We start from the raw sequence: 56839 nt of genomic DNA, 5'->3' as shown, positions 1-56839 counted from the left end.
CGGGATCGCCGCGGACCTGCGGGCGCTCGGCCAGTTCTCCAAGGCGCTCGACCAGGAGAAGCGGGTGTATGAGCAGTGGCGGGAGAACTACGGCGAGGATCACCCACGCACGCTCCGATCGGCCAACAACCTGGCTGTCTCCTACCGGCTCGTCGGTGACTGGCGCAACGCGGGCAGGCTCGACGGGGACATCTACAACCGCATGCTGGGAGTGCTCGGGCCGCTCCACCTCAACACGCTGGCCATGGCCCAGAACCTCGCCAGGGACATGCGGGAGGCGGGGGAGTTCGAGCCCTCCATCGAGCTGCTGCGGCAGACGCTCAAGCGCTACGCGGACCTGGCGTTCGAGGACTATCCCGAGGCATTGTGGGCCACGAAGAGCCTGGCCGTGTCACTGCGCCGAGCGGGGCAGCGCAAGGAGGCCGCGCAACTGGCCCGGGACGTGTACGGGCGGTACAGCCGGCTCTATCCGTCCAATCCGGAGGCCAAGGCAGCCGCGCTCGAACTGGCCTGCTGCATGTCGTCCACGGGCGACAAGGCCGCCGCCCGAGACCTGGCCCGTACCGTGATGAAGGACTACAGCGACCTGCTCGGCCCGGAGCACCCGTACACCTCCGCCGCCGCCAACAACCTGTGCACCTATCTCCGCGGCCTCGGAGCCCTCGACGAGGCCCACGAGCTGGGCGGGCGGACGCTCACCGCGCTGCGCGACCATCTCGGCGACGACCATCCGTTCACCCTGTCCTGCGCGATCAACGTGGCGAACTGCGCCGCCGACCTGGGGGACGTGGAGACGGCCGAGCGGATGGAGCGGCGTACCCTGGGCAGCCTGGACGCGACGCTGGGCACCGATCACCCCGACACGCTGGCCTGTCAGGCGAACCTCGTGATCACGCTGCGGTCGGCCGGCAAGAACGCGGAGGCGGAGGACCTGCGCGCGAGGACGCTCGTCATGGTGGCCGCCAAGCTGGGCGACTCGCACCCGTGCACCGTGGCCCTCCAGGAATGGCGGCGGGTCAACCGGGACCTCGAACCTCAGCCGACCTGAGGCTCAGCCCATCTGGTGACCCAGCTCGCGGGTGAGCCAGGGCAGCACCCTGGGCAGCACGCTCAGGGCGTCGAGGTGAGCGACGCCGTGCTGGATGCGGACCGTCGCATTGGGGATGCGCTTGCCCAGCCAGCGGGAATGCCCGACGGGGGCGAACACGTCGTTCTCGCCGTGCCACACGAGGGTGGGCACCCTGATGACGGCCGGATCGAACCCCCACTCCGAGCTGAACGCCAGCACGTCGTCCACCCACCCGTCCGCCGAGTGGCGCAGGGCCTCGGTGAAGTTGCGGACCATCATCCGGCGCAGGCCGTGGTCGGAGATGATCCGGCGATCCGAGTCGGACCCCTCCTGACCGAGCGAGAGCACCTTGCTCTCGGGATCCGCGCGGATCTGCTCGGCTTGCGCGGCCAGGCGAGTGGCCGCCAGATGCGGGCCGGCCCGCGCCACGAGATATTCGAAGACGTTCGACTCCGTCATGCCCGCGAACCAGTCGAGCCCTTCGGCGCCGTGCGGCGCGATGCTGACCAGCGCGGCCACCCTGGTCGTGCGCTCGGGAAGCAGCGCGGCGCACGCGAGCGCGTGCGGCGCCCCGCCGGAACGCCCCACGACCGCGAACCTGCCGACCTCGAGCTCGTCCGCGATCGTCGCCACATCCGCGGCGATGCTGGCCACCGTCCTGTTCGGCATCCTGTCCGACAGCCCGTATCCGGGCCGGTCAAAGGTGATCAGCCGGACGCCCAGCCGGTAGAGCACCTGCGCGCGGGGAGACGGCCCGAGCCTGCTGCCGGGAGTGCCGTGCAGGAGGAAGACCGGGGTGCCGTCAGGCTTTCCTCGCTCCTCGACCGCCAGCCTTCTGCCATCCGGTGCGACCACGATACGGGGCAAGAGATCCTCCCTGATCTTGGGGGAAACCCGTCGCAGATTCTTTTGGCGATCGTCTTTCTTGGAGGACCCCGAGCAGCCGGACGTGAGCATGCCCGGTCAGTACGATCACAGTACTACGGCGCAGCGGACCGGTGAATACCCGAGCAGGGCGGCCGCCAGGGACCGGTAGATCAATGGGAGCGAGAACCTCTCGGGCTCCTGTAGACTCTTCGAAGCTACAGGGCACGCCGCCTTAGCTCAGTCGGCCAGAGCACTTCACTCGTAATGAAGGGGTCTGGGGTTCGAATCCCCAAGGCGGCTCCAGGTCAGAAGCCCCCCGCGTGATCGCGGGGGGCTTCTGGGTGTCTAAGCTTCCCGATCTCATGTCATGCAGATCCGATCCATAGCCACCGCGCCTTCCTGAAGTACGGACGGATCTGCTTGCGGTAGACCAGTTCGGTTACCGCCGTGCTGCTGTGGCCGACCAGCCGGGAGATCTCCTCCAAGGGGATGCCTTGGTCTGACAGCAGGGACACGAAGCTGTGCTGTAGCTCTCGGGGCGTCCATTTGTCGGGGTCGAGGTCGGCCTTGGCGATGACCGCGCGGAAGGCGCGCCGCACGTTATGCATGCGGGTTCCTCGGCGGCCTTGAGCACGGCTTCTGCCTGAGCCAGCGTGAGCGCCTTGGACGGACGGCCCTCCTTGCCGCGCGGGACTGAGCAGAGGTCCACCACCCATGACCGGGTACACGACCATCCGTACACGATCGCCTTCGCCAACGAACTAGTGACAGCGCCGATCGCCTTCGAGCCCTACGCAGGCCGACTGCGCCTGGCCTACCAGGCGTCTCACCCTGGCGACTGGATCAAGCCTCCCGCCGCCAAATCCTGGGAGCCGGGCGTCCTGCGCGCCAGGGTGCGCGACCTGCTGGACAAGCCCCGCCTGCGCGGTTCCGAGCGCATGAGGAAGCTCAACACGCGGCGGCAGTGGCGGTGCATGAACAAGCTGCTCTGCCAGGTATGCGGCGGTCCGGCGGCGGACCCGGAGTCGCGCCTGATCCCCTGGCTACTGACCTCGGAAGGGACGGCCCGCCAGGCGAGCGATCACGAGTCTGAACCGGATGTTACGCGGGTGGGCGACCTACTTCCGCTACAGGGTCGCCAAGGCGGTCGTCCAGCACCGCTCCGTCCGGGGGCCTCGACACTACGGCCGCCGCCGGTGAAGATCAGAAGAGTTCGGTTTGCCTTTCTACGGGAGGAAGAAGTGAGCGAGCACCCCCAGGATCGCCTGTACGCCGGTGAGCTGCACATGTGGGGCAACGGGGAGTGGTTCGAGCGCAACAGGAAGCTGGACACGCCTGGCGACCGGGTGAGGGTCGGCTTCACCACCTTCTTCACAGGTCAGATCCCCGACAGAGGGCTGCGGGTGCAGTTGCCTGAGGTAGGTAGCTACGTCGAGTTGGGTGACTACTTCGGTCGGGTCAGTTGGAGTCAGGAGGGGGATGCTGATTCTGACGAGGAGTGGGAGGACGGGGATGCTGCTCCTGACGAGGATTGGAGCGATTTCTGCGCACCAGTCGAGGCGAAAGTCATCGCCGTCAACACCGAGCTCGCCAACACTCCGGAGCTACTCATCAGGGACCCCTACGGCGAGGGCTGGCTGTTTGAGATGGAGATCCATGACCACAAGCCCAAGTCCGATTTCAATTGGGACGCGGACGGTTACGCCGAGTTCATCGCCCAGGACAACGACTAGACCGGCAATCGCCGGGGTGCCCACCTACGTGAGCTTCTAGGGGTCCCGGTAGTAATGGCGCAGGATCCAACGGATACGCCCCTCACCTGTGCTTATCCAGCGTTCTCAGGCTGGTGGGCCAGACCCGAGCCCTGCCTATCAATGCCACCCTCAGGGCTGTGCAGCTTGGCGTTGGTGGCCGGGCCGCCGTCGCTGATCGTATGTGTAACTGGTTGGCCTGAAGGGCGGTCAGCTCGGCGAGTGCTGCAGTGAACGGGCTGGCGGCCTGGCCGGCGGGAAGAGCATGCCCCAGTCCTCGGGAAAAGACCAGAGGCCTGCGCATGAGCGGCTTCTCGGGGATCCACAGCCACATGGCCTGAGCATCGAGGACGGCCCGTACATCGTAAGAGAGGCGGGGTTCCGGCTTTACGCCATCCATCCTGACGGCAACCGGGACACTCGCGCAGGCGCACGGCTTGGCAGGCATTCGCGGCGCGCTAGTGGCGCATGGACCGAATGCTTGTCAAGACGCTGAAGGTATTGCTGAATCGCCCTGCTATGGCCGCCTCACGTTCTATTGTCGCGCTCCAATGCGCACGTTTGGATCTAAAGGGCGATCTTCTGGGGCGTATCTCCAAGCGGGGGGTTTCGAATGTGTCCCAGCGTCGCCGCCTGTCCTGCCCCCGGTGCTCTCGGGGCGGGCGGCTCATCGGCCTGTGCCGTCCTCCAAAAAGGAGTCGTGATCATGACCGCATTGACCTACACCGTCTTCACCGACCCGGCGTCCGTGGAGGCGTCAGCGGCCGGACGGAGGTCCAAATCCACAGGGACGGTGTACCTGGTCATCACCAACACCGCAAGGAGGACGGATTGGTCCAGGATCGAGGTGAGGGTGCCCGTCGGCGACGGCGTTGGCGACCTCACCCCGAACCTCCCGGAGATGAAGGGCAAGTACACCGACAACCGGTGGGGGACCCAGGCGAGAACCCAGGAGGTGAAGGTCGACCCGCAGCGGGACACCAACGTCTTTGAAGTCACCCCCAAGAGCGGGGGCGTAGCTTCTTTCAAACCCGGCGACTACCTGGTGCTGACGATGGAGAACGTCACCATTGCCGCCACCGCCGGGCCGGCCGTGCTGACGGTGAGAGAGAAGACCGAAGACGATGACGGGGAGCACACCCGCTACACGTCGGTGGCGCTGGTCAAGACCGCTCCGAAGGAGATTCCGGCGCCGCGTGACTTCCACCCGGACAAGGGCATGGTGGGCGTCGGCGAAAACCTCACGCTGAGCTGGGAGGGGTCCCCCGAATTCGACTACAAGATCCTGTTCCCCGGCGGGCAGAAGGACATTTCCTCGGACGGGCGTACCTGGACCCCGCCCGACGCGCCGAAGCGGGCCACCACCTACACGCTCGTCGCCACCGACCCCGTCACCCAGAAGCAGCACTTCCTCACCACCACCGTCCAAGTGCGCTTCCCCGTCCTGGAAACGCTCACCGCCACCACCGGGATTGACACGCCCTGGGTCCAGGGGGCGGTGGACGGAAAGAAGGGGCGCGTCACCTTCACCGGTACAGGGGTGGAGATCTCGGACAACTCTGGCGGGCGGGGGACCGTGACTGCCGACAGGGCCGATCTCAACGGTGTGAACACCGGGTGGGTGCAGGGGAGGAGCGCCGACGACGGGAAGATCACCTTCCCCAAGGACGGGCTCGACGTCCGCAACGGAAGCGGGGCATGGGGAACTGTGCACGCCGACAAGGCCGACCTCAACGGCATCAACACCGAATGGGTGCAGGGAAGAAGCGCCGATGACGGATGGATCAGCTTCCCCAAGGAGGGGCTGAACGTGCGTAAGGGGGCCGGGCAGTCCTGGGGATCCGTGTTCGCCGACAGGGCAGACCTCAACGGTGTGAACACCGGGTGGGTGCAGGGGAGGAGCGCCGACGACGGGAAGATCACCTTCCCCAAGGACGGGCTCGACGTCCGCAACGGAAGCGGGGCATGGGGAACTGTGCACGCCGACAAGGCCGACCTCAACGGCATCAACACCGAATGGGTGCAAGGACGAAGCGCCGACGACGGATGGATCACCTTCCCCGTGGAGGGGCTCAAAGTCCACCGGAAGGACAACAGCCACCTGACTCATCTGGACGTTGGTTATGCGACCCACGACATCGTGAAAACCAGAATCGTGCGGGGACTGACTGACGGTGAAGGATGGATCAGCTTCCGCAAGGAGGGGCTGAACATTCGCCGGGGGCAGGGCACGGAACGGGGAACTCTGTTCGCCGCCAAGACCGAACTGAAGGAATGAGTCCAAACGGCGTCCAGTGCCCTGCCGAATGGATCTCATAGGATCAAGGGGCGGTGGCGCAGGGCGCCGTCACCCAGCCGTGAGCCTGTCGCCCACCAGGCATGCGGCCTGGGAGCGATCGGGTCGGCAAAGCCGCGCTGAGCCGCGTCTTTGCCCCTGGCGCTCGAAGGTCCTGCCGACCCGACCGGGTGACGAAGTGGGTGACAACGAGGACGTTCGATCATGGACGTCCACGGACTCTGACGGACGGCAAAAGGCAGGTCACCTCCTCGGCGGGGGAGGATGAGCAAGTCCTTGATTTTGCTCGTAATGAAGGGGTCTGGGGTTCGAATCCCCAAGGCGGCTCCAGGTCAGAGGCCCTTCCGGATGATCCGGGAGGGCCTTTTGCATGGTCGTACAGCAGCTTTGTACAGCAACGGGTGGTCATGCTCCACTCGGAGAGATCCCCGCCATCCTGGCCCGAAGGATCCATGGAGAGCAGACCCTCGTGCAGGGCCCGCAACCACCTGCCGGTGAGTTCACCCGTTGGCGTGTTTCCATCAGGCGCCATCCAGGAGCATCGGGTGCTGCGTCGTCGTAGCCATGGGTTGTGATGCTGTACGACGCCGACGGCCTTGAGCACTTCGTCAACCGGAGCTGGCACGGACGAGTACAGCTCCGCAGGCGCCGCGGGCGGATGTCCTTCTACCGTGCCGGAACCAGCCCTATTTCGCGGGCGATGCGGGCGCCGAGGTCTGAGTCGACCTTGGCCCAGTACTCGTGCACCGCGCGTTCCTGGATGAAGCGCTCCACGCCCTGGCTCAAGTGCCCGACGATGTTGCCGACCAGATGGTCCCTATCGGTCGGCGTCATCACCTGGCGGTAGAGCGTGCCGGGCTGGATGAAGTCGTTGTCTTCCCTGTGCGCCTCGTAGGCCGTGCGCATGATCTCGGCGGCCTCCACAAACCAGCTCGGATCGCGGTAGCGCTGCGGATCGGCCTTGGGCCCGCCGTAGCTGTTCGGCGCGTAGACCGGCTGGCTGCCACTGTGAAAGTAGCGCATCGGGGCATCCTTGTTGTAGTTGTGCACCTCGCTGATCGGCTGGTTGACCGGCAGTTGCGCATAGTTCGGGCCGTTGCGATAGCGCGCCGAGTCGGCGTAGGCGAACATCCGCCCCAGCACCATCCGGTCCGGGCTGGGTCCGATACCCGGGACGAAGTTCGCCACGTCGAACGTGGCTTGCACGATCTGCGCGAAGAAGTTGTCGGGATTGCGGTCGAGCACCATACGGCCGATCGGGATCGTCGGGTAGTCCTTGTGCGGCCAGACCTTGGTGATGTCGAAGGGGTTGAAGCGGTAGTCGGCCGCGTCCTCGTAAGGCATGATCTGCATCTCCAGGCGCCAGGACGGGTAGTCCCGGCGGGCGATCGCATCCCGCAGGTCACGCCGGTGATAGTCGAGGTCCTCGACGAACATGGCCTTGGCCTCGGCATCGGTCATGTTCTGGATGCCCTGCTCGGTCTTGAAGTGGTACTTCACCCAGAACTTCTCGCCCGCGGCGTTCTCCCACATGTACGTGTCGCTGCTGAAGCCGTGCATGTGCCGCCACGTGCGCGGCGTGCCCCGGTCGCTCATCAGGATCGTCACCTGGTGCGCGGACTCGGGCGAGAGCGTCCAGAAGTCCCACTGCATGTTGTTGCTGCGCAGGCCGCTGTCGGGCAGGCGCTTCTGCGAGTGAATGAAGTCAGGGAACTTCATGGGGTCGCGTACGAAAAAGACGGGCGTGTTGTTGCCGACGAGGTCGTAGTTGCCCTCTTCGGTGTAGAATTTGAGGGCGAAGCCGCGCACGTCGCGGTCGGTGTCCGGGTAGCCCTCCTCGCCGGCCACCGACGAGAAGCGCACCAGCATCGGCGTACGCTTGCCGACCTCGTTGAGGAAGGCGGCCTTGGTCCACTGGCTGACATCGGCGGTCACCTCGAAATAGCCGAAGGCACCGCCGCCCTTGACGTGGTACACCCGATCAGGCACGGGCTCGCGGACGAAGTGGGCCAGCTTCTCGATCAGGTATGCGTCCTGCAGCAGATTGGGGCCGCCTGGGCCGAGCGTGAGCGAATGCTCATCGCTGGACACAGGAATTCCGGCGTCCGTGGTCGTGTTCCGCTCATGGTCCCTCATTCTTCTCACCTGTTCTTCCTCGAAGATCGGGCGTATCCGCTTCGGTTCGAAACGAACCAGTCATGCAATTCTTATCGAGCAGAATTCCAGGATGGATGGGAACAACCAGCCGGCCCACTCCATGCGGATTTCACCCTGAAGTGCGGCCCCAGAGCCACCGTTGCGGTGGACCTGATCAACGTGCTCGAATAACAAGGACATCTGCAGGGCGCCGCTGCCGCGCCGGCGGTTTTCGTCCGGTGTGCCGGCCCGCCGACAACCTGGGTACGCCGGCGGTTGGCGTGCTCCCAGAGGCCATGGCCCTGGCCGGCCAGGGCCGTCGACCCACTTGGGCCGAGGCGACACGGGCACGACTCATATCGCGTCGGTTCCTGCCATCCCCGATCGCGTATTACCCCTGCGCTAGATCATCACACCAGCGGACGACGAGGACTTACCCAGCCAGTAAGGCATGGTCAGGATACGAGGGGCCAGTTCAGGCCAGGGCGGTATCCCGGCTCTCCAAGGCGCGTGAAAATGATCACAGCTGGATGCGCCACGCCTGGGCAAAGAGACCTTATGCTCGCCGCCATTCTGTTCCTTCACACTCCCCAGCCATGGTGAGGCAACTTCCGCATTGTCGCCACCACTGGGGTGCTACAAAGAGGTGTTTCAGAATTGGGTGCCTGGTGTTCTGGCGGGTCGACCAGGATAGTCGCGGGCGGCCAGCCAGATGGTGAGGTCTTTCGCGATAGCGCTGCGGTCGGACCGGGCCGTGAGCTGATGTTCTCGCCGGAGTATGTCACGGCATTCGACGTCATATGCGTCGTCATCGCGCAGTGCCACTGCGGCATACAATGCCGGATTATCGTCGTCCAGGGGGCCTCTTCGCGTTCGGGAGCACGATGGTGGATGATCAGCGGTTCGCCGCGATCGCGCGTGAGGTCAGCGCGAGCCGGTTAGCAGGGGTCGAGCGGATCGGCGCGGCTCGCGAAGGGTTCGAGTCGGCGCTGCGGGAGATGGCCGCCCGGGTCGAGCCGCGCGGTGACCACGGGCTGATCCACGGGGAGCTCGGGCCCGATCACGTGCTGGTGGACGAGCGGGACACTCCTGTGCTCATCGATATCGAAGGGACGATGTTCTTCGACGTCGAGTGGGAGCACGTCTCTTGCGGATCCGGTTCGGCGAGCATTATGAGCGGCTGCGGGTGGATGGGCTCGACGAGCGACGGATGAAGCTGTATGAGCTCGCCCAGCATTTGTCGCTCGTCGCGGGGCCGCTCCGGCTGCTCGACGGGGATTTCCCCGACCGTGAGTTCATGCTGGGGATCGCCAGGCACCACACCGAGGAGGCGCTCGGGTTCCTCGCGAAGTACTGAGCCGTTTACCTCCGCCAGAGAGTCGGGTAGAACTCTTAGGAAGGTTTCCTATAAGTAAGAGGTGAGGCCAGTGCGCTTATGGCCCGCCCTGGCCGCCCTCCTGCTGATCACCGCCTGCGGCCCGGCCACGTCCCAGGACGTCCCGGTCAACGCCGAGGACGTGATGTTCGTGCAGATGATGGTGCCGCATCACCGGCAGGGCATCGAGATCGCCAAGGTGGGCGCCGCCCGTGCCACCACGCCGGAGTTCAAGACGCTGACCGCGGCCATCGCGAATACGCAGCAGGACGAGGTCGAGATGATGCTGCGCTGGCTGCACTCCTGGGACCAGCCGCTCACGCCCGCGGCCGGCGCGCACGACCACCATGGCGGCATGCCCCAGACCGACGTCAAACGCGTCCAGGCGCTGAAGAAGTCGAAGAACTTCGAGTACGACCTGCTCAACCTGCTCATCGCGCATCAGGGCGACGCCGTGCGGATGGCCGCCGCCGAGGTGGCGGGCGGGGCGAACCCGGCCGTTCAGAAGTGGGCCGGGCAGGTGCAGGACTCGCGCAAGGGGCAGATCGCGATCATGACGGACCTGCTGAAGCGGTGACGAAGGCCCGCAGCGCCCGCTCGTAGCGGGCCGCCGCACGCTTCATGGCGAAATCATAGACGCCAAAGCCAGAAAGTGATTAGATCACTTGATATGTCCGAGGTAACGCGGCCGACACTGTCCGACGCTCTGACCGAGCGCATGCTGGAGCTCATCCGTACGGGCGGGCACCGGCCGGGCGACCGGCTGCCCTCGACCAGGGAGCTCTCTCAGCGCTTCGCCGTCACCACCCCGACGCTACGCGAAGCGCTACGCAGACTCGAGGCCACCGGGGCCATCGAAATGCGGCACGGCTCCGGCATCTACGTCGGGGCCGACATCGAGCGGATGGTCCTGCCCAACCCCAACATGCGCGAGATGCACGCCACCCAGCTCCTGGAGCTGCTCGGCGCGCGCATCGTGATCGAGCCGCCGCTGGCCGCGATGGCCGCCGAGCACGCGGACCCCGAGGCGCTGGCGGCGCTCAAGCGGGTGCTCGACGAGGCGGGCAGGCACCTGCGAGGCGACGACGCCCTCCTGCACGACGCCAACATGTCCTTCCACCGGGCGACGGCCCGGCTGGCGGGCAACAGCGTGCTGCACGAGGTCGTCGACTCGCTGCTCACTGTCCACGGCCCCGAGCAGCAGGAGATCCTGCAGATCTTCGACGACCGGCGCCGCGACTACGAGGAGCACCTGGCGATCTTGGAGGCCATCGAAGCACGCGACGCGGCGCAGGCCGAGGAGCGCATGCGGGCCCACCTGGTGGACGTGAAGACGGTTATAGAGCACAGGTTGCAATCCCCCTGATGAAACAAGGAGGCCGGTCCATGTTCCGGTCACGTGTGGTCACGCTCGGCGTGGCAGCGCTCGTCCTGACCGCCTGTGGTGGAAACGGCGCGCAGACGCAGAAGAAGACCGAGCTGACCCTGTACAACGACAAGGGCGCCTGGACGAAGTACTTCGACGAGATGGGCGCTCTGTCCAAGCAGAGCATCGGCCTGGGCATGAAGCCGACGGGATACACGGACTCGGCGCAGTACCAGGCGTTCATCAAGGCGTCGTTCCGCACGAACGTCAAGCCTGACCTGTTCACCTGGCAGACCGGGGGGATGCTGGAGGAGATCGTCAAGCAGAAGCAGGTGGCCGACACCACGGACATCTGGCAGCAGGCGATCCAGGCGGGCGACCTGTCGAAGGACCTGCAGCCCTACTACACGATCGGCGGCAAGCAGTACTGCGTGCCGATGAACGTCGCGTACTGGGGCATGTTCTTCAACAAGAAGATCTTCGACAAGTACGGCCTCGAGGCGCCGAAGACGTGGGACGACCTCGTCAAGGTGGCCGACACGCTGAAGAAGAACGGCGTCAAGGCCTTCTACCACACCAGCGTGCTGTTCTCCTTCGTCTGGTTCGAGCAGCTCATGGCCGGCACCGACCCCGACCTGTACGACCGCCTGTCCACTGGCAAGGCGAAATACACCGACCCGGGCGTGGTCCAGGTGATGGAGAAGTGGAAGTCGCTCATTGACGCCGGATATTTCATCAATCCGGGTGACAAGACGGATCCTGGCGACGTGCTGAAGAACGGTAAGGCCGCGATGGTCTCCTTCGGCACCTGGTTCAACACCAGCATGACCCAGCGCAACCTGAAGCCCGGCGAGGACTACGACTTCTTCGTCATCCCCAACGTCAACCCCTCGCTGCCCAAGACCTCGATGATCTTCGAGAGCGGCCCGCTCTGCTCGCTGACCAAGGCGGCCGACCCGGAGGCCAACCAGAAGTACCTCAAGTGGTGGACCACGTCGGAGGCGCAGGAGAAGTGGGCGACCAGCAGGGGCGACGTGAGCGCCAACCCCAAGGTGAGCATCGCGGACAAGGCGCTCGGCACCGTCACGAAGGACGCGGGCAGCGGCCAGTACCGCCTGGTCAACCGGTACTTCGAGGCCACACCGCCGCCGATCCTGACGGCCGCCCTCGACGGTTTCAGCAAGTTCGTGACGGAGCCGTCCAGCTACAAGGAGGTTCTGGACACCATCCAGAAGGCCGCCGATGAGTACTGGAGCACGCATCAGTGAGCGTGAGGCCATGAACACGCGTGCTCCCATGCTCGGCCGCTTCCGATCCGGATACGTGGCGCCCGCGGTGCTCCTGGTCGCGGGCCTGCTCTACGCGCCGTTCCTGTGGACGGCCTACCTCAGCTTCACCCGCTACGACGGCCTGGAGCCGGCGCAGTGGATCGGCTGGCACAACTTCGGCAAGCTGTTCGAGGACCCGGCCCTGCTCACCTCGATCCGCAACACGCTGCTCTGGGTCGTCGGGACCATGGTGCTGCCCGTCGGGCTCGGCCTGCTGGTGGCGGTGCTGTCGTACGACATCAAGGGCGGCATCTGGTTCCGGGTGCCGTTCCTGCTGCCGTACGCGCTGAGCGGCGCGGGCCTGGCCATGGTGTGGAGCCCGATCCTGTCGCACGGCGGGATCGCCAACATGCTGCTCGGCGTGGACACCGCGTTCCTGCAGGACGCGCCGGTCAACACGTTCGCGATGCTGCTGGTCTGGACGTGGCAGCAGCTCGGCGTCAACATGCTGCTCTTCGTGGTGGGGCTGCAGTCCATCCCGAAGGAGCCGATCGAGGCCGCACGGCTCGACGGGGCCGGGGGCTGGCAGCTGTTCAGGCTCGTCATCTGGCCGCTCATGAGGCCGCTGACGGCGGTCGTGGTCGGGCTCGCGCTGGTGGCCAGCCTGAAGACGTTCGACATCGTGTGGGTGCTGACGCAGGGCGGCCCGGGGCGCAACTCGGAGACGCTGGCGGTGACCATGTACAAGGAGACGTTCGTGGCCAGCGACTACGGCTACGGCTCGGCCGTGGCGGTGATGCTGACCGTCGTCACCGGGCTGGCGTCCTACCTCTACCTCAAGCGGCAGGTGGCCTCATGATCAGGCGTGCCGTTCTCGTCGTGCTCGGGTTGCTCTGGCTCGGGCCGACGTACCTGCTGTTCGTGAACGCCTCACGCCCGGCCAGCTCGTACGATCCGGGCCGTGCGTGGGTGCCCTCGCTTGACTTCTCGCTGTTCGAGAACTTCGGGCGGGCCCTGGAGAGCGCCAACCTGACGCAGAGCCTGGCCAGCACCGCGCTGTACGCCATCGTCTCGCCCCTGCTCGGGGTGCTCATCGGGGCGCTGGCCGGGTACACGATCGTGGTGCTCCGGCTCCGCCACGGCTTCTTCTGGTTCATCCTGATCTTCGGCGGCACGGTCTTCCCCTCACAGATGCTGCTCGTGCCGCTGTTCGTGGGCTACAGCGATGCCAGCCTGTACGACAGCCGCCTCGGCATGATCCTCATCTACACGGCGATCAGCGTGCCGCTGGCCGCTTTCGTGCTGCGTAACTTTTACACCGGCGTAGCATTCTCGATCTTCGAGGCGGCCAGGATGGACGGCGCCTCGACCTGGCGCATCTTCTGGGGTATCTACCTGCCGATCTCGCTCAGCGCGCTGACGGCGGTGTTCATCCTGGAGTTCACCTTCGTCTGGAACGACCTCATCTTCGGCCTGACCCTGACCCAGACCGAGGACGTACGGCCGGTGATGACCGCCATCGCCGGCCTGATGACCGACGTTTACGCCGGGACCCCGGTGCCCGTCGGGCTGGCCGCGGGGCTCGTGGTCTCGCTGCCGACCGTCGTGCTGTTCCTCGCCACCCAGCGCCTCTTCGCCAGGGGCCTGTCTCTAGGGAGTGTTTGATGACGAGCCGGTTGCTCCAGCGGAGCCTGGGCAGTCCCGACTACGACGGGATCAGGCAGGCGCTGCGCGACGACACCTCGACACCGGTGATCAGCGTGCGCGGGCTGGAGGTGCGGGTCGCGGTGCTGCCGCTGTTCACCCACGACGGCCGCCAGGCGGTCAGGGTGTCCAGCACCGAGCCGCTGACCCACGTGCTGGTGGGCGTGGACAGCGCGTCGGGCAGCGACGTGACGCTGCTGGTGCCCGAGGTGCAGGCGCCGCGCGTGCTCACGCTGGAGTGCCGCGACGACGCCGGGGTGGTCGGCTCCGCGCAGGTCACGGTGACCCCGCAGCGCAAGTGGAGCGTGTTCGTCGTGCACCACTCGCACCTGGACATCGGCTACACCGACCCGCAGGGCACCGTGCTCCGCCACCACCTCGACTACCTGGACGCGGCGCTGCGGCTGGCCGAGGAGACCGCGTCCTGGCCGGACGACGCCAAGTTCCGGTGGACGGTCGAATCGTCGATGCCCGCGCTGAAGTGGCTCGACGCGCGGCCCGCCGACATGGTGGCGTCCTTCGCGGAAAAGGCCCGCGAAGGGGTGATCGAGGTGACCGCGCTGCCGTTCCAGCTCCACACGGAGGCGTGCTCGGCCGAGGAGCTGTACCGCCAGCTCCGCTTCACCGGCCGGCTCAAGGAGCGGTACGGCTTCGCCACCAAGTCCGCCATGCACACCGACGTGCCCGGCGCGGTCGTCGGCCTGGTGGACGCGCTCAACGCGTCCGGCGTGCGTTACCTGGCCGCGGCGCACAACTGGGCGGGGCGGTCGGTGCCCTACCTGCATGGCGGCGACAAGCTGACCAGGCCGTTCCGCTGGCGGGCGCCGAGCGGGAACGAGGTCATCGTCTGGTTCACCGACACGCCACACGGCATGGCGTACATGGAGGGCAACACGGTCGGCCTGACCGACTCCTACGAGCTGGCCGACGACCTGCTGCCGCGTTACCTGTCCGCCCTGGCCACGCGGGGGTACCCGTACGGTCCTGGGACGTTCGGGTGGCAGGGGCCCGACGCGCCCAAGGAGCCGTACGAGCTGGATGTGCTGCACCTGCGGGTGCAGGGCGCGCACGCCGACAACGCGGGGCCCTCGATCGTGCCCGCCTCGATCGCGCGCCGGTGGAACGAGGAGTGGGCCTACCCGCGCCTGCGCTCGGCCGTCAACAGCGACTTCTTCGAGCATGTCGAGGAGCGCTACCACGACCGGCTGGCCGTGCACGAGGGCGACTGGACCGACTGGTGGGCGGACGGGCTCGGCTCGGGCGCGCGCCCGCTCGGCTACGTACGCAGGGCGCAGTCCGCGCTGCGGGTCGCCGAGACCCTGCACACGATCGCGGGCGTGGACGCCACAGAGCAGATCGACGCGGCCTACGACAAGGTGGCCCTGTTCAACGAGCACACGTGGGGCGCGGCCAACCCGTGGGAGGACGCCGAGGAGGCGGGCGACTCGGGCGGCCTGCAGTGGACGCGCAAGTCGTCCGGCGCCTACGACGCCCAGGACGACGCGGCCGACCTGCTGCACGCCGCGACCCGCAGGTTCGCCGCCGCGCTGTCCGAGGCGGGCGCCGAGGGCGGCGCGCTGGCCTCGTTCGCCGTCTTCAACCCGGGCACATGGGGGAGGACCGACGTCGTCCGTGCCTTCCTGCCAAGGGACGTGGTGGGCATCGACGTGCCGATCGCGCTGGTGGACTCGCGGTCCGGGGAGACGCTCGCGCACCACGAGGAGTTCGTGCACCCGGAGGACTGGCCGACCCGGCCGATCGGGCGGCACGTCCAGGCGGTCGTCCCCGATGTTCCCGGCTTCGGCTACACGCGCATCGACGTCGTGCCGGGGGAGACCCAGGCCCCCGAGCCGGTCGAGCTCGACCTGAGCGGGTTGATCGAGAACGAGTTCTACCGCGTGGCCTACGACGTACGCGAGGGCTACATCAGCTCGATCTTCGACAAGCGGGCGGGCCGCGAGCTGGTCAACGGCGACGCGGCGGCCGGCTTCGGCCAGTACGTCTACGACCAGTACGCCACCGCCCCACATTTCAACCATTTGTCAGGACATGTTGGGGCGCACGACCGCACGCTCCTGGGCGACCGGGCCATCGGCAAGGGCGCCACCATCACCAAGGCCCAGCGCACGGCCGTCGGCGAGAAGCTGGTCGTGGAGCTGCACGGCAAGGGCGTGGACTGGATCCGCACGACCATCGAGCTGCACAACGGCGTGCCCAGGCTGGACCTGACCTACCAGCTCGCCAAGCAGGGCACTCCGGCCAAGGAGGCGGTGTTCCTGGCCTTCCCGTTCGCCGCGGGCCCGGCCACCGCCTGGGAGCTCACCGGCGGCGTCGGCGGCCCCGACGTGCCGCGCGTGCCGGGCTCGGCCGAGTACATGCTGCCGATCAGGCACTGGATCGCGTTCGAGGACCCCGAGCTGACCGTCGCCTGGGCAACGCTGGAGGCGCCGCTGGTGCAGCTCGGCACCATCCACATGCCGTACGCGCCGTTCCCGCCCACCCTCGACCAGGAGGACGGCACGGTCTATTCGTGGGCGCTCAACAACATCTGGGACACCAACTTCCCTGCCCAGCAGCAGGGCGAGACCACGTTCCGCTACGCGGTCACCTCAGCGGCCGGCGCCGACGGCCGCAGGATCGGCGCGGCGGCGGCCTCTGGACTGACCGAGCCGTTCGTCGGCGCGTTGATCAGCGACAGCCCCAAGGTCACCGAGACGTACGTGTCGGTCGACCACCCCGACGTGCTGATCACGTCGATCGGGCGGTCCGGGGACGAGCGCGTGGTGCGGCTGCAGTCGCTGGCGGCCGAGCCGGTCGAGGTGGCGGTCCGCCTGCCCGGACTGCGCTCGGCCCGCGGGCTCGACGTGGTGGACGAGACGGTCAAGGTACGGCTGCCCGCCTGCGGGGTGGCCGCGATTTGGGGGACGTGTTCGTGAAGATCGTTGATATCAGGGCCACGACGGTCGCGGTCCCGCTGGAGGCGCCGCTGCGGCACAGCAACGGCGCGCACTGGGGCAGGTTCGTCCGCACGATCGTCGAGGTCGAGGCCGACAACGGGCTGGTCGGCCTGGGCGAGATGGGTGGAGGGGGAGAAAGCGCCGAGGCGGCGTTCCGTGCGCTGATGCCGTACCTGAAGGATCATGATCCCTTTCAGCTCGAGGCACTGCGCTTCAAGATCGCCAACCCGACGGCCTCGCTCTACAACAACAGGACGCAGCTCCTCGCCGCCATCGAGTTCGCCTGCATCGACCTCATCGGGCAGCACCTGAACGTGCCCGCCTGCGACCTGCTCGGCGGGCGGGTCCGCGACGCCGTGCCGTTCGCCTCGTACCTGTTCTTCAGGTACGCGGCCGAGGGGTATGACGAGATCCGCACGCCCGAGCAGCTCGTCGAGCACACCGGGCAGCTCAAGGCGGCGCACGGGTTCACCGTGCACAAGCTCAAGGGCGGCGTGTTCCCGCCGGACTTCGAGCTGGAGTGCTACCGGGCGCTGGCCGATGCCTTCCCTGACGACCGGCTCAGATACGACCCGAACGCCGTGCTGTCGGTGGCCGAGGGGCTGCGCTTCGGCCGGGCCATCGAAGGGCTGAACAACGACTACCTGGAGGACCCGGTCTGGGGCCTGGAAGGGCTCAGGACCGTCCGCGAGCAGGTCAGAGTGCCGCTGGCGACCAACACCGTCGTGGTCAACTTCGAGCAGCTCGCCTCGAACGTCCTGCGCAGGGCCGCCGACGTGGTGCTGCTGGACACGACGTTCTGGGGCGGCATCAGGCCGTGCGTGAAGGCGGCGGGCGTGTGCGAGACGTTCCAGCTCGGGGTGGCCGTGCACTCGTCCGGGGAGCTGGGCATCCAGCTGGCGACCATGCTGCATCTCGGCGCGGTGCTGCCGAACCTCACCTACGCCGCCGACGCGCACTACCACCAGCTCAGGGACGACGTGATCGAGGGCGGGAAGATGGCGTACTCGGAGGGCGCCATCGCCGTGCCATCGGGGCCCGGGCTGGGGGTGCGGCTGGATCCGGAGAAGGTCGCCCGCTACGCCGAGTTCTATCGGGAGACGGGCGGCTATCCGTACGACCGGGACCCCGGGCGGCCCGGCTGGTACGCCACCGTGCCGAACGAGCGGTTCGCCGACCCCACCGTTCCCTCGAGATAGCTCCATAATTGGGCGATATGTCTGAAGCAACACAGCCGGCACCCCCGGCCGACAACCTCGTCACCACCTCGCACACCCTGCCGTCTGGGCAGGCGTACACCGCCACCACCGGCACCATGGTGCTGCGCGAGGAGGTGATCACCGACGGCAAGTTCGAGGGCCTGCGCCCGAAGGCCGAGATGTTCGTCACCTCGTACACGCTCGACGGGGCCGACCCGCTGAGCCGGCCGGTCACGTTCGCGTTCAACGGTGGCCCCGGCTCCTCGAGCGTGTGGCTGCACCTGGGCGTGCTCGGGCCGCGCCGGGTCGTGATGGGGGACGCGGGATCGCTCCTGCCTCCCCCTTACGGCCTGGTCGACAACGAGGAGAGCCTGCTGGGCGTGAGCGACCTGGTCTTCATCGACCCGGTCTCGACCGGCTACTCGCGGGCGGCCGAAGGTGAGAAGGCGGAGCCGTACCACGGCTTCACCGGCGACATCGAGTCGGTCGGGGAGATCATCCGGCTGTGGACCACCAGGAACGGGCGGTGGATGTCGCCGAAGTTCCTGGCGGGGGAGTCGTACGGGACGGTCAGGGCGGCCGGGCTGGCCGATCACCTGCAGTCGCGGTACGGCATGTACCTCAACGGCGTGATGTTGATCTCCTCGGTGCTCGACTACATCACCGGCGATTTCAACCAGGGCAACGACCTGTCCTACGCCCTCTATCTGCCGACTTATGCCGCTATTGCGCACTATCACGGGCTGCACAGAGACCGGCCGCTGGACGACGTGCTGCGCGAGGCCGAGGCGTTCGCCGAGCGCGACTACCTGTGGGCACTGGCGCGCGGCAGCCGCCTCGGCAACGAGGAGCGCGCGGCCGCGGTCTCCACGATCGCCGCGCTGACGGGGCTGAGCGAGGACTACGTCGACCGTGTGGACCTGCGGATCGAGCACATCCGGTTCTTCACCGAGGTGCTGCGCTCGCGCCGTCAGGTCGTTGGGCGGCTCGACGGGCGGTTCACCGGTTGGGACCCCGACTCGGGGCGCGAGCACTTCACCGCCGACCCCAGCATGAACGCGATCATGGGCCCCTACAGCGCCGCGCTCAACCACTACCTCCGCACCGAGCTCGGCTACGCCAACGACCTGCTGTACGAGGTGCTCACCTCGCGGGTTCAGCCGTGGTCGTTCAAGGAGTTCGAGGGCGCCCACGTCGCGGTGGTCGACAAGCTGGCCGCGGCCATGCGGGCCAACCCGCACCTGCGGGTGCATGTGGCCTGCGGCTACCACGACGGCGCGACGCCGTACTACGCCGCCGAGCACGCCTTCGCCCACCTGCCCGTGCCCGCGGAGCTGGCCGCGAACGTGGAGTTCAGGTACTACGAGGCAGGCCACATGATGTACGTCCACGAGCCGAGCAGGCTGCGCCAGTCAGCGGACCTGGCCGCGTTCGTCCTCGGCCAGCAGGCCTGACGCGCGGGCCAGGCGCTGCTTGAGGTTGGCGCGGAGCGCGGCGAAACGCTCGGGGTTGTCCCGGATGAGCGTCCGCTGGAGCTCCGCGTCAGCCGCGAACCAGGCGGCGATCAGGCCCGAGGACCACTTGCAGGTCGTGTCCGCGAACGCGACCTGCTTCTCCTTCTCGCTGATGGCCGGTTTGTCCAGTTTCCAGCGGCTGTCGGCGATGGCGGCCTCGGGAGCCTGGTACGAGTGGCCCGCCTGGCTCATGCACGACTGCCAGCGCTTGACCGCCTCCGTCACGGACGGGTGCTTGGCGGCCTGCTCCAGCGTGAGCGAGTCCTGCAGGGCCAGCCACGGCCAGTCCGCCTTCTGCGCGCCCTTGCCGAGGGTGAGCGTGGCCTTGTCCAGACAGCCGCGGTCGACGGCGGACCCGTACAGGCGGTGGCGGGCCGGCTTGGAGAGCTTGCCCGCCCAGGCACCCGTCATGTCGGGGAAGTGCAGCCGGGCCAGGTGGTAGCCGAAGTTCTTGGCCGCCACGGTGTCGGAGACGCCGTAGCGGCGGGAGTTGCCGGGGTCCACCGCGGCGATGGTTACGGGGTCTTCCTCAGGCAGGTCGATCGTGGTCCCCTTCTTGCGCATGCACCGTACGACGAGTTGGTTGTGGGCGTTGCCCAGGATGGCCCGCTGCTCGGGAGTGGTCTTGTAGGCGTCGAACGGCAGCACCAGCTCTGACACCGAGGAGACGTCTTTCACGGACGCCCGTGGCGCGGGCTCGTGGGCGGCGCAGCCGGCGGCGGAGATCAGCAGCAGCGCGCCCGCGAGGAGTCCGCCGGCTTCCGGCAGCCAGGCCCGGAAACCGGAACTCCAGTGATTGTTCAGCGGCACCAGATGTCCAGCGCGCTGGCTCGGTTGTTGGTGATGGCGTTGTTGACCAGGAAGCCGTCGTTCGAGTCGTGCGTGAAGGTGCTGTGAGCGCCGGTGTAGCCCGGATGCTGCCAGAGGGTGGCGCTGCAGCCGATGCGGTTCCTGATGGAGCTCGTCTCGTTGTCCATGCTGTGCCAGGAGTTGGAGAAGTCCCAGTTCAGCCAGTTGTTGTCGGCGAAGTCAGGGTCGTCCTCGATGAAGTCACGCCAGAGGTCGGCGTGGCCGCGGTTGAAGTCGAAGGCGGCGTACAGGCAGACGCGACCGCCGTAACAGGTCGAGCGGGGGCTCGCCACCGCATCACCGGCGGGGACGACCGCGGTGAAGATCGCGGCCGTGGCGACGAGGCCGGCGGCCTTTCTGGATAGCCTCACAGGTCTCTCCTCGAGCAGTGGGTCGTTTCGAGGTCCCGTGCAGGGCTGCGCGCCCGGAGCCGGGGCGCGTGCCCGGCACGCCGAGGAACACTGGTATCAGCGGTATGACCTGGGAGTTCGTGGCGTTGGCGCAACTCTTGCCAGCTTTGGTGCGCAACAAGGGGATTCCGTGGGCTTCTCGGGAAGCACCGCCCGATCTATTCGGGGAGGGCGGCCGGGTTCTGCGCGAGCAGCCCGCCGTCCACGCGGTGCTCGGCGCCCGTGATGAACGACGAGCGCGGTCCCGCCAGGAACGCCACCATCTCGGCCACCTCCTCGGGTCGGCCCACGCGGCCCAGCGGGTGGGAGCGGCCCCACTGCTGGATCTGCTCCTCCTGCGACAGCTCGCCCCGCCACAGGTCCGCGGCCCAGCGCAGCATCGGAGTGTCCACCGAGCCAGGGCAGACCGCGTTCACCCGGATGCCGTCGGAGGCGTGGTCGAGCGCCATGGCCCTGGTCAGGCCGTTGAGCGCGGCCTTGCTCGCCGTGTACGCGGCCACCTGCGCCTGCGAGGAGAACGCCTGCACCGACGACATGATCACGATCGAGCCGCCGCCGCGGGCCCTGAGCTTGGGGATGGCGGCTTTGCAGGCGAGATAGACGCCCTTGAGGTTGATGTCGAGCACCTCGTCCCAGACGTCCTCAGGAGTGTCCTCGACCGTGCCGTAACGCTGCACGCCCGCGCAGGTGACCACGATGTCGAGCCCGCCGTACTTCGCCACGGCGAGGTCCACCAGGTCGCGCATCTCGCCGGCCTTGCGCACGTCGGCGACCACACCGGTGACGCTCTCGGTGTCGAGCGCCGCGTCCTTGTCGACGCCGCAGAACACCACGGACGCCCCGCCGTCGGCCAGCCGGTCGACCACCGCCCGGCCGATGCCCATCGAACCGCCCGTCACCAGCGCGACCTTGCCACTGAACTCGCTCATGCCAATACCTCCGCGCGCAACCGCAACACCTTCGTCTCGTGCGGGTCCAGGATCAGGGCCGTGCCGTTGGCCACGGCGGCGGCCAGGCCGTCGGTCGGCATGCTGGAGAACGGCTCGAGACCCACCGTGTACGCCCGCCCCCACCAGGGATAATCGGTGGACGCGCCGAGCTCCTGCCACATCCACAGGTACGGCAGGAGAGTCGCGTCCCATTCCACACGCATACCGATATCCCCCGAAATTTCGTACCAACCCTCGTTAAAGCCGGTCAGATAGACGATGTCGCTCGGCGCCCCCCGCTCCTGGACCACGCTCAGATCGGTCTCGCCGCCTTGATCGGCGGGCACTCGCGGCCAGTCCCAGGGGCCGCCTGCCTTCACTCGGCGGCCTTTTGCTGGATTTATCGCGCTTTCGTGAGGTATGACCTTGACGCCGTCCGGCAGCCGGATCGTGGTTCCGGGGCGCAGGAACGGCAGGCCGTACACGATGTGCTGCCCCCACATGGCGTGCAGGGGGATGTCGGCCTCGTTGGTGGCCCGGCCCTCGATCTCCAGCGCCGCCGTCCCCGACCTCAGTCTGAAGACCTTCTCCATCCGGTACGGCAGCCGCCGCGTGCGCACGCTGAGCCGTACCGCGACCTCCTCCTCGGAGTCGGTCACGACCTCGCACTGCCATGGCAGCCCGGAGACCTCCCCATGTTGCGCCAACCGGGCGCCGCGGTACTCGCTCGGCGCGCCCCCGCTGGGGAAGATCTCCTGCCAGCCGCCCTCGTAGTGGTCGACGAACTGGGCGACGTCATCGGTGGCGCCCTGGAGGTGGTCGTGCGGGTTGCGCAGGCCCTGCGGGGAGAGCCAGACGAAGTCCGTGTCGGTGGGCTTGTGCAGGAACTCCACCACGTCGCCGCCCTTGTCCGGCACGACGGTCACGCGCAGCCGCTCGTTCTCCAGCACGACCGCCCGCAGCCCGTCGATCGTGACGTGCCGCAGGCGGGCCGCCCAGTTGCGCCTCACTGGAAAGTCACATCCAGAAATCTCGGCCGGTAGATGGTCACGTCCCGGTAGTGGTCGGTGTTCACGAAGCTGTTGACGTTGTAGGAGATGACGAGGCCGTTGCCGGCCACCTCGGGGTGTGCGTGGGCGTTGTACGTGAAGATGTTCCCGCTGGTCTCGGGGGTCGTGTAGACGTGCTGCTTGGCGGTGAACGGGCCTGCCGGCGAGCACGAGGTGTAGGCCACGATATTCGGGCTGAGCACCTCGGTCGTGTCATGCGTGATCAGGGCATACCCCGATCCGACCCGGGTGACGCTGTACTCGTTCGCCACGCCGCTCATGATCCGCGCCGAGTCGGCCTCGTCCGGCGACCAGGTGCCGTCCGCCTTGAGGAACTCCCACGTGCCCAGCAGGCTCTGCCCCCTGACCCTGGCGACGTGCATGTACTTGGGCGAGCCGAGGTCCTCGACGCCGTACACGTAGGTGTATCCGCCGTCCTTGAGGATCGCGGAGGCCCACGAGATGCCGTGCGCGGACGGCAGGTCGCTCACGCTGATCGGCTCGTTCAGCCGGCCGGCGGCGAACCTGGCCACCACGTTCCGGTGCCAGCGCCAGTCCCAGGCGCCGGTGCCGTACCGCTCGTACTCCTGGTAGGTGACCTCCACGGTCCCGCCGGCCACCGTCGCGTCACCAGCCCAGAACCAGTGGTTCTGGTCGCGCGGGGGCATCACGGCGGTCGGCTTCTCCACGGTGCCGTCGTGGATCGTGGACAGCTTGCCGTCGCGCTCGACGGCGAAGGAGTTGTTGAGGAAGACCGTGTCGCCGCCCTCCCCGACCACGGGCGGACGCGAGCCGTCGGGGTTGACCCGGCCGAGGAAGGTGTCGGAGAAGATCCACAGCTCCTTGCCGCTCGGCAGCTTGACCGAGTAGGTGCCGTCGGCGCCCGTCCAGTCGTCCACCCGGCTGTTGTCGTTGCCGTAGTTGGTGAAGAGGCTGGTCAGCCGGGCGTCGGTCGTGGTTCCCTTGACGGTCGGGGCGCAGGCGGCGGCCGGCGTGGCCTGCTGCTGCTGCTGCGCTACCGACGGGACGGGCCTGGGCGGGGCCGCCCAGGCTTGCTGCGGCACGGCCGTCAGGCCGGCCAACGCGATGGCCAGGGGTGCTAAGGCGGAGCGGAATCGCGTCATCACTGGTCCTTGGGGGAGGGGAGTTCCCTACAGTTCTAGTCATTAGATCACTTACTGTCTAGGGCCCCTCTCACTCTCCGCCGGAACGGATTGTGGGATGCGGCGGTGGCCCTCGGTGCAACTGCACTATGGTGATGACTTCCTGAAATATCCGTAAATGTCCGTAATGGAGGTCACATGCCGGTCACTCGCCGAGATCTGCTCAAGGTCGGTGCCGGAGTCGCCGCTACGGCTCTGGTGGGCACGGAGACGGCGGCGGCCGCCTCCGCCCAGGGGCGGTTCAACCTGGCCGCGCCCGCCAGCTCGCTGATCTGGAAGAAGGCGCTGTACGACGAGACGGTGCTGCAGTCGTTCGCCTTCGACAACGTCCACGGGCACATCTACCTGGCCCAGCTGAAGAACGGCTCGGGGTCGGCGGCGGCCGGAGATCTCTGCGTGACCAAGCTGAGCTTGTCAGGGTCGGTGCTCGGCCACATGTACCTGCTGGGCTTCGGCCACGGCGTGCAGATCGGCGTCGAGCCGTCGGGCGGCTCCGCCTACCTGTGGACGGAGACCGACGCGGCGAGCGACGGCGCGGGGAACGCCTGGGGGAGGCGGCTGGCGAGGTTCAAGTTCGTCAACGGCCGGACGCTCAGGCCGTCGTCCTCGGCGCTCACCAAGTACACCTTGATCTCGGGCGCGACCAGCACCACGTGCGCGATCGACCCGTCCACCAACCGGCTGATCATGCGGTGCCGGGTCGGCGGCCAGGCGCGGTTCGTGGCGTACTCGCTGGCGGCGGTCAAGGCGGGCACGGCCAGGAAGCTGTACGACGTCGCGCAGCCGTCCGGCCTGGGCGTCTTCCAGGGCTACACGGCTTACGGCAACTACCTCTACCTGCTCGACGGCACCGCCTATGGCTCCTCCAATCCCGCGCCGGGCAACACGTACCTCACCTGCGTCGATCTGCGCACGGGCGCCAAGGTCCAGCGCTCGCTCAGCCAGGCGGGCAAGTCCCTGGACTACCGCGAGCCGGAGGGCCTGGCCATCCAGATCGTGTCGGGACGGCCCCGGCTGTGCCTCGGCCTCGCCTCGGGTGCCCCGGGGGCCCGCAAGGCCAGCATCTTCTACAAGAACGCGCTCGTCTGAACCGCCGCCGACCCTGATCCGCGGAAAATGTGATGACCGCGCCGGAAGGCGGCGGTTAACCTGCCGGGATGGGCCACGTCGAAGTAGGACATCTCACGTACGTGCTGCCCGACGGGCGGCCCCTGCTCAACGACGTGTCCTTCAGGATCGGTGAAGGCGTCAAGGCGGCGCTCGTCGGGCCCAACGGCGCCGGCAAGACCACGCTCATGCGGCTGATCGCCGGTGACATCCAGCCGGTCGACGGCAGCGTGGCCAGCTCCGGCGGGCTGGGCGTGATGCGGCAGTTCATCGGCAGCGTGCGCGACGGTAGCAGCGTGCGCAACCTGCTGCTCGGCGTCGCCCCGCCCGCCGTGCGCAAGGCGGCCGAGCGGCTCGACGAGGCCGAGCTGGCCATGATGGAGCGCGACGACGAGAAGACGCAGATGCGCTACGCGCAGGCGATCAGCGACTACACCGACGCGGGCGGCTACGACATCGAGGTGTTGTGGGACACCTGCACGGTGGCCGCGCTCGGCGTCGCGTACGAAAGAGTGAAATATCGGGACGTGGCCACGTTGTCCGGTGGCGAGCAGAAGCGGCTCGTCCTGGAGGCGCTGCTGCGCGGCCCTGACCAGACGCTGCTCCTGGACGAGCCCGACAACTACCTCGACGTACCCGGCAAGGAGTGGCTGGAGCAGCAGCTCAGGGAGACGCCCAAGACCGTGCTGCTGGTCAGCCACGACCGCCAGCTCCTGGCGAACGCGGCCGACCGCATCGTGACCGTCGAGTCCGGCAACATCTGGATCCACGGCGGCGGGTTCGCCACGTACGCGGAGGCCCGCAAGGCCCGTAATGAGCGCCTCGACGAGCTGCGCAGGCGCTGGGACGAGGAGCACGCCAAGCTCAAGGCCCTGGTCAACATGCTCAAGAACAAAGCCAGGTACAACGACGGCATGGCCGCCGCCTACCACGCCGCCCAGACGCGGCTACGCAAGTTCGTGGAGGCCGGGCCGCCCGAGGTGGCCCCGAACGACCAGAACATCAAGATGCGCCTCAGAGGCGGCCGCACCGGCAAGCGCGCGGTCATCTGCGAGGGTCTGGAGCTCACCGGGCTCATGCGCCCGTTCGACCTCGAGGTCTGGTACGGCGAACGCGTCGCGGTCCTCGGCTCCAACGGCTCGGGCAAGTCCCACTTCCTGCGCCTGCTGGCCGACGAGCCGGTCGCCCACGACGGCGTGGCCAGGCTGGGCGCCCGCGTGGTCCCCGGCCACTTCGCCCAGACTCACGCCAGGCCCGACCTGCTCGGCCGCACCCCGGTCGAGATCGTCATGACCGAGCACGCCAAGCTGAAGAACGAGGCCATGAAGACGCTGGCCCGCTACGAGCTGGCGGGGCGCACCGCCGAGCAGCGGTTCGACTCGCTCTCGGGCGGGCAGCAGGCGCGGCTGCAGATCCTGCTGCTCGAGCTGTCCGGGGCCACGCTGCTGCTGCTCGACGAGCCGACCGACAACCTCGACCTGGCCAGCGCCGAGGCGTTGCAGGCGGGGCTGGACGCGTTCGACGGCACGGTCATGGCGGTCACCCACGACCGCTGGTTCGCCGCCGACTTCGACCGCTACCTGGTCTTCGGCTCCGACGGCGCGGTCTACGAGTCGCCGGACCCGGTCTGGGACGAGGCCAGGGTCGCCCGCCCCCGTTAAAGAGTTGGTACGCCTGGCGCGTGTCACCTGCCATCCGTGCCCATGCACGGGTTATCACGGCAAAGTGATCCCGCGTAGCCGAACCGTCAGCCTGCTCGCACTCGGGGCACTCGGGGCGATCTGCCTCGCCGGGTGCTCCAGCGAGAAACGGCCAGTACAAGAGCTCAAGCCCCTCGCTCTCAAGGAGCAGGTCTCGAATATCGTCAAATCCGCCGACGGGTACGCCGTCAGCTGGGCAGGCGTGCTCAGTAACGCCAACCCATGGCACTTCGGCGAACACGTGGTGGCCACGATCGTCGGGCAAGACGCCAAGGGCACCGAGGTGGTCAGGATGGACCAGCCGCTCGACGCCGTGCCGCCGGGCGGGTCGCTGGCCTTCACCGGCCAGGCCACGTCGTCGGAGAAGCCGGCGAAGGTGACGATCCAGTACCGTCCCGCGCGCTGGCGGCTGGCGGCCCGAATTCCCTCGGCATTCCAGAGCTTTCCCATCACCCGGAGCCAGACTTTGCGCCAGAAGGACGGCTCATACCTCATTACTGGATATGTCGGTAATCCTTATCAAATGTCGGCCAGCAGCCTGGTCGTGAATGCGTTGCTGCGCGACAAAGCGGGCAAACTCCTCGGCGGTGGCAGCACGTTCGTGGACGACGTGAAAGCGGGCAGTCCGCCGCGATTCATTCTCACCGTGTCGGGGCTGCCCGAGGGAGCAGTTGTGGCGACGACCGACATCGCGGCCAGGACCTGGGGGTCCACCGGCCGTCCCTACGAGGATCTGGCGCTCGCCGGCGCCGTGCCGGTCCACACGGTGAAGCCCGTGACCGAGCCGTTCGCGGTGGACCGGAGCACGCAGGTCGTCTCAGAACATAAGCAATAATTCTGCCCAAATTCAAAGGCGCTGCCATGCCGTAGGCTGAAACCGGTAGAACTACTAGTTACCAATCAATTACCTTCGGTCATATGAATGACCGCGTCCTGGTCGAAGCACTCCGCGCCCGTGACCCAGGCGCGCTTTCCGCGCTCTATGACACGTACGCGGAGAGCATCTACTGCTACTGCTGGTCCTTGCTGCGGAGCGCCGACAGCGCCCAGGTGGCGCTCCGCGACACGCTGATCGCCGCCGAGGCGCACGCGGGCGCGCTGGCCGACCCCGATCTACTGCGCGCCTGGCTGTACGCGCTGGCCCGCGCGGAGTGCCTGCGCCGCAGGGCCGCCGCGCCGCCGGGCGCCGCCGAGGCACTGGCCGAGGCGCCGCCCCTGGACGACCCGGCCGACGCCGACCTGCGGATCATGGCCTGGAACGCCGTCCAGAGCCTGCCCGTCGCCGACCGCGAGGTCCTGGAGCTCGCGTACCGGCACTCGCTACCCGCGTCAGAGATGGCGCTGGTGCTCGGGACGCGGCAGTTGGAGCCGCTTCTGGAGGAGGCCCGCGAGCGCCTGCACGACGCGATCACCGCGGAGGTCCTCGCCAGGAAGGGCCCGTACGACTGCCCGCGGCGGGCCGCGATGCTGGCCGGGTTCTCCGGCGAGCTGACCCAGGAGATGCGCGAGCGCCTGGTCAGGCACCTGCCGCGGTGCGAGATCTGCGCGCCGCACCGCCACCGGGAGGTGTCGGCCGCCAAGGTCTTCGAGTTGCTGCCCGCGGAGGCGCTGCCCGACTCGCTCCGCGTCCGGGTGATGAGCTGTTTCATCGACCCGGAGCTGCTGCCCTACCGCCGTTACGTCGCCAGGCGTACGGCGGCCCTCGGCGCCGCCGGATTTCCCGTCTCCGCGGAGAACGCCGCTCAGAGGTGGCCTAAGGCGGTGGCGGGCGCGCTGGCGGCGGTCGCGACCGTGGTGGCGATAGTGGTGATCTTCCAGCAGCTCGGCGGGGGGAGCGGCGGCGGGGTGTCCGGTGTGGCGACGGCCGCGTTTCCCGCGACGGGCCAGCCGCCCGGTATCCAGCTGCCCTGGCATTCCGAGTCAGGGAAGGTTCCGGTCACCGGGGAGCCCGTCCTGGACAGCAGATCCACTCAGCCGATCGTCGTGACCGGCGCTCCGATGCTCGTGCCGTCCGTCATACCGGCCCACGACGCGGCTCGCTCGACGTCGGCCCGTGGTGCGCCCTCGTTCTCCGGGCCGCCCCAGCCCAATGAGGAGCCGCCTGCCTCGCACGTCCCGCCTCCGACGTACGTCACCCCTCCGACGCATAGCCCGCCGACCGGCGCGCCGCCGCCCGAGCACTCGCCGCCGTCCACGCCTCGCACTCGCACTCCCTGCCCCACGCCGACCCGCACGCCCACCGAGACGCAGCCTCCCCCCACGACGCCGACCGCGACGCCGACCGCGACGACGCCCACGCAGACGGCCACCCCCACCGAAGCGCCCTCGCCCACCGTGAGCGGCTGACCTCCCGGCCCCCTGCACAGCGGTACTCCGCAACACACCGACGCGATCCCACGGTCCTTTGTGGCGAGGACGAGCGTGCGCCGACTACGTTACGTAAGCGGCTCGGCGGGAAACGTGTGCATAGAGTAGCCGTGTGTTTCCAGGGGGACTAATGCGTGCATTTCGGGCGGGGCTGCTCGCGTGCTGCCTCATAGTCGCGCTGTGCCCGCCCGCGGAGGCCGACCCCGCCCCCTCCTCGCGGGAGGTGAAACGGGCTCGCCAAGCCGCACGTGACCGTTCGAAAGAACTGGGGGCGGCCACCGCCGAGCTGGCCACGGCGCAGTCGCAGCTGGACGATCTGGCGGCCGAGGTGGAGCGGCTGGTCGAGGCGTACAACGGCGAGCTGGTCCGGCTCCAGCAGGCCGAGCAGTCATACGGGCAGGCCCAGGCACGCCTGGCGGGGGCGGACACGGAGGTCGAGCGGGCGAGGCAGGACGTCGCGCTGCTGGCCGCGGAGAGCTACGGCGGGCTGAGCCCGATGGCGCCGATCATCGGCATGATCGTCGACCGGGGCGACAGGGACGGAGTCCTGCACAGGGCAGGGGTGCTCACGCAGCTCTGGGGCGAGCGGGCGGCGATACTCGGCAGGATGAGCGACGCCCAGGAGGTGGCCGCCATCCTGCGTACCGAGGCCGCGAACGCCTTCGCCGCCCAGCAGGCCGCCTCCGAGCGCGCCGAAGAGGCCAAGAGCGCCGCCGAGGAAGCCGTGGCCAGGCAGCGGCAGGACACGAGGGAGCTCAGAGCGCGTACGGCGGTCCTTCGCCACCAGGTGGACAAGGCGCGCAGCCACGCGCAACTGCTGGCCAGGCAGCGGGCCGCGTCGCTGTCAGGGCTGGTCGCGGGGGGCTCGGCCTTGGGCGACGTGGCGGCCAACTGGGCGCTGACCCAGCTCGGCAAGCCGTACGTGTGGGCGGCCGCCGGCCCGGACACCTACGACTGCTCGGGGCTGACGATGCGGGCCTGGGAGAAGGCGGGCAAACAGCTGGACCACTGGACGGGCACCCAGTGGACGTCGGGTGAGCACGTGCCGCTGGACCAGCTGAAACGAGGCGACCTGCTCTTCTTCGGCCATGTCAAAGACGATCCGAGCACCATCCACCACGTCGGGATCTACGTAGGCGACGGTCAGATGGTGCACGCCCCGCAGACCGGCGATGTCGTGCGGGTCGCCTCGATCTGGCGCGGGGACCTGGTGGGCGCCACCAGGCCCCGCTGAAGGGGACGGTCAGTGATGGCCCGAGTCCTTGGCCCGGCGGAAAGAGCGCTCGATCTCGGCCTCGGCCTCGATGCGGCCCACCCAGTTGGCGCCCTCGACGGACTTGCCCGGCTCCAGGTCCTTGTAGACCTCGAAGAAGTGCTGGATCTCCAGCCGGTCGAACTCCGACACGTGATGGATGTCCTGGATGTGATGCATCCGCGGGTCGGTCGAGGGGACGCAGAGGACCTTGTCGTCGCCGCCCTTCTCGTCGGTCATCCTGAACATGCCCACCGCCCGGCACGTGATGTAGCAACCGGGGAACGTCGGCTCCTGCAGCAGCACCAGCGCGTCGAGCGGGTCGCCGTCCTCGCCGAGGGTGTGCTCGATGAAGCCGTAGTCGGCGGGGTACTGCGTGGAGGTGAACAGGAGCCGGTCGAGCCGGATCTTCCCCGTCTCGTGGTCCACCTCGTACTTGTTCCGTTGCCCCTTTGGAATCTCAACGACGACGTCGAACTCCACCGCGGTCCTTTCTCATGGGTCGATCCCGCCTCACCAGGCAACGCCTGGTCAGGCATCGTCTCCCGCACTCAAGCCCCCGGGCACCCCCGGCTGGGCGTTAATGTCTCGTAGGCGAACACCAGGAGAGAGGGAAGGCGACGTGGCGCGGCACGACCGGTGGCTGATGCTGACCACTCTCGCCGTGCTCCAGGCCCTGACGATCGTCACCGGCGTTTATGCGATGACCACCGGCTTCAGCCTGGGCGCGTTGACGAGGCAGTCTCCAGCCAAGCCGACGGCGTCCCCACCGGAAGAGTCTCCCCCCGTCCCCGTGGTCACCTCGGGGCCGGTGCTGGCCCAGCTTTCGGTGAAGTCAGGAGACGGACCTCTCCCGACTAAGGGTACTTTGACGCGGCAGCTCACCAACGCGCTGGGTGACGAAGCGCTCGGCGACCGGGTCGGCGCGGTGGTGCTCGACGCGGCCACCGGCGAGCGGATCTTCGCGTCCAACGCCGACACCCCGATCGTCCCGGCCTCGACCACGAAGATCGCCACCTGCTCCGCCGCCCTCGCGTCCCTGGGCCCGGACACCCGCCTGTCCACCAGAGTCGTCCAGGGGCCGAAACCGGGCACGGCCGTCCTGGTCGGAGGCGGCGACCCGTTGCTCGCCGGTCCGTCGGCGAAGCCCTCGTACCCGAGGCAGGCGAGCCTGGCCACGCTGGCGGCCCGCACCGCCGCGACCCTTAAATCGCAAAACCTTCGAAAAATCACCCTTTTGTATGACGCGTCGCTGTTCGCCGGAACACCGATCGCCCCGGGATGGAAGCCGAACTACGTCCCGGACGGCGAGGTGGCGCCCGTCTACGCCCTGACCATCGACGAAGGCCGCCAGAACCCGCGCGTCAAACAGCCTCGCGTCTCCAACCCGCCCCAATACGCCGCCGCGGCCTTCGCCAAGCTGCTGGACAAGCAGGGCATCACGGTGTCGAGTTCCGTACGGCCCGGCAAGGCCCCGGCGGGCGCCCCGGAGCTGGGCCGGGTGGACTCCGCCCCGCTCTACTCCCTCGTCGAGCACACTCTCACTCACAGCGACAACGACCTCGCCGAGGCACTGGCCAGGCACGTCGCCATCAAGGAGGGCCAGGAGGCGTCCTTCGAAGGAGGCACCAAGGCCGTGATCGCGGTGCTCCAGCGGCTCGGAGCCGGGCAGGGCATCTCGCTCTCGGACGGCAGCGGCCTGTCCACCCGCAACCGCATCAGCCCGAGCGCGCTCGCCAAGCTGATTGCCATGTCCGGCTCCGCGAGCCAGCCCAACCTGCACGCCATCGCCTCGGGCATGCCGATCGCCGGCTTCTCCGGCACGCTGGGCAACGGCCGGCGATTCACGTCGAGCGACAGCCGGGACGAGGTCGGCCTGGTACGGGCCAAGACCGGGACGCTGAACAACGTCAACACGCTTGCGGGCATGGCGACGACGAAGGACGGGCGGCTGGTGACTTTCGCCTTCATGGCGGACGACGTGCCGGTCACCGCCGAACCCGTCCTCGACCGCCTGGCCGCCATAGTCGCCCGCTCCTGAGAGCGATCCTCCGAATCGCCGCTCACCTCTCTCCTCAGTCCAGACACCGGCGCTTCTTCGCGTGCTGATGGCGATCCTTCGGATCGCGGCTCAGTCGCTGGGATCCGGTGTCTTCCCTCGTCGTTCGGTCGCTTCGCTCCCTCTCTCCTCAGTCCAGACACCGGCGCTTCTTCGCGGGACAGGCGTGGAGCACGTACGGTGGACGTTATGCAGGTGATCGACTGGGATCTGGCCGTCACGACCGGCACGCGCCTGGTGCGCCCCGGTCCTCAGGTGAGCCGGGAGGAGGCCAGGCAGGCCGTCACCGAGCTCCGTACCCTGTCACGTGAGGCCGAGGGCCACGTGCGCAGCTTCACCAAGATCCATACGGATACCGCGCCGCAGGCCGCGACCGTCGTCGACCGGCCCGGCTGGATCAAGGCGAACGTCGAGGGCTTCCGCGTGGTGCTCGAGCCGCTGACGCAGCGCATGAGCAGCGGCACCAACCAGCCGCCCGCCATCGTCACGGCCGTGGGCTCCCGCATCACGGGCGTGGAGGTGGGGGCCGTACTCGCCTTCCTCGCCTCACGGGTCCTGGGGCAGTACGAGCTGTTCCTCCCGCCAGACCCCACGGGCCAGGAGCCCACGGGCCGCCTGACGCTCGTCGCCCCGAACATCGTCCACGCCGAACGCGAGATGGGCGTCGACCCGCACGACTTCCGCCTGTGGGTGTGCCTCCACGAGGAGACGCACCGGGTGCAGTTCACGGGCGTGACGTGGCTGCGCGAATACGTCCGGTCGCAGATGACCGAGTTCCTGCTCGCGTCCGACCTCGACCTGCCCACGCTGCTCGAGCGACTCCGCAACGCCGCCGACACGGTGGCCGACGTGGTGCGCGGCGGCGAGGGCAATCTCATAGACGCCATCCAGTCGCCTGGCCAGAAGGAGATCCTCGACCGGTTGACGGCCGTGATGACCCTGGTCGAGGGGCACGGCGACTACGTCATGGACGCGGTGGGCCCGTCCGTGGTGCCCTCGGTGGCCGACATCCGCGCCAAGTTCGCCCAGCGCCGTGAGGGCGGCTCCCGGCTCGACCGCACGGTGCGCCGGCTGCTGGGGATCGACCTCAAGATGAAGCAGTACGCGGAGGGGTCGGCATTCGTACGGACGGTGGTGGACCGGGCCGGGATGGATGGCTTCAACCGGATCTGGACCTCCCCGGAGACGCTCCCCACGACCCCGGAAATCGCGGACCCGGACGCCTGGATCAACCGCGTCATCGGCACCCCGGCCCTCCCGGCATAGGGTCCCTGACCACACCACCCGCCCACTCGAAGCACCACCCCGCACTCGGGACGCCGCGTCGTCGGGGTGGGGTGTGGGTGGCGTTGTGGCGGGCGGCGGCACGGGACAATGGCACCCGTGGGCCCACATCCAGCCGTAGCCGACGTGCGCAGGGCAGTGCGTGAGGCGCTGGCCGACGTCCAGAAGGGCGCGCTGGTCCTGGTGGCGTGCAGCGGTGGAGCCGACTCACTCGCGCTGGCGGCGGCGCTGGGGTTCGTGGCCCCCCGGATGGGGCTCCGGGCCGGGCTGCTCACCGTGGATCACCAGCTCCAGCCGGGCTCGGCCGAGCGGGCGAGAACGGTCGCGGACATCGGGGAAACGCAGCTGGACCTCCATCCCGCCGAGGTCCTCACCGTGACGGTGGGCACCGAGGGCGGGCCCGAGGCGGCGGCGCGGGAGGCGCGTTACACGGCGCTGGCGGAGGCGGCCGGCAAACACCAGGCGCAGGTGGTCCTGCTCGGCCACACCAGAGACGACCAGGCGGAGACGGTGCTCCTGGGACTGGCCAGGGGAAGCGGCGTCAGGTCGCTGTCCGGGATGGCGGCACGCAGCGGCCGCTACCGGAGACCGTTCCTCGACATCCCCAGAGCCACCACCGTCAAGGCCTGTCAGGCCATGGGCCTCGTGCCTTGGGACGACCCGCACAACGAGGACCCCCGCTACACCAGGGTTCGCGTCAGAAGCAGGGTCATCCCCGTCCTCGAGGCGGAGCTCGGCCCGGGAGTGGCCGAGGCGCTCGCCAGGACCGCCAGGATCGCTCGCGAGGACGCCGACGCCCTCGATCAATGGGCGGAATCGGCGTTCCAGAATTGCGCTCTTAGCGATATTCCGGGCTCGGTGACGCTAGCCGTACCGGAGCTGGAAAAGCTCCCAGACGCCGTAAGGCGGAGGGTGCTGCGGCGAGCGGCCATCGCGGCCGGGGCGCCTTCAGGAGCCCTCTCCGCCACTCACGTCCTGGCCGTGGATCGGCTGGTCACGCGGTGGCACGGGCAGAAGGCCGTGGACCTGCCGGGGGGTCTGTCCGCCGTGCGGCGGTATGGCACCCTGATAGTCGCCATCAGTCCCATCGCATAAGGAACCACAGGTGGACGCTGCCGACATGGGCAATGACCTGGAAAAGGTCCTCATTCCCGAGGACGAGCTCCAGGCGAAGATCAAAGAGCTTGCCGGGCGGATCGACGAGGACTACGCGGGTAAAGACTTGCTGCTCGTGGGGGTGTTGAAGGGCGCCGTCATGGTGATGGCCGACCTGGCCAGGGCCCTGCACGTGCCCGTGCAAATGGACTGGATGGCGGTGTCGTCATACGGCGCGGGCACCAAGTCGTCCGGCGTCGTGCGCGTGCTGAAAGACCTCGACACCGACATCATGGGCCGCCACGTGCTGATCGTCGAGGACATCATCGACTCGGGCCTGACCCTGCACTGGCTGCTGGAAAACCTGAAGTCGCGCAATCCGGCGTCGCTGGAGATCTGCACCGCGCTGCGGAAACCGGACGCGGTGAAGGTGCCCATCGATGTGAAATATGTGGGCTACGACATTCCCAGCGAGTTCGTCATCGGTTACGGGCTGGACTACGCCGAGCGATACCGGAATCTGCCGTTCATCGGCACTCTGGCCCCACATGTTTACAAGTAGCAATCTGGAACGGGGCCGGGAACACCGCACAACGTGACGTACGTTGATAGGGCAAGACCGGTGTAGCGGGCGGGTCCCCCCGTGCGCTTTGCCGGTGTACCTTCAGACTCCTGGAGGGTGACCGCGTGTCGCCTTCGGGTAGTCAGAAGTCGCGGTGTCGGATGCCGCGGCCCCGGGCCAGCCCGGGGTTCCAGGACATGGTCAGGAAGGGACGGGCCCGCAAGGGGTTCCGCATCGGATGGATCTCAAGCGATTTACACGTGGGCCACTGCTGTGGATCCTGGGCATCGTCGTGCTGCTCCTCCTCGTCACTCAGCTTTGGAGTGGCGGCGGCAATTACAAGCAGGCCGACACGTCCTTGGTTCTCCAGCAGATTCGCACCGGAAACGTCAGCAACGCCAGGATTGTCGACAAGGACAACCGGATCGAGGCGACGCTGGTCAACCCCGTCGTGGTCAAGCCAGGTGACGCCCCGACGAAGCTGATCCAGTCGAACTGGGTCACCGGTTACGGCAGCAAGCTGACCGACGAGCTCCAGGCTCAGTACGAGGCCGGCAAGACGAAGAGCTTCACCACCGAGGTGCCGCAGGAAAACTTCCTGGTCAGCATCCTGGTGAGCTTCTTGCCGATCGTCATCATCGTGCTGATCTTCCTGTTCATCATGAACCAGATGCAGGGCGGCGGCTCGCGAGTGATGAACTTCGGCAAGTCGAAGGCCAAGCTCATCACCAAAGACACCCCCAAGACCACGTTCGCCGACGTCGCGGGGGCCGACGAGGCCATTGAGGAGCTCCAGGAGATCAAGGAGTTCCTGCAGGCCCCGGCCAAATTCCAGGCGATCGGCGCCAAGATCCCCAAGGGCGTGCTGCTCTACGGCCCGCCCGGCACCGGTAAGACCCTGCTGGCCCGCGCCGTGGCCGGTGAGGCAGGCGTGCCGTTCTACTCGATCTCCGGTTCCGACTTCGTCGAGATGTTCGTCGGTGTCGGTGCCTCCCGCGTGCGCGACCTGTTCGAGCAGGCGAAGGCCAACGCCCCGGCGATCATCTTCATCGACGAGATCGACGCCGTCGGCCGCCACCGCGGCGCCGGCCTGGGCGGCGGTCACGACGAGCGCGAGCAGACGCTCAACCAGCTGCTCGTCGAGATGGACGGCTTCGACGTCAAGGGCGGCGTGATCCTCATCGCCGCGACCAACCGGCCCGACATCCTCGACCCGGCGCTGCTGCGCCCGGGCCGTTTCGACCGGCAGGTCACCGTCGACCGCCCTGACCTCGAGGGCCGCAAGGGCATCCTCAAGGTTCACGGTCGCGGCAAGCCGTTCGCGCCCAACGTCGACCTCGACGTCATCGCGCGCCGCACCCCCGGGTTCACCGGCGCCGACCTGGCCAACGTGATCAACGAGGCCGCCCTGCTCACCGCGCGGGCCGACCAGAAGCTGATCACGATGGACGTCCTCGAGGAGTCGATCGACCGTGTCATGGCAGGGCCCGAGCGCAAGTCGCGGGTCATGTCCGACAAGGAAAAGAAGATGATCGCCTACCACGAGGGCGGTCACGCGTTGGTGGCGCACGCGCTGCCGAACTCCGACCCGGTCCACAAGATCACGATCCTGTCCCGGGGCCGCGCGCTCGGCTACACGATGACGCTGCCGATGGAGGACAAGTTCCTGGCCACCAGGTCGGAGATGATGGACCAGCTCGCGATGCTGCTCGGCGGCCGTGCGGCGGAGGAGCTCGTCTTCCACGAGCCCACCACCGGCGCCTCCAACGACATCGAGAAGGCCACGGCCGTCGCCCGCCGCATGGTGACCGAATACGGCATGAGCGAGCAGCTCGGCGCCCGTAAGTTCGGCACCGGGCAGGCCGAGGTGTTCCTGGGCCGCGAGATGGGCCACGAGCGCGACTACTCCGAGAAGATCGCCTCCACGATCGACGAGGAGGTCCGCCGGATGATCGAGACGGCGCACGACCAGGCGTGGGACATCCTGGTCGAATACCGCGACGTCCTCGACAACCTGGTGCTCGAGCTCATGGAGAAGGAGACGCTCTCCCGTGAGCAGGTGCTCCAGATCTTCGCTGCCGTGGTGGTCAAGGAGCACCGCCCGTCCTACGCGGGCTACGGCAAGCGGCTCCCCTCGGACCGCCCGCCGATCCTGACCCCCAAGGAGCAGTCGGCCAACGGTTCGCTCACCGGGGCCCACCAGGACGCCCTCCCGTCCGGAGACAGTGCGTGATTCCACACGACGTCGACCTGGGCCGTATCGAGAAGGCCGTACGCGAGATCCTCTACGCGATCGGCGAGGACCCCGACCGTGACGGTCTTCTCGATACGCCCTCAAGGGTCGCCCGTGCCATGGCCGAGCAGTATTCGGGGCTCGGCCAGACGCCCGAAGACGTGCTGACGAAGGTCTTCGACGTCGACCATGACGAGATGGTGCTCGTCAGGGACATCGAGGTCTACAGCACGTGTGAGCACCATCTGGTCCCGTTCCACGGGGTGGCACACGTGGGCTACATCCCCAACGAGCGCGGTCAGGTGACCGGCCTGTCCAAGCTGGCCCGCCTGGTCGACGTGTTCGCCCGCCGCCCCCAGGTCCAGGAGCGCATGACGTCCCAGATCGCCGACGCCCTCATGCGGGTCCTGGAGCCGCGCGGGGTCATCGTGGTCGTCGAGGCCGAGCATCTGTGCATGACGATGCGGGGCGTACGCAAGCCGGGCGCCAAGACCGTCACCTCGGCCGTCCGCGGCGACTTCCGCACCAGTGACAAGACCCGATCCGAGGCGATGGCGCTGATCCTGGGTCGCTGATGACCGAACGGGGTACCCACGATGTCAACATGTGTGGGGAAGCGCCTAGGCTTGGCCCATGACTAGCGTGCCCATCAACGTGCCGGGAGGTGCGGATCGGTGCCTCGTCATGGGTGTGGTCAATGTGACCCCTGATTCGTTCTCCGACGGCGGCCAATGGTTCGACGAGAGGACTGCCATCCAGCACGGCCTTGACCTGGTCGAGGAGGGGGCTGATCTTGTCGACGTGGGCGGCGAGTCCACCCGCCCCGGCGCGGCCAGGGTGTCGCTGGAGGAAGAGCTGGCCAGGGTCGTGCCGGTGATCGAGGCGCTCGACGCCGAGGGAGTGGCGGTCAGCGTCGACACGATGCGGGCAGAGGTTGCCAGGGCCGCGGTCGAGGCAGGCGCACGGCTCGTCAACGACGTGAGCGGTGGTCTCGCCGACCCCGAGATGCCGCGTGTGGTGGCCGAGACCGGCGTCCAGTACGTGGTGATGCACTGGCGCGGCCACAGCCATGACATGGACAGCCGCGCCATCTATGCCGACGTGGTCACCGAGGTCCGCGAGGAGCTGGGCAAGCGGGTCGACCTGGTCCTGGCAGAGGGCGTCGCGGAGGAGCAGATCGTGCTCGACCCCGGACTCGGCTTCGCCAAGAACGCCCAGCACAACTGGGCGCTGCTGGCCGGGATCCCGGGCCTGGCCGAGCTGGGCTATCCGCTGCTCATCGGGGCCTCGCGCAAGCGTTTCCTCGGGCGGCTGCTGGCCGATCCAGACGGCGCGCCCCGGCCGTTCAGCCGCAGTGACGACGCCACGCTGGCCGTGACCGCGCTGGCCGCGCACGCGGGCGCCTGGTGCGTACGCGTCCACCACGTGGCCCCCAACGCCGATGCCGTGCGCGTGGCCGCCGCATGGAAGAGAGCCGGAGCAGGCACATGAGCGTCGACACCGCCGCCATCGAGACGGTCAACCAGGAGTTCTACGCCGCGATCGAGAGCGGCGACCTCGACAAGATGACGGAGATCTGGGCCGAGGACTCGGGTGACGACCAGGTGAGCTGCGTTCACCCGGGCTGGACCCTGCTCAGCGGCCGGTCCGAGGTGCTGAGGTCGTGGGCCCTGATCATGGCCAACACCACCTACATCCAGTTCGTGCTGACCGACGTCAACACGAACGTGCTGGGCGACGTGGCCGTGCTGACCTGCGTCGAGAACATCCTCACCGCCGGCGACGAGGGCGAGGCCAGCTTCGCCGCGGGCAAGGTGGTGGCCAGCAACGTCTACATCCGCACCTCGCAGGGCTGGCGGCTGTGGATGCACCACGGCTCGCCGGTGCTCCAGGGGGACGACGACGAGGAGGAGGAAGGCGAGCTTGACCGCTGATCGCATCGCTCTCAAGGGCCTGCGGGCCAGAGGGAGGCACGGCGTGCTCGCTGCCGAGCGGGAGCTAGGGCAGGAGTTCGTGATCGACGCGACGCTGTTCCTCGACACCGCGCCGGCCGCGGCCGGCGACGATCTCACCAAGACCGTCCACTACGGAGAGCTGGCCGAGGCGCTGGTCAAGGTCGTGGAGGGCGAGCCGGTCGCGTTGATCGAGACGCTCGCGCAGCGGCTGGCCGACGTGTGCCTGGCCGACGCGCTGGTGAGCAAGGTTGAGGTGAGTGTGCACAAACCGGCGGCGCCCATCCCGCTGCCGTTCGACGACGTGGTCGTGACCATCGAGCGGAGCCGCGTATGAAAGTCGTCCTGGCTCTGGGCAGCAACCTGGGGCCCCGGTTCCAGACGTTGCAGGGCGCCGTGGACACCTTGTTCGACGCCCCGGGGCTGGAGTTCGTCAGAGCTTCCCCCGTCTACGAGACCGATCCCGTCGGCGGTCCTCCCGGGCAGAAGCCGTACCTCAACGCGATCGTGATCGCCGAGACCACGCTGGCGCCGCGCACGCTGCTGGAACGGGCACAGGGCGTGGAGAACGCCTTCGGCCGGGTGCGCGCCGAGCGCTGGGGGCCGCGTACGCTCGACGTCGACCTGATCGTGGTGGGTGACACCGTCTGCGACGAGCCGGAGCTGACGCTGCCGCATCCCCTCGCTCACGAGCGCGCGTTCGTGCTCGTGCCCTGGGTGAAGGCAGACCCCGACGGCGTGCTGCCCGGGCGCGGCCGGGTGGCGGAGCTGCTGGAGGGCATCGACCAGCAAGGGGTACGCCTGCGCGAGGACCTGAATCTGCAGAGGCCGGATTGAAGCCCACCCACCCTGGCCGCCTGGTCGGCATCGTCATCGTCGTCGCGCTGATCGCGTGGGGGGTGGTCAGACCGGTCTATTCCGACCTGCCCCTCATGCCGTGGACCGCGATCCCCACGGTGCTGCTGCTGGCCATCGGCGAGGGCTTCAGCGCGTGGACGACCAAGGCGAGGATCGCCAGGAAACCGGGCACCAAGCCGGTGGAGCCCCTGTCGGTGGCCAGGCTGGCCGCGCTGGCGAAGGCGTCGGCGTACGCGGGGGCGGTGTTCGGGGGGTTGTTCGCCGGGTTCGCTCTCTACACGGTGCAGATCTTCGACAGAGAGACGCCGCGATCGGAGTTCTTCGTCGCGACGGGGTCGTTCCTGGCCTGCGTGGCGCTGATCTGCGCCGCCCTCTACCTGGAGCACGCCTGCCGCATCCCGAAGGACTCGGACGAGCAGAAGCCGGACTAGGACAGATCCTCGACGGCCGGCCGCGTCGTGCTCGCGCGCAGCCGGTCGTTCCATGTCTCGCGCTGCAACAGGCGCAGCGCCCGGCGGATCACGTCGCTCGGCCGCTCGCCTTCCCGCAGAGCGTTACGGATGATCCGCTCGTCTTCGGGGTTGGCGCGGAACTCGATGTCAACCATGGTCAGAGCCTATTGACCGGCCGATTCCCTTGCCCTGCTTTTGGGCGACCTCAGCTGTGCGGCGGCCGAACAGGTATATGACCGGGGTGGTGCAGATCAGCGGTCCTATGATCGCGATCGGGCGCTCCAGCCACCACTTCAGGTCAGGTGGGATCTCAGTGCCCAGGCTGCCGAAAAGCCACCACGACAGCCCCAGCGCGATGGCCATCCCGGTCGTGTGGAAGAGGAAGAGCGGCAGCGCGTACCGATTGATGAAGCCGTTCACCCGCCGCCAGCCGGGCCGCTCCAGCACGCGCTCCATCGACGGCCGCAGCACCTCCACCAGCCCGATCTGGAACAGCAGCAGGGCGACGATCACGAACGTGGGCGGCGCCATGTTCGACCACTTGTCGCCCGGCACGCCCACCATCGAGCCCGGGTAAATGCCGGAGTAGACCAGGCCGAACAGGGCGAACAGCCCCGTCCAGAGCACCGCGACGTCGTAGCGCCTGGGCAGGATGACGATGCGGTCGTAGAAGAAGCCGGCCTGGTGGGCGAGCCCCCAGATGAGGATCATGTTGAGCCAGCCGACCCAGTCGACCCCGTACCGGAAGCGCACCACGTCCACCACCAGCGACGCGCCGCCGAGCCAGATCAGCGTCAGCACGTCGTAGCGGCGGTGCAGCCAGAGCGCCACCGGCAGCAGCGCGATCAGCACGAGATAGACGCCTAGGAACCAGAGCGGGCTGAGCACCAGCAGCACGACCCGCCACATCCAGTCCACGTGGAACGTGAACGTCACGATCGCTCCGATGGCGATCCACACCCCGGACAGGAACAGGGCGGGTAAAGCCAGCGCGCGGATGCGCCGCCAGACGAACGAGCCGATGCCGGCGCCGCGGGCCTGGGCCCGCTCCCAGGACAGCAGGTGCACGTGGCCGCCGACGTAGAAGAACAGCGGCAGCACCTGCAGCAGCCAGGTCAGGATCCACAGTCCGGAGGTGAAGCCCAGCGGGCTGGTGGGCTCGGGGCCGTCCGGCTTCCACTCCAGGATGGTGAACGCCCAGTGCCAGACCACTACGACGCACAGGCTCAGGGCGCGGAGCCAGTCAACGTATTTGTCGCGCTCGGCCTTCACTTGTCGATGTCACCCACGACGAAGAACATCGAGCCCAGGATGGCCACCATGTCGGCGACCAGGTGGCCGGGCAACATCTCCCGCAGCACCTGGACGTTGCTGTACGAGGCCGAGCGCAGCTTGAGCCGCCACGGGGTCTTGTCGCCCTTGGAGACCAGGTAGTAGCCGTTGATGCCGAGGGGATTCTCGGTCCACGCGTACGTGTGCCCCTCGGGCACCTTGAGCACCTTCGGCAGGCGCTGGTTGATCGGCCCGGGCGGCAGCGAGCGCAGGTGCTCGACGCAGGCGTCGGCCAGGTCGAGCGAGACCTTGAGCTGGTCGAACAGCACCTCGAACCGGGATCGGCAGTCGCCCGCGTGCCGCGTGACGACCTTCACGGGCAGCTCGCGGTAGGCGAGGTACGGGTCGTCGCGGCGCAGGTCGAAGTCCACCCCGGAGGCCCTGGCGATGGGGCCGCTGACGCCGTACTGCATGATCTGCTCGCGGGAGAGCACGCCGACGCCCTTGGTGCGGGCGATGAAGATCTCGTTGTGCAGGATGAGGTCCTCGATGTCGGGCACCCGGCGGCGGGTCTCCGCGACCGCCTCCGACACCCGGTCGAGCCAGCCGAGCGGCAGGTCCTCCTTGAGGCCCCCGACCCGGTTGAACATGTAGTGCATGCGCCCGCCGGAGATCTCCTCCATGACCGCCTGGATGCGCTCGCGCTCGTTGAAGGAGTAGAACAGCGGCGTGATCGCGCCCAGCTCCAGGGGGTAGGAGCCGAGGAACATCAGGTGGTTGAGCACCCGGTTGAGCTCGGCCAGCAGCGTTCGCGCCCACACGGCCCTGACCGGGGGCTCCATGCCGAGCAGGCGCTCGGCGGCGATCACCACGCCCAGCTCGTTGGCGAAGCCCGACAGCCAGTCGTGCCTGTTGGCCAGCATGATGATCTGACGGTAGTCGCGGACCTCGAACAGCTTCTCCGCGCCCCTGTGCATGTAGCCGATGATCGGCTCGGCGGCGGTGATGCGCTCGCCGTCGAGCGTCAGCCGGAGCCTGAGCACCCCGTGGGTCGACGGGTGCTGCGGACCGATGTTGAGGATCATGTCCTCGGTGGCCAGCTCTTTCGCGCCCGCACCGATTCCGACCACACGTTCCGTCATATGGCCATGCTGCCACCGCACCGGTGGGTGATCCAGCCGGGGGGAGGGTCAAGGAATCGTATGGAAACGCATCCCTAAGCCGGACATGGGGAGAAAGACCGGAATGGGGGGAGAAAACACCATGAAGAGAGCTGTGTTCGATGTCGCGGCCCTGATCGCGCGAGTGGTGACCGGCGTAATCTTCCTGGCTCACGGTTTGCAGAAGGGGTCGAGCGGTCTCCCAGCCGTGGGACAGGCATTCAGGGGGATCGGGATCCCGATGCCCGAGCTCACCTCGGCGTACGCGACCATCGTGGAGACCGTCGGCGGCCTCTTCCTGATCCTCGGCCTGCTGGTGCGGCTGGTGGGGCTGCTGTTGCTGCTCGACATGCTGGCCGCGATCGTGTTCGTGCACGTCGGCCACGGTGTGCTGGCCATCACCGGCGGCTGGGAGCTGCCCGGCGCGCTCGGGGCGCTGGGCCTGCTGTTCCTGGCGCTCGGTGGTGGGCGGATCGGGCTCGACGGCCTGTTCGGCGCGATGTTCCGCAGGCGTGGGGAACGCCGGGCCGCCGAGGAGGAACTCGCCGCGTACGCTCCGGGCGCGCGCCCTCCGGAGCCGTCGAACGTCACGACCATGACCGGCGGGCCCACGACGCCCATGGCGTCCAAGGAACCGGCGGAGGCGCCACGCGTGCCCAGGCAGCCCAGCGAGCGCCGGGCAGGCATGATCAACGACGACGACATGAGAGACATCGACGCCCTGGTCTCCGACGAGCCGCCGCCGCACCGCAAGCCGCCGAACAGGGAATGAGGCTCAGCGGGCGACGAGATCCCGCAGCGCCCCGATCAGCCGGTCGACGTGCTCCTCCGTGGTGCCGATGCCGATCGAGGCCCGCACCGCGGAGGCGGTGCCGTCCTCGCAACCCCCATCGGTTTCGTTGAGCAGGTGCCGCACGAACGGGTGCGCGCAGAACTTGCCGTCGCGCACCCCGATGCCGTACTCGCTGGAGAGCACCTCGGCCACCTCGCGGGCCGAGTAGCCGTCCACCGTGAACGACACGATGCCGACGCGCGGGTGATCATCGCCCCACAGTGACAGCTCACGCACGCCCTCGATCGAGGCCAGCCCGGAGCGCAGCCGGGCGATCAGCCGCTCCTCCTCCCGCACCACCGCGGTCCAGCCGGTGGCCGTGAGCGCGTCGCAGGCCGCGGCCAGCGCGATGGCGCCCAGCACGTTGGGGGTGCCCGCCTCGTGCCGCGGCTCGGGGTCGTCATGCCACTCGGTCTCGTCCCCGACGGAACGCACCGCGCCACCGCCCTTGAGGTACGGCTCACCTTCCGAGAGCCAGTCCCGCCGCCCGACCAGCACCCCGGCGCCGAACGGCGCGTACAGCTTGTGCCCGGAGAAGGCCACGTAGTCCAGGTCGAGCGCGGTCAGGTTGAGCCGCCGATGCGGTACGAGCTGGGCGGCGTCCACCAGGATGCGGGCCCCGTGCCGGTGCGCGATGTGGGCCAGGGCGGCGATGGGCCAGAGCTCGCCGGTGACGTTCGAGGCGGCGGTGACCACGAGCAGCTTGGGCCCGTCGATCGCGGCCAGCGCCTCGTCGGCGGCGCGGACGGCCTCGCCGGGGAAGGCGGGCGGCGCCAGCCGTACGGACTTCTTCCAGGGGAGGAGCGAGGCGTGGTGCTCGGTGTCGAAGACCACGGTGGTCGTGCCGGCGGGCAGGCAGCCGGCCAGGAGGTTCGTGGCGTCGGTGGTGTTGCGGGTGAAGATCACGGCGTCGTCCGGGCGGGCGCCGACGAACGCCCTGACCGTGTGGCGGGCCTGCTCGTAGCGGGCGGTGGTCAGCTGGGAGGCGTAGCCCGCGCCCCGGTGGACGCTGGAGTAGGCCGGGAGCGCGGCGGTGACGGCGGCGCTGACCGGCTCGAGACAGGGCGCGCTGGCGGCGTAGTCGAGGTTGGCGTAGCCGACGAGCCTTCCGCCCTTGACGGGCACCTCGAGATCGGCCCCGAGCACGGCGGGAATCGGCCTGCTCGTGACGGCGGGAGCCGCCTCAACGGCCTGGGCGGGGACAGAGCTGAAGATCGTCAGCGTGGACACGGCACATCTCCCTCAGGGTCTTCGGACCCCTGGAAGCAGCCACGGAGCCCGCGCTTGCCCGCCACACCTCGTGACGGACCAGGTCTTCACCCGGGGCACCCCGCCGCGGACGCGAGGGTTGCCGGCCAGCAAGCCGGGGCTTAGTGCTGGCACTCATGACCTACGACGGGAACTATAACTGAAACCCCACCTTCAATCGCAAGTCGGTGAACTTCTGCGCCGCGTGGCTCGTTGCTACCGGAAACCCCGCTCACGTGTCATGGAGGTGCGCAGATGTTGGACTGGGTGACCGACCCGCAGATCTGGATCGGCTTCTTCACCCTTGTCGCCCTGGAGATCGTCCTGGGGATCGACAACATCATCTTCATCTCCATCCTGGCCGGGAAACTACCCCCTGAACAGCGCGACAGAGCCCGTGTGCTGGGCCTGGGCGCGGCCCTGGTCAGCCGTCTGCTCCTGCTGCTCGCCCTGTCGTGGGTGGTGCGGCTCACCGAGCCGCTGTTCGCCGTCTTCGGCCACGACATATCGGGACGCGACCTGATCCTGCTGCTCGGAGGCCTGTTCCTGCTGGGCAAGAGCGTCACCGAGATCGGCCACAGCATGGACGCCCCCGCGGGCGGGGACGGCAAGAAGGCGGCCGTCACCTCCTTCACCTCGGTGATCCTGCAGATCATGGTGCTGGACGTCGTGTTCTCGCTCGACTCCGTCATCACCGCCGTCGGCATGGTGGACCAGCTCGGCGTGATGATCGCGGCGGTCGTGGTGGCCGTGCTGGTGATGCTGTTCGCCTCAGGGCCGATCAGCAGGTTCGTGGACCGGCACCCGAGCATCAAGATGCTGGCGCTGTCGTTCCTGGTGCTGATCGGCGTGGTGCTCATCGCTGAGGGCTTCGGCCAGCACATCCCCAAGGGCTACATCTACTTCGCGATGGCGTTCTCGCTCGTCGTCGAGCTGCTGAACATCCGGATGCGCAGCAAGCGCGCCGACAAGAAGCAGGATGGTTCCGCTCCTACTATGAAATAGTGCGCTTTGACCCTTGGGATCCGGATTTCGTGGCCCACCCGTACCGCGTGTACGACGAGCTGAGGCGCGAGTCGCCCGTCAGCTACTTCGAGCCGACGAACCAGTGGCTGATCTCGCGCCACGCCGACGTGAACGCCCTGCTCAGGGACCGCCGCCTCGGCAGGTCCTACCTGCACGTGGCCACCCACGAGGAGTTCGGCAAGCCGCCTGAGCCGGAGTTCCACGAGCCGTTCTGGCGGGTGATCAGGGCGGGCATGCTCGACGTGGAGCCGCCGGTGCACACCAGGCTGCGCCGGCTGGTCTCGAAGGCGTTCACGCCGCGCATGGTCGACTCCCTGCGGCCCCGGGTGCGCGCCATCGCCGAGGGCCTGGTGGACGCGTTCGTGGAGAAGGGCGGCGGCGACCTGATCGCCGAGGTGGCCGAGCCGCTCCCGGTGACGGTGATCGCGGAGATGCTCGGCATACCCGAGCAGGACCGCCACCTGCTGCGCCCCTGGTCGGCGGACATCTGCGGCATGTACGAGCTCAACCCGGCGCTCGACGCCCAGCACGCGGCCGTACGCGCGGCGTCGGACTTCGCCGGCTACCTCAAGACCCTCGCCGCGGAGCGCCGCCGGACCCCGGGTGACGACCTGATCAGCGCGCTGGCGCAGATCGACGAGCTGACCGAGGACGAGCTGGTCGGCACGTGCGTGCTGCTGCTCAACGCCGGCCACGAGGCCACCGTGAACGTGACGGGCAACGGCTGGTGGGCCCTGTTCAGGAACCCCTCCGAGCTGGCACGGCTGCGCGAGGACCGTTCGCTGCTGCCCACGGCCGTCGAGGAGTTGATGCGCTGGGACACGCCGCTGCAGATGTTCGAGCGCTGGGTGCTGGAGGACATCGAGGTGCACGGCGTGGGGATCCCGCGCGGGTCGGAGGTGGCGTTGCTGTTCGGGTCGGCCAACCGCGACCCGGCGGTTTTCGACGAGCCAAACCGGCTCGACGTGGGCCGCGCGGACAATCCGCACATCTCCTTCGGGGCCGGCATCCACTTCTGCCTCGGGGCGCCGCTGGCCCGTATCGAGCTCATGGAGTCGTTCGGCGCCCTGTTGGCCCGGGCGGGCAAGCTGGAGCTGCGGCAGGAGCCGGCCTGGAAGCCCGGTTACATCATGCGAGGGCTGCAAGCCCTGGAGATCAGCGTCGCTGGCTGAGCCAACCGAAGCGGCCAAGGCCCCTCGGATCGATCAGCTCGCCCTCCTCTGAGGCCCTGGCCAGGGCCCGGACGTAGGCCCGCGGATCGGCGTGGGCCAGGTCGATGGGGGGCCGGGTGCCGGTGATCCCCAACGCCCTCAGCACGTCACGCTGTGTGGACAAGGTTGTGGATATCGCGCCGGCCCGGCGCCCTGCCTCCGCACACGCGTCGAGCGCCACGTGAGCCGTGATATCGCAGGTCCCGTCGGGGATGGGGGCAACGACCGAGCCGTCGCGGTAACCGGTCAACGTGCCACAGAGCGGCCGGTTATCCACAGCATGTGCATAATCAACGGCAATCGCCCGGCCGTGGTTGAGGCGTGCCAGGACAGAGGCCCATGCCTCGTCGCGGGGGCGGCCGATCTCCGCGCGCGCGCCCACGCGGGGCAGCGGCCACCACCGGTCGAGCCAGGCGCGGTCGGCGGGCCGCAGCGGGCCGCCGAGGCGCTCCTCGCCCGTATGGACGTTCACCATGATGAGGCGCGGTCCGTCGGCGGTCTGCTCCGCCACGTCGAGCGGCACGTTGTCGAGCCACTCGTTGGCGATGGCCAGGCCGGTGATGCCGGTGGGCACGCTCCGCCGCCAGGCGATGCGCTCGGGCAGGCCCTCGGGCCTGGGGGAGAGGTCGACGGCCATGACGCGGAGCCGGTCGCGCAGCGCGGGCTTGGCGGCGGCGAGCACCTGGGCGACCAGCGTGCCTTCGCCCGCGCCGATGTCGACCAGGTCGAGCACGTCAGGGCCGCAGAGCTCGGCGTCCACCTCCGCCAGCAGCGCCAGCACCGCGTCGGCGAACGCCGCCGAGGCGCTGACCGAAGTGCGGAAGTGGCCCGAGGGGCGTTCGCGGAGGTAGAAGCCCTCCTCGCCGTACAGCGCACGCTCCGTCGCGGCGCGCCAGGTGAGCCACATGCCTGGACTATCTCATGGCTTCCGCCTGACACGCATCGTTATCAAACGACTACTCATTGTCGCCGACTTGCGGTAGCTTTACCCTTTGTCATCGAGTGATCGCGTTCCGCCAACCCTCAATGGGCCGAGCCGATCGCTTCCGAGCAAGCATCCAGCGGCCCAGGTCGCGCAACCGAGAGGAACCCTCGTGCTGAAGAAGCTCATGGTCGTCACAGGAGCCGTCGCCATGCTGTCGCTCGCGGCCCCGGCTCACGCGGACATCACCAGCGGCGACGGCAGCGTGCTGGGCGGCAACCAGGTGCACATCCCGATCAACATCCCGATCAACATCTGCGGCAACGCCGTGGCCGTCATCGGTGTCGCGTTCGCCGGCTGCAAGGGCGGCGCCAACGTCTACGGGCCGAGCCACCACTGACAAAGAGACGACCCGGGCCGGCGCTCGTCCGGCCCGGGCTCTCACCCCGGCTGGCCGGTCGGCGAGCGGCCAGCCGGCGCACCTCCAAGAGGTCTCATGCGCGCGGGCGTCGGTCCTGGATGAGGGACCTGGCGCCCGCTGCCATGCGATGAGGCCCCTCTCCTCATCTCTTCCGACAGGGGGTGCACGTTTTGTATGCCCTTGTCGCTTTTGTCGCTAACTCAACATGCGGCAAAGCGGCGGTCACATCTGCAGTCGTGAAAGGCCGTTACGCTGGTCGGCGGTGCCATCAGCTCGACAGAGGTGTGACGTCATGGACGCAGGGGATCGCCCGGCACGGCTGACTGTCGGCGTGCTCGGGGCGGGCAAGGTGGGCTCGGCCCTCGGCGCCGCGCTGGCGCAGGCAGGGCACCGGATCGTGGCCGCGAGCGGCGTGTCGGACAATTCACAGCGATGGGCCGCCGACCGGCTCGGCGTCAAGCTGTCCAGACCCGACGAGGTGGTCGCGGCGGCTCAGCTCATCCTGCTCACCGTGCCCGACGACGCGCTGCCCGACCTCGTCAACGGGCTCGCCACCACGGGCGCCGACCTGCAGGGCAAGCTGCTGGTGCACACCAGCGGGGCGTACGGGCTGTCCGTGCTCGACCCGGCGGCCAGAGTCGGCGCGCTGCCGCTGGCGCTGCACCCGGTGATGACGTTCACGGGCAGGGACGACGACCTCAACAAGCTCACCGGCATCTCGTACGGCGTGACCGCCCCCGACGTGCTGCGGCCGATCGCCGAGGCCCTGGTGATCGAGATGGGTGGCGAGCCCGTCTGGATCGCCGACTCCGACCGCGCGCTCTACCATGCGGCGCTGGCCGGGGCCGCCAACCACATGGTCACGCTCATCGCCGAGTCGCAGGAGCTGCTGGGGCGCATCGGCGTCGAGCATCCCGGGCGGATGCTGGGCCCGCTGCTCGGCGCCGCGCTCGACAACGTGCTCCGGCTGGGCATCACCGGGCTGACCGGCCCGGTCGTCCGCGGCGACGCGGGCACGGTGCGCAAGCATGTGGACGCGCTGATCCTGGCGGCGCCCGAGGCGGCAGACGCCTACATCGCGCTGGCCAGGCTCACGGCGGACCGGGCACTGGCGGCGGGCCTGCTCAAGCCGGAGGAGGCGGAGCGGCTGCTCGACGCGCTCGGGGGCAATATATGGACTTAATCGTCGCGTTCGGAGGGTCGTATGGAGCTGATCGTCGCCAGGCACCGGGAAGACCTGGTCAAGGCGCGCCGTGGTGGTGAGGTGGCCCTGGTGCCGACCATGGGTGCGCTGCACGAGGGCCATCGGTCGCTGATCAGGCAGGCCCGCGCCCGCGCCGATCAGGTCGTGGTCAGCATCTTCGTCAACCCTCTGCAATTCGGCCCAAGCGAGGATTTTTCCCGTTATCCCCGTACATTCGACGCCGACCTTGACGTGTGCCGGGCGGAGGGCGTGGACGTCGTGTTCCACCCGGACGCCGAAGTGATGTACGCGCCGGATCGCCAGGTGAGCGTCTCCGCCGGCCACATGGGGACGATCGTCGAGGGGGCATGCCGCCCCGGCCACTTCGACGGCGTGCTCACGGTCGTGCTCAAGCTGTTCAACCTCGTCCAGCCCGACCTCGCGGTCTTCGGCGAGAAGGACGCCCAGCAGCTCGCCGTCATCCGCCGCATGGTCGCCGACCTCGACCTGCCGATCGAGATCCTGGGCGCGCCCACCGTACGCGAGCCCGACGGCCTGGCCCTGTCGAGCCGCAACCGTTACCTGTCCGACGACGACCGGCAGGTGGCGCTGGCGCTCTCCCGCGCCCTGCGGGCGGGCGCCGCGGAGTTCACTCCGGCCAGGATCCGCGCGGCGGCGCGACAGGTGCTAGACGCGGCCGGCCCCCGGCTCGAGGTCGACTATCTCGCGCTGGCTGACCCGGCCACGTTCGCCGATGTGGACGAGTCGTACGAGGGGATGGCCGTGCTGGCGGTGGCCGCCAAGGTGGGCGCGACCAGGCTGATCGACAACGTCACCCTCACCTTGAATCCCGCCTGACGGCCACGGGGACCCCGGGGCATGTGCACGCCGCGCCAGGCGTTATCGTCATATTGACGAAATCGCCTCAGCGAGGAGACCCCTGATGAGTGCACCGGCTATTCCCCTACGGCTGACCGCGCCCGCACCCGGCTGGACCGTCGAAGCGGACGTGGTCGTCGTCGGCTCGGGCGTCGCGGGCCTGACTGTGGCCCTGCGCTACGCCGAGCTTGAGCCGTCCGCCAAGGTGCTGGTCGTCACCAAGGACGTGCTGTCGGCAGGCTCCACCCGATGGGCCCAGGGCGGCATCGCGGCCGTGCTCGATCCCCGCGACACCCCCGATGAGCACCTGAATGACACGCTGCTCGCCGGCGTCGGGTTGTGCGACACGCAGGCCGTGCGCACGCTCGTCACGGAGGGGCCCGGCGCGCTGCGGCGGCTCATGACCCGCGGCGCCCGCTTCGACCGCACCCCCGATGGGGAGCTCCAGCTCACGCGCGAGGGCGGCCACCGGCGGCACCGGATCGTGCACGCGGGCGGCGACGCCACGGGAGCCGAAGTGCAGCGGGCGCTCATCGAGGCGGCCCGCGCGGAGCGCATCGAGGTGATCGAACACGCGCTGGTGCTCGACCTGCTCAAGGACGCCAGGGGCCGGGCCACAGGCGTGACGCTGCACGTCATGGGCGAGGGCGCGCGTGACGGGGTGGGCGCGGTGCGCGCCAGGGCGGTGGTGCTGGCCACCGGCGGCATGGGCCAGGTGTACGCCGCCACCACCAACCCCGCCGTCTCCACCGGTGACGGGGTCGCGCTCGCGCTGCGGGCCGGGGCCGTGGTGCGCGACATCGAGTTCGTCCAGTTCCACCCGACCGTGCTCTGGCTCGGCGAGGGCTCGACTGGTCAGCAGCCGCTGATCTCTGAGGCGGTCAGGGGTGAGGGCGCGTACCTGGTCGACCACGAGGGCGGCCGGTTCATGCAGGGCGTGCACGAGCTCGCCGACCTGGCGCCGCGCGACGTCGTGGCCAAGGCGATCCTGCGCAGAATGCGCGAGACGGGCCGCGACCACATGTACCTCGACGGCCGCCACTTCGGCCGTGAGAAGTGGGAGTCCCGCTTCCCCACGATCTACGCCGTCTGCCGCGAGCACGGCATCGACCCGGCGACCGAGCCGATCCCCGTGGCCCCCGCCGCTCATTACGCGAGCGGCGGCGTCCGCACCGACCTGCGCGGTCGTACCTCGATCGAGGGCCTGTACGCGTGCGGCGAGGTGGCCTGCACGGGCGTGCACGGCGCGAACCGCCTGGCCTCCAACTCCCTGCTAGAGGGGCTCGTCTTCGCCGAGCGCATCGCCGAGGACATCCACGCGGTACGCCCGTCGCCCGGCGAGCCGGTCGAAGACGGAACGGCGAACGGGCTGGTGGACCCGAGGGTCAGAGCCAGGATCCAGGCCCACATGAGCACCGGGGCGAGCGTGCTGCGCAGCCGCGAGTCGCTGCTGGCCACGGCCAGGGCGCTGCGCGACGCCCGCTGGACGCCGGTCGAGGTGCCCGCCTGCACCGAGTCCTGGGAGGCCACGAACCTGCTCACCGTCGCCACCGTGCTCACCGGCGCGGCGGCGGCCAGGCTCGAGACCCGCGGCTCACACTGGCGCGAAGACTACGACACCCGCGACGACAACGACTGGCTCGGCCACCTGGACGTGACCATGACCGAGGAGGGCCCCCGCATGACGTATACGCCTCACGGAGATGTGATGCCGCCGCGCCTGGCGCAGGAGCTCACCGCCGCCGGGCTGGACCCGGCCGAGGTGGACGCGCTGCTCGACCGCGCGCTGGCCGAGGACCTGCAGGAGGCTGGCGACGTGACGAGCCTGGCCACGATCCCGGCGGAACAGTTCTGCGCGGGCGACGTGGTGGCCCGCGTGGACGGCGTCGTGGCGGGGCTGGCCGTGGCCGAGGCGGTGTTCCTCCGGCTGGGCGCCGCCCGTACGGAGAGGAAGGCCAAGGACGGCGAGCGGGTGCGGGCGGGAGACGTGCTGATGACGGTCGAGGGGCCGGTGCGGGCCATGCTGACGGCCGAGCGCATGGCGCTCAACCTGCTCACGCACCTCTCGGGGGTGGCCACGCTGACCGGCAGGTGGGTGGAGGCGATCAGCGGCACGGCGGCGCGCGTTCGTGACAGCCGCAAGACGCTGCCGGGTCTGCGGGCACTGGAGAAGTACGCCGTGCGCTGCGGCGGCGGCGTGAACCACCGAATGTCGCTGTCGGACGCCGCGCTGATCAAGGACAACCACGTGGTGGCGGCCGGCGGGGTGGCCGAGGCGTTCAGGGCGGTCAGGGAGCTCTACCCGGACCTGTCGATCGAGGTGGAGATCGACCGGCTCGACCAGCTCGAGGCCGTGCTGGACGAGGGGGCCGAGGAGATCCTGCTGGACAACTTCACGATCGAGGACACGGCTCGCGCCGTACAAGTCGTGAAAAATCGGGCGAAAAACAGGGTTGTACTTGAAGCCAGCGGGGGATTGACCTTGGAATCGGCTCGTCGTGTGGCCGAAACTGGCGTTGACTACCTGGCGGTGGGGGCGCTGACGCACTCTGCGCCGGCCCTGGACATCGCACTGGATCTGCGGGGGTAATTGATGCTGCTCACGATCGACGTCGGCAACACGCACACAGTGCTGGGGCTGTTCGAGGGCGAGGACGTCATCGAGCACTGGCGGCTGGCCACCGACGCCCGCCGCACCGCCGACGAGATCGCAGTCGTCCTCCAAGGCCTGCTGACGCAGTCGCCGCTGCTCAAGGGGACCGACATTGACGGCATCGCCATCTGCTCCACGGTTCCGAGCGTGCTCAACGAGATGCGCGAGATGTGCCGCCGCTACTACGGCGACGTCACGGCGGTGATCGTGGAGCCGGGCATCCGCACCGGGGTGCCCGTACGCATGGACAACCCCAAAGAGGTCGGCAGCGACCGCATCGTGAACGCGCTGGCGGCCATCGACCAGTACGGCGGCCCCTGCATCATCGTCGACTTCGGCACGGCGACGTCGTTCGACGCGGTGTCGGCCAAGGGCGAGTACGTCGGCGCGGTCACCGCGCCCGGCATCGAGATCTCGGTCGACGCGCTGGCCGCAGCCGGGGCGCAGCTGCACAAGGTGGAGCTGGTCAGGCCGCGCTCGGTGATCGCCAAGAACACGGTGGAGGCCCTGCAGGCCGGGATCATCTACGGGTTCGCGGGCCAGGTGGACGGGATCGTGGAGCGCATGGCGGCCGAGCTGGCCGACGACCCCGACGAGGTGACGGTGGTGGCGACGGGCGGGCACGCGAGCCTGGTGGTGGGCGAGTCGCGCTCGATCGACGTGCACGAGCCGTGGCTGACGCTCATCGGACTGCGCCTGATCTACAACAGGAACACGGCCTGACGCCAACAAGCGGCCCCCATCGGTAAGGGGGCCGCTTGCGCGTATTCGGGGTCGACCGTCACTCGCTCTCGGCGGTGTAGATGTACTCCCAGTGGCCGCACTTGGTCGGGTAGTTGCTGTACTGGCCGATCTGGCAGACCTTCACCCGCAGGCTGGTGACGTCGTTCTCCTGGAAGAAGAACTTCTTGTAGCCGGGGAAGCCGCAGTACTTCTTGGAGTAGACCTGCGACCAGTCGTCGTCGAAGTCGCTGGCCTCGAACTTCACGTACGCGCACTTGCCACCCTCGTCGGCGTCGCGGTTGTCCAGGTCGTAGAGCCGGCCGCGGACGGTGACCTCGTTCGACTCGCCGTCCTCGTCCCAGTTGACGCCGACCCAGCCCTGCGACTTGGCGAGGTGGTTCTTGGCGTAGACGGGACCCCAGGAGCTGGAGTAGTCGTCGTTGTCGGCCGTGCTGGCACTGGCGGCGGAAGGAAGCGACAGGGCCACTGCGCTGGTCGCGGCGACGGCGAGTAAACCGGTGGCGATCTTCTTCAACATCTTCTCTCCTTGAGCTCTCCTTGGACCGGCTCCCTGCCGGCTCCCCCCTGAGCTCGTGAGATATTGATAAGGGAGGGCTCTTGCACAGGTCCTGCAGTGTTCCTGCAGCGGACCGACGAGGCCTTGCAGTTCGCCATATCCCCTACCCTTTGATGTTGTGAGCGACGAACTTCCCGAGCAGATGCGCATCCGGAGGGAGAAGCTCGACCGCCTTCGCAGCGAAGGCGTCGACCCTTACCCGGTGAATTTCCCACGCACGGCGACCAACGCCGAGGTCAGGGAGAAATACCAGGGCCTGGAGCCCGACACCGCCACCGGTGACACGGTCGCGGTCGCGGGGCGCGTCATGCTCAACCGCGTGGGCGGCAAGCTCTGCTTCGCCACGATCCGCGACGGCGACGCCGACCTGCAGGTCATGATCTCGCTCGACAAGGTGGGCGAGGAGTCGCTGGCCTCGTGGAAGCGCGACGTCGACCTGGGCGACCACGTGGGCGTCACCGGCGAGGTCATCACCTCCCGGCGCGGCGAGCTGTCGATCCTGGCCGACAGCTGGCAGATCACCGCCAAGTGCCTGCGCCCACTGCCGGAGAAGCACGTCGGCCTCACCGACCCCGAGGCACGAGTCCGCCAGCGCTATGTCGACCTTATCGTCAACGACGAGTCGAGGAAGATGGCCCGCCTCCGCAGCGCCACGGTGCGCGCGGTGCGCGACTTCTGGCACGAGGAGGGCTACCTCGAGGTCGAGACCCCGATGCTGCAGCCCATCCACGGCGGCGCGACGGCCCGGCCCTTCAAGACCCACATCAACGCCTACGACATGGAGCTCTACCTTCGCATCGCGATCGAGCTCTACCTCAAGCGGCTCGTGGTCGGGGGCATCGAGAAGGTCTTCGAGATCAACCGCAACTTCCGCAACGAAGGCGCCGACTCCACGCACAACCCCGAGTTCACGATGCTCGAGGCGTACGGCACCTACCTCGACTACAACGACATGGCCGACCTGACCCAGCGGATGTACCAGAAGGCCGTGGTGGCCGCCCTGGACACCTCCGTGGTCGTCCACGACGGGGTGGAGGTGGACCTGGGGATCGCGAGATGGCCCCGCATCACCCTGTACGGCGCCGTCTCCGAGGCCGTCGGCGAGGAGATCACCACCTCGACCACGTTGGAGGAGCTCCGCAAGCTCGCGGACCGCCGCGAGGTCCAGTGGGACCCGAAGTGGGGCTCGGGCAAGCTGGTGCAGGAGCTCTTCGAAGCCCTGGTCGAGCACACGATCGTCCAGCCCACGTTCGTCATGGACTACCCGCTGGAGACCTCGCCCCTGACCCGCCAGCACCGGGACAACCCGCTGCTGACGGAGAAGTGGGACCTGATCGGCTTCGGCACCGAGCTGGGCACGGCCTACTCGGAGCTGGTCGACCCGATCGAGCAGCGCCGACGCCTGACGGAGCAGTCCCTCTTGGCCGCCGGCGGCGATCTGGAGGCCATGCAGCTGGACGAGGACTTCCTGCAGGCCCTCGAGTACGCCATGCCGCCCACGGGCGGTGTGGGTGTGGGGATCGACCGCATGATCATGGCCTTCACCGGCAAGAACATCCGCGAAACCATCCTGTTCCCGCTGGTCAAGCCCACCCACTGACCCGTGCGGCGGCCTGCCGCCGCCTGGGTCGCCTTCGGACGCGTCGCCCTTTGGAGCGCGCGAGGGCGGTGGGTCAGGGGATGAGGACGAGGCGGCCGCGGAGGCCGCCGGCGGCCAGGCGGGCGTGGGCGTCGGCCGCCTTGTCCAAGGGGTACGTCTCCGCCACCCGCAACGTCAGCCGCCCACCCTCCACCAGCCGCACCACCTCCGCGAGCTGGGCGGCGTCGGCCCGGAAGAACACCGTGGCGACGTCGATCCCACGCAGCCCCACGGGCGCCACCCCCGCGGAGAGTGCGACGAAGGCCCCGC

Annotated in this window: 55 protein-coding genes, 1 tRNA gene and 1 riboswitch (1 of these 57 cut by a window edge); of the genes, 40 read left to right on the top strand and 16 right to left on the bottom strand. The window is 68.4% G+C overall.

Annotated features, from left to right (window positions below; translation table 11 throughout):
• On the top strand, positions 1-1048 hold the end of the coding sequence (fxsT, locus tag AB0J09_RS00885) for an FxSxx-COOH system tetratricopeptide repeat protein (RefSeq protein WP_360683058.1). It extends 2852 nt beyond the left edge of the window; only the last 1048 of its 3900 coding nucleotides appear in the window; its start codon lies off the left edge, out of view; it ends in the stop codon at positions 1046-1048.
• Between the two features lie 3 nt (positions 1049-1051).
• On the opposite strand, the gene AB0J09_RS00880 is transcribed toward fxsT, so the two are convergent.
• Positions 1052-1936, bottom strand: a complete 885-nt coding sequence (locus AB0J09_RS00880; RefSeq protein WP_360683056.1) for an alpha/beta hydrolase — start codon at positions 1934-1936, stop codon at positions 1052-1054.
• A 226-nt stretch (positions 1937-2162) separates the two neighbouring features.
• On the opposite strand from AB0J09_RS00880, the gene AB0J09_RS00875 reads away from it, so the two are divergent.
• Positions 2163-2239, top strand: a tRNA-Thr gene (locus AB0J09_RS00875).
• 62 nt (positions 2240-2301) lie between these two features.
• Here the strand turns inward: AB0J09_RS00875 and AB0J09_RS00870 are convergent.
• On the bottom strand, positions 2302-2544 hold the full coding sequence (locus AB0J09_RS00870; RefSeq protein WP_360683054.1) for a tyrosine-type recombinase/integrase: 243 nt from the start codon (positions 2542-2544) through the stop codon (positions 2302-2304).
• Positions 2545-3034: 490 nt separating this feature from the next.
• Here AB0J09_RS00870 and AB0J09_RS00865 point away from each other — a divergent pair, with 490 nt between their 5' ends.
• The 3 genes from AB0J09_RS00865 (at position 3035) to AB0J09_RS00855 (ending at position 5965) form a co-directional block, all read left to right on the top strand.
• Positions 3035-3136, top strand: coding sequence for a hypothetical protein (locus tag AB0J09_RS00865; protein ID WP_360683052.1), 102 nt, complete (start codon positions 3035-3037; stop codon positions 3134-3136).
• A gap of 86 nt (positions 3137-3222) precedes the next feature.
• Positions 3223-3669 carry a hypothetical protein gene (locus AB0J09_RS00860; protein ID WP_360683127.1) on the top strand — a complete coding sequence of 149 codons (447 nt, stop codon included), beginning with the start codon at positions 3223-3225 and terminating at the stop codon, positions 3667-3669.
• 724 nt (positions 3670-4393) lie between these two features.
• Complete coding sequence (locus AB0J09_RS00855; protein WP_360683050.1) at positions 4394-5965, top strand: hypothetical protein; 1572 nt, start codon at positions 4394-4396, stop codon at positions 5963-5965.
• 684 nt (positions 5966-6649) lie between these two features.
• Here the strand turns inward: AB0J09_RS00855 and AB0J09_RS00850 are convergent.
• Positions 6650-8119 (bottom strand): catalase, encoded by a 1470-nt coding sequence (locus AB0J09_RS00850; RefSeq protein WP_360683049.1) that lies wholly within the window; start codon positions 8117-8119, stop codon positions 6650-6652.
• A gap of 884 nt (positions 8120-9003) precedes the next feature.
• On the opposite strand from AB0J09_RS00850, the gene AB0J09_RS00845 reads away from it, so the two are divergent.
• From AB0J09_RS00845 to AB0J09_RS00800, 10 genes are all read left to right on the top strand, one after another.
• Positions 9004-9333: a phosphotransferase gene (locus tag AB0J09_RS00845; protein ID WP_360683047.1), complete on the top strand. Its 330-nt coding sequence runs from the start codon at positions 9004-9006 to the stop codon at positions 9331-9333.
• Positions 9330-9476, top strand: coding sequence for a hypothetical protein (locus AB0J09_RS00840; RefSeq protein WP_360683045.1), 147 nt, complete (start codon positions 9330-9332; stop codon positions 9474-9476). The genes AB0J09_RS00845 and AB0J09_RS00840 overlap by 4 nt, the downstream gene beginning before the upstream one ends.
• Before the next feature lie 70 nt (positions 9477-9546).
• Positions 9547-10071 (top strand): DUF305 domain-containing protein, encoded by a 525-nt coding sequence (locus AB0J09_RS00835; RefSeq protein ID WP_360683043.1) that lies wholly within the window; start codon positions 9547-9549, stop codon positions 10069-10071.
• A 93-nt stretch (positions 10072-10164) separates the two neighbouring features.
• A complete protein-coding gene (locus AB0J09_RS00830) occupies positions 10165-10860 on the top strand; it encodes a FadR/GntR family transcriptional regulator (protein WP_360683041.1) in 696 nt (231 codons plus the stop codon).
• Positions 10861-10880: 20 nt separating this feature from the next.
• Positions 10881-12128, top strand: coding sequence for an ABC transporter substrate-binding protein (locus AB0J09_RS00825; protein ID WP_360683039.1), 1248 nt, complete (start codon positions 10881-10883; stop codon positions 12126-12128).
• Between the two features lie 10 nt (positions 12129-12138).
• On the top strand, positions 12139-12987 hold the full coding sequence (locus AB0J09_RS00820; RefSeq protein WP_360683037.1) for a sugar ABC transporter permease: 849 nt from the start codon (positions 12139-12141) through the stop codon (positions 12985-12987).
• Entirely contained in the window at positions 12984-13793 is an 810-nt protein-coding gene (locus AB0J09_RS00815; protein WP_360683036.1) for a carbohydrate ABC transporter permease, read from the top strand. The genes AB0J09_RS00820 and AB0J09_RS00815 overlap by 4 nt, the downstream gene beginning before the upstream one ends.
• On the top strand, positions 13793-16768 hold the full coding sequence (locus tag AB0J09_RS00810; RefSeq protein WP_360683034.1) for a glycoside hydrolase family 38 C-terminal domain-containing protein: 2976 nt from the start codon (positions 13793-13795) through the stop codon (positions 16766-16768). Before AB0J09_RS00815 ends, AB0J09_RS00810 begins: the two co-directional genes overlap by 1 nt.
• On the top strand, positions 16765-17988 hold the full coding sequence (locus tag AB0J09_RS00805; protein ID WP_360683032.1) for an enolase C-terminal domain-like protein: 1224 nt from the start codon (positions 16765-16767) through the stop codon (positions 17986-17988). Before AB0J09_RS00810 ends, AB0J09_RS00805 begins: the two co-directional genes overlap by 4 nt.
• Before the next feature lie 17 nt (positions 17989-18005).
• Positions 18006-19442 carry a peptidase S10 gene (locus AB0J09_RS00800; RefSeq protein WP_360683030.1) on the top strand — a complete coding sequence of 479 codons (1437 nt, stop codon included), beginning with the start codon at positions 18006-18008 and terminating at the stop codon, positions 19440-19442.
• On the opposite strand, the gene AB0J09_RS00795 is transcribed toward AB0J09_RS00800, so the two are convergent.
• From AB0J09_RS00795 to AB0J09_RS00775, 5 genes are all read right to left on the bottom strand, one after another.
• The gene (locus AB0J09_RS00795) at positions 19401-20312 is read right to left on the bottom strand and encodes a hypothetical protein (protein WP_360683028.1); all 912 of its coding nucleotides are present in this window, start codon (positions 20310-20312) and stop codon (positions 19401-19403) included. The genes AB0J09_RS00800 and AB0J09_RS00795 overlap by 42 nt on opposite strands.
• Positions 20303-20722, bottom strand: coding sequence for a peptidase inhibitor family I36 protein (locus AB0J09_RS00790; RefSeq protein ID WP_360683026.1), 420 nt, complete (start codon positions 20720-20722; stop codon positions 20303-20305). The genes AB0J09_RS00795 and AB0J09_RS00790 overlap by 10 nt, the downstream gene beginning before the upstream one ends.
• Before the next feature lie 197 nt (positions 20723-20919).
• Positions 20920-21690 (bottom strand): SDR family oxidoreductase, encoded by a 771-nt coding sequence (locus AB0J09_RS00785; RefSeq protein ID WP_360683024.1) that lies wholly within the window; start codon positions 21688-21690, stop codon positions 20920-20922.
• Positions 21687-22700, bottom strand: a complete 1014-nt coding sequence (locus AB0J09_RS00780) for a DUF4432 family protein (RefSeq protein WP_360683022.1) — start codon at positions 22698-22700, stop codon at positions 21687-21689. Before AB0J09_RS00780 ends, AB0J09_RS00785 begins: the two co-directional genes overlap by 4 nt.
• Entirely contained in the window at positions 22697-23863 is a 1167-nt protein-coding gene (locus AB0J09_RS00775; RefSeq protein WP_360683020.1) for a DUF4185 domain-containing protein, read from the bottom strand. Before AB0J09_RS00775 ends, AB0J09_RS00780 begins: the two co-directional genes overlap by 4 nt.
• Before the next feature lie 177 nt (positions 23864-24040).
• On the opposite strand from AB0J09_RS00775, the gene AB0J09_RS00770 reads away from it, so the two are divergent.
• From AB0J09_RS00770 to AB0J09_RS00750, 5 genes are all read left to right on the top strand, one after another.
• A complete protein-coding gene (locus AB0J09_RS00770) occupies positions 24041-24991 on the top strand; it encodes a teichoic acid biosynthesis protein C (protein WP_360683018.1) in 951 nt (316 codons plus the stop codon).
• A gap of 68 nt (positions 24992-25059) precedes the next feature.
• A complete protein-coding gene (locus AB0J09_RS00765; protein WP_360683016.1) occupies positions 25060-26670 on the top strand; it encodes an ATP-binding cassette domain-containing protein in 1611 nt (536 codons plus the stop codon).
• 4 nt (positions 26671-26674) lie between these two features.
• Positions 26675-27544 carry a hypothetical protein gene (locus AB0J09_RS00760; RefSeq protein ID WP_360683014.1) on the top strand — a complete coding sequence of 290 codons (870 nt, stop codon included), beginning with the start codon at positions 26675-26677 and terminating at the stop codon, positions 27542-27544.
• 83 nt (positions 27545-27627) lie between these two features.
• Positions 27628-29055, top strand: coding sequence for a sigma-70 family RNA polymerase sigma factor (locus AB0J09_RS00755; protein ID WP_360683012.1), 1428 nt, complete (start codon positions 27628-27630; stop codon positions 29053-29055).
• Between the two features lie 151 nt (positions 29056-29206).
• Positions 29207-30310: an NlpC/P60 family protein gene (locus AB0J09_RS00750; protein WP_360683010.1), complete on the top strand. Its 1104-nt coding sequence runs from the start codon at positions 29207-29209 to the stop codon at positions 30308-30310.
• Positions 30311-30319: 9 nt separating this feature from the next.
• On the opposite strand, the gene AB0J09_RS00745 is transcribed toward AB0J09_RS00750, so the two are convergent.
• Positions 30320-30811: an inorganic diphosphatase gene (locus tag AB0J09_RS00745; protein ID WP_360683008.1), complete on the bottom strand. Its 492-nt coding sequence runs from the start codon at positions 30809-30811 to the stop codon at positions 30320-30322.
• Positions 30812-30950: 139 nt separating this feature from the next.
• On the opposite strand from AB0J09_RS00745, the gene dacB reads away from it, so the two are divergent.
• The 11 genes from dacB (at position 30951) to AB0J09_RS00690 (ending at position 40802) form a co-directional block, all read left to right on the top strand.
• Positions 30951-32369, top strand: a complete 1419-nt coding sequence (dacB, locus tag AB0J09_RS00740; RefSeq protein WP_360683006.1) for a D-alanyl-D-alanine carboxypeptidase/D-alanyl-D-alanine-endopeptidase — start codon at positions 30951-30953, stop codon at positions 32367-32369.
• Between the two features lie 207 nt (positions 32370-32576).
• Positions 32577-33653 (top strand): zinc-dependent metalloprotease, encoded by a 1077-nt coding sequence (locus tag AB0J09_RS00735; RefSeq protein WP_360683125.1) that lies wholly within the window; start codon positions 32577-32579, stop codon positions 33651-33653.
• Positions 33654-33761: 108 nt separating this feature from the next.
• Positions 33762-34766, top strand: a complete 1005-nt coding sequence (tilS, locus tag AB0J09_RS00730; protein ID WP_360683004.1) for a tRNA lysidine(34) synthetase TilS — start codon at positions 33762-33764, stop codon at positions 34764-34766.
• 10 nt (positions 34767-34776) lie between these two features.
• Positions 34777-35328, top strand: a complete 552-nt coding sequence (gene hpt / locus AB0J09_RS00725) for a hypoxanthine phosphoribosyltransferase (protein ID WP_360683002.1) — start codon at positions 34777-34779, stop codon at positions 35326-35328.
• Between the two features lie 238 nt (positions 35329-35566).
• Entirely contained in the window at positions 35567-37561 is a 1995-nt protein-coding gene (gene ftsH / locus AB0J09_RS00720; RefSeq protein WP_360683000.1) for an ATP-dependent zinc metalloprotease FtsH, read from the top strand.
• A complete protein-coding gene (gene folE / locus AB0J09_RS00715) occupies positions 37558-38136 on the top strand; it encodes a GTP cyclohydrolase I FolE (RefSeq protein WP_360682998.1) in 579 nt (192 codons plus the stop codon). Before ftsH ends, folE begins: the two co-directional genes overlap by 4 nt.
• A 109-nt stretch (positions 38137-38245) precedes the next feature.
• Positions 38246-39052 (top strand): dihydropteroate synthase, encoded by an 807-nt coding sequence (gene folP, locus AB0J09_RS00710; protein WP_360683123.1) that lies wholly within the window; start codon positions 38246-38248, stop codon positions 39050-39052.
• A complete protein-coding gene (locus AB0J09_RS00705; RefSeq protein WP_360682996.1) occupies positions 39049-39495 on the top strand; it encodes a nuclear transport factor 2 family protein in 447 nt (148 codons plus the stop codon). Before folP ends, AB0J09_RS00705 begins: the two co-directional genes overlap by 4 nt.
• Positions 39485-39850, top strand: a complete 366-nt coding sequence (folB, locus tag AB0J09_RS00700) for a dihydroneopterin aldolase (protein WP_360682994.1) — start codon at positions 39485-39487, stop codon at positions 39848-39850. The genes AB0J09_RS00705 and folB overlap by 11 nt, the downstream gene beginning before the upstream one ends.
• Positions 39847-40350 carry a 2-amino-4-hydroxy-6-hydroxymethyldihydropteridine diphosphokinase gene (gene folK / locus AB0J09_RS00695; protein ID WP_360682993.1) on the top strand — a complete coding sequence of 168 codons (504 nt, stop codon included), beginning with the start codon at positions 39847-39849 and terminating at the stop codon, positions 40348-40350. Before folB ends, folK begins: the two co-directional genes overlap by 4 nt.
• Positions 40347-40802, top strand: coding sequence for a DUF3180 domain-containing protein (locus AB0J09_RS00690; protein ID WP_360682991.1), 456 nt, complete (start codon positions 40347-40349; stop codon positions 40800-40802). The genes folK and AB0J09_RS00690 overlap by 4 nt, the downstream gene beginning before the upstream one ends.
• Here the strand turns inward: AB0J09_RS00690 and AB0J09_RS00685 are convergent.
• The 3 genes from AB0J09_RS00685 to AB0J09_RS00675 are packed head-to-tail and all read right to left on the bottom strand — an operon-like array spanning position 40799 to position 43237.
• Positions 40799-40978: a hypothetical protein gene (locus AB0J09_RS00685; RefSeq protein WP_360682989.1), complete on the bottom strand. Its 180-nt coding sequence runs from the start codon at positions 40976-40978 to the stop codon at positions 40799-40801. The genes AB0J09_RS00690 and AB0J09_RS00685 overlap by 4 nt on opposite strands.
• A complete protein-coding gene (locus AB0J09_RS00680) occupies positions 40971-42095 on the bottom strand; it encodes an acyltransferase (protein WP_360682987.1) in 1125 nt (374 codons plus the stop codon). Before AB0J09_RS00680 ends, AB0J09_RS00685 begins: the two co-directional genes overlap by 8 nt.
• Positions 42092-43237, bottom strand: coding sequence for an NADH-quinone oxidoreductase subunit D (locus tag AB0J09_RS00675; protein WP_360682985.1), 1146 nt, complete (start codon positions 43235-43237; stop codon positions 42092-42094). The genes AB0J09_RS00680 and AB0J09_RS00675 overlap by 4 nt, the downstream gene beginning before the upstream one ends.
• A gap of 121 nt (positions 43238-43358) precedes the next feature.
• Here AB0J09_RS00675 and AB0J09_RS00670 point away from each other — a divergent pair, with 121 nt between their 5' ends.
• On the top strand, positions 43359-44027 hold the full coding sequence (locus AB0J09_RS00670; RefSeq protein ID WP_360682983.1) for a DoxX family protein: 669 nt from the start codon (positions 43359-43361) through the stop codon (positions 44025-44027).
• 3 nt (positions 44028-44030) lie between these two features.
• Here AB0J09_RS00670 and AB0J09_RS00665 read toward each other — a convergent pair whose 3' ends face one another.
• Positions 44031-45242: an aminotransferase class V-fold PLP-dependent enzyme gene (locus AB0J09_RS00665; protein WP_360683121.1), complete on the bottom strand. Its 1212-nt coding sequence runs from the start codon at positions 45240-45242 to the stop codon at positions 44031-44033.
• 120 nt (positions 45243-45362) lie between these two features.
• Positions 45363-45478: riboswitch (SAM riboswitch) on the bottom strand.
• A gap of 112 nt (positions 45479-45590) precedes the next feature.
• On the opposite strand from AB0J09_RS00665, the gene AB0J09_RS00660 reads away from it, so the two are divergent.
• Together AB0J09_RS00660 and AB0J09_RS00655 are read left to right on the top strand one after the other, a co-directional pair.
• Positions 45591-46340 (top strand): TerC family protein, encoded by a 750-nt coding sequence (locus tag AB0J09_RS00660; protein ID WP_360682981.1) that lies wholly within the window; start codon positions 45591-45593, stop codon positions 46338-46340.
• Complete coding sequence (locus AB0J09_RS00655) at positions 46340-47533, top strand: cytochrome P450 (RefSeq protein WP_360682979.1); 1194 nt, start codon at positions 46340-46342, stop codon at positions 47531-47533. Before AB0J09_RS00660 ends, AB0J09_RS00655 begins: the two co-directional genes overlap by 1 nt.
• On the opposite strand, the gene AB0J09_RS00650 is transcribed toward AB0J09_RS00655, so the two are convergent.
• A complete protein-coding gene (locus AB0J09_RS00650) occupies positions 47517-48479 on the bottom strand; it encodes an SAM-dependent methyltransferase (RefSeq protein WP_360682977.1) in 963 nt (320 codons plus the stop codon). The two genes, AB0J09_RS00655 and AB0J09_RS00650, sit on opposite strands and share 17 nt — an antisense overlap.
• Positions 48480-48666: 187 nt before the next feature.
• Here AB0J09_RS00650 and AB0J09_RS00645 point away from each other — a divergent pair, with 187 nt between their 5' ends.
• The 5 genes from AB0J09_RS00645 (at position 48667) to AB0J09_RS00625 (ending at position 54353) form a co-directional block, all read left to right on the top strand.
• Complete coding sequence (locus AB0J09_RS00645) at positions 48667-48894, top strand: chaplin family protein (protein WP_360682975.1); 228 nt, start codon at positions 48667-48669, stop codon at positions 48892-48894.
• 313 nt (positions 48895-49207) lie between these two features.
• Positions 49208-50098: a DUF2520 domain-containing protein gene (locus AB0J09_RS00640; RefSeq protein ID WP_360682973.1), complete on the top strand. Its 891-nt coding sequence runs from the start codon at positions 49208-49210 to the stop codon at positions 50096-50098.
• A gap of 21 nt (positions 50099-50119) precedes the next feature.
• Positions 50120-50956, top strand: a complete 837-nt coding sequence (gene panC, locus AB0J09_RS00635) for a pantoate--beta-alanine ligase (protein WP_360682971.1) — start codon at positions 50120-50122, stop codon at positions 50954-50956.
• Positions 50957-51041: 85 nt separating this feature from the next.
• Positions 51042-53567 (top strand): L-aspartate oxidase, encoded by a 2526-nt coding sequence (locus tag AB0J09_RS00630; RefSeq protein WP_360682969.1) that lies wholly within the window; start codon positions 51042-51044, stop codon positions 53565-53567.
• 3 nt (positions 53568-53570) lie between these two features.
• Positions 53571-54353: a type III pantothenate kinase gene (locus AB0J09_RS00625; protein WP_360682967.1), complete on the top strand. Its 783-nt coding sequence runs from the start codon at positions 53571-53573 to the stop codon at positions 54351-54353.
• 58 nt (positions 54354-54411) lie between these two features.
• On the opposite strand, the gene AB0J09_RS00620 is transcribed toward AB0J09_RS00625, so the two are convergent.
• A complete protein-coding gene (locus tag AB0J09_RS00620; protein WP_360682965.1) occupies positions 54412-54891 on the bottom strand; it encodes a hypothetical protein in 480 nt (159 codons plus the stop codon).
• 157 nt (positions 54892-55048) lie between these two features.
• Between AB0J09_RS00620 and lysX the strand changes: the two genes are divergently transcribed.
• Positions 55049-56530, top strand: a complete 1482-nt coding sequence (gene lysX / locus AB0J09_RS00615; RefSeq protein WP_360682963.1) for a bifunctional lysylphosphatidylglycerol synthetase/lysine--tRNA ligase LysX — start codon at positions 55049-55051, stop codon at positions 56528-56530.
• Between the two features lie 73 nt (positions 56531-56603).
• On the opposite strand, the gene AB0J09_RS00610 is transcribed toward lysX, so the two are convergent.
• On the bottom strand, positions 56604-56839 hold a 236-nt coding region (locus AB0J09_RS00610; RefSeq protein ID WP_360682961.1), incomplete at its 5' end, for a zinc-binding dehydrogenase.

Source organism: Nonomuraea sp. NPDC049784 (assembly GCF_040659615.1).
Taxonomy (GTDB): Bacteria; Actinomycetota; Actinomycetes; order Streptosporangiales; family Streptosporangiaceae; genus Nonomuraea.
The sequence above is the reverse complement of the archived record's forward strand: the minus strand, read 5'-3'. Positions and strand labels throughout refer to the sequence as shown.

What these genes read in the sequence shown, in the direction of transcription:
- AB0J09_RS00870 (WP_360683054.1), bottom strand. Translation starts at nt 2,544, where the DNA reads ATGCATAACGTGCGGCGCGCCTTCCGCGCGGTCATCGCCAAGGCCGAC.
- AB0J09_RS00865 (WP_360683052.1), top strand. Translation starts at nt 3,035, where the DNA reads ATGTTACGCGGGTGGGCGACCTACTTCCGCTACAGGGTCGCCAAGGCG.
- AB0J09_RS00860 (WP_360683127.1), top strand. Translation starts at nt 3,223, where the DNA reads ATGTGGGGCAACGGGGAGTGGTTCGAGCGCAACAGGAAGCTGGACACG.
- AB0J09_RS00855 (WP_360683050.1), top strand. Translation starts at nt 4,394, where the DNA reads ATGACCGCATTGACCTACACCGTCTTCACCGACCCGGCGTCCGTGGAG.
- AB0J09_RS00850 (WP_360683049.1), bottom strand. Translation starts at nt 8,119, where the DNA reads ATGAGGGACCATGAGCGGAACACGACCACGGACGCCGGAATTCCTGTG.
- AB0J09_RS00845 (WP_360683047.1), top strand. Translation starts at nt 9,004, where the DNA reads ATGGTGGATGATCAGCGGTTCGCCGCGATCGCGCGTGAGGTCAGCGCG.
- AB0J09_RS00840 (WP_360683045.1), top strand. Translation starts at nt 9,330, where the DNA reads ATGAAGCTGTATGAGCTCGCCCAGCATTTGTCGCTCGTCGCGGGGCCG.
- AB0J09_RS00830 (WP_360683041.1), top strand. Translation starts at nt 10,165, where the DNA reads ATGTCCGAGGTAACGCGGCCGACACTGTCCGACGCTCTGACCGAGCGC.
- AB0J09_RS00825 (WP_360683039.1), top strand. Translation starts at nt 10,881, where the DNA reads ATGTTCCGGTCACGTGTGGTCACGCTCGGCGTGGCAGCGCTCGTCCTG.
- AB0J09_RS00820 (WP_360683037.1), top strand. Translation starts at nt 12,139, where the DNA reads ATGAACACGCGTGCTCCCATGCTCGGCCGCTTCCGATCCGGATACGTG.
- AB0J09_RS00815 (WP_360683036.1), top strand. Translation starts at nt 12,984, where the DNA reads ATGATCAGGCGTGCCGTTCTCGTCGTGCTCGGGTTGCTCTGGCTCGGG.
- AB0J09_RS00810 (WP_360683034.1), top strand. Translation starts at nt 13,793, where the DNA reads ATGACGAGCCGGTTGCTCCAGCGGAGCCTGGGCAGTCCCGACTACGAC.
- AB0J09_RS00800 (WP_360683030.1), top strand. Translation starts at nt 18,006, where the DNA reads ATGTCTGAAGCAACACAGCCGGCACCCCCGGCCGACAACCTCGTCACC.
- AB0J09_RS00785 (WP_360683024.1), bottom strand. Translation starts at nt 21,690, where the DNA reads ATGAGCGAGTTCAGTGGCAAGGTCGCGCTGGTGACGGGCGGTTCGATG.
- AB0J09_RS00775 (WP_360683020.1), bottom strand. Translation starts at nt 23,863, where the DNA reads ATGACGCGATTCCGCTCCGCCTTAGCACCCCTGGCCATCGCGTTGGCC.
- AB0J09_RS00770 (WP_360683018.1), top strand. Translation starts at nt 24,041, where the DNA reads ATGCCGGTCACTCGCCGAGATCTGCTCAAGGTCGGTGCCGGAGTCGCC.
- AB0J09_RS00765 (WP_360683016.1), top strand. Translation starts at nt 25,060, where the DNA reads ATGGGCCACGTCGAAGTAGGACATCTCACGTACGTGCTGCCCGACGGG.
- AB0J09_RS00755 (WP_360683012.1), top strand. Translation starts at nt 27,628, where the DNA reads ATGAATGACCGCGTCCTGGTCGAAGCACTCCGCGCCCGTGACCCAGGC.
- AB0J09_RS00750 (WP_360683010.1), top strand. Translation starts at nt 29,207, where the DNA reads ATGCGTGCATTTCGGGCGGGGCTGCTCGCGTGCTGCCTCATAGTCGCG.
- AB0J09_RS00735 (WP_360683125.1), top strand. Translation starts at nt 32,577, where the DNA reads ATGCAGGTGATCGACTGGGATCTGGCCGTCACGACCGGCACGCGCCTG.
- tilS (WP_360683004.1), top strand. Translation starts at nt 33,762, where the DNA reads ATGGCACCCGTGGGCCCACATCCAGCCGTAGCCGACGTGCGCAGGGCA.
- ftsH (WP_360683000.1), top strand. Translation starts at nt 35,567, where the DNA reads ATGGATCTCAAGCGATTTACACGTGGGCCACTGCTGTGGATCCTGGGC.
- folP (WP_360683123.1), top strand. Translation starts at nt 38,246, where the DNA reads ATGGGTGTGGTCAATGTGACCCCTGATTCGTTCTCCGACGGCGGCCAA.
- AB0J09_RS00705 (WP_360682996.1), top strand. Translation starts at nt 39,049, where the DNA reads ATGAGCGTCGACACCGCCGCCATCGAGACGGTCAACCAGGAGTTCTAC.
- folK (WP_360682993.1), top strand. Translation starts at nt 39,847, where the DNA reads ATGAAAGTCGTCCTGGCTCTGGGCAGCAACCTGGGGCCCCGGTTCCAG.
- AB0J09_RS00685 (WP_360682989.1), bottom strand. Translation starts at nt 40,978, where the DNA reads ATGGTTGACATCGAGTTCCGCGCCAACCCCGAAGACGAGCGGATCATC.
- AB0J09_RS00675 (WP_360682985.1), bottom strand. Translation starts at nt 43,237, where the DNA reads ATGACGGAACGTGTGGTCGGAATCGGTGCGGGCGCGAAAGAGCTGGCC.
- AB0J09_RS00670 (WP_360682983.1), top strand. Translation starts at nt 43,359, where the DNA reads ATGAAGAGAGCTGTGTTCGATGTCGCGGCCCTGATCGCGCGAGTGGTG.
- AB0J09_RS00660 (WP_360682981.1), top strand. Translation starts at nt 45,591, where the DNA reads ATGTTGGACTGGGTGACCGACCCGCAGATCTGGATCGGCTTCTTCACC.
- AB0J09_RS00650 (WP_360682977.1), bottom strand. Translation starts at nt 48,479, where the DNA reads ATGTGGCTCACCTGGCGCGCCGCGACGGAGCGTGCGCTGTACGGCGAG.
- AB0J09_RS00640 (WP_360682973.1), top strand. Translation starts at nt 49,208, where the DNA reads ATGGACGCAGGGGATCGCCCGGCACGGCTGACTGTCGGCGTGCTCGGG.
- panC (WP_360682971.1), top strand. Translation starts at nt 50,120, where the DNA reads ATGGAGCTGATCGTCGCCAGGCACCGGGAAGACCTGGTCAAGGCGCGC.
- AB0J09_RS00630 (WP_360682969.1), top strand. Translation starts at nt 51,042, where the DNA reads ATGAGTGCACCGGCTATTCCCCTACGGCTGACCGCGCCCGCACCCGGC.
- AB0J09_RS00625 (WP_360682967.1), top strand. Translation starts at nt 53,571, where the DNA reads ATGCTGCTCACGATCGACGTCGGCAACACGCACACAGTGCTGGGGCTG.
- AB0J09_RS00620 (WP_360682965.1), bottom strand. Translation starts at nt 54,891, where the DNA reads ATGTTGAAGAAGATCGCCACCGGTTTACTCGCCGTCGCCGCGACCAGC.